This is a genomic window from Micromonospora sp. DT41 (assembly GCF_049841715.1).
GTDB classification, from domain to species: domain Bacteria; phylum Actinomycetota; class Actinomycetes; order Mycobacteriales; family Micromonosporaceae; genus Micromonospora; species Micromonospora profundi.
Genome location: NZ_JBNCKU010000012.1, coordinates 120,861 through 177,194 on the forward strand (window position 1 = coordinate 120,861; position 56,334 = coordinate 177,194).

The 56,334-nt window shown below is 70.8% G+C and carries 58 protein-coding genes (1 of these 58 cut by a window edge); 40 read left to right on the forward strand and 18 right to left on the reverse strand.

The features are described 5' to 3' along the window. Positions 1-72: 72 nt before the first annotated feature. Both ACLQ23_RS22770 and ACLQ23_RS22775 read left to right on the forward strand, forming a co-directional pair. Positions 73-1,137, forward strand: coding sequence for a FecCD family ABC transporter permease (locus ACLQ23_RS22770; RefSeq protein ID WP_425881054.1), 1,065 nt, complete (start codon positions 73-75; stop codon positions 1,135-1,137). Then, a complete protein-coding gene (locus ACLQ23_RS22775; RefSeq protein WP_355588001.1) occupies positions 1,134-1,949 on the forward strand; it encodes an ABC transporter ATP-binding protein in 816 nt (271 codons plus the stop codon). Before ACLQ23_RS22770 ends, ACLQ23_RS22775 begins: the two co-directional genes overlap by 4 nt. 28 nt (positions 1,950-1,977) lie before the next feature. Here the strand turns inward: ACLQ23_RS22775 and ACLQ23_RS22780 are convergent, their stop codons facing one another. The 5 genes from ACLQ23_RS22780 to ACLQ23_RS22800 all read right to left on the reverse strand — a co-directional run bounded on the left by ACLQ23_RS22780 (position 1,978) and on the right by ACLQ23_RS22800 (position 5,497). Continuing rightward, a complete protein-coding gene (locus ACLQ23_RS22780; protein ID WP_355627494.1) occupies positions 1,978-2,742 on the reverse strand; it encodes a VOC family protein in 765 nt (254 codons plus the stop codon). Between the two features lie 94 nt (positions 2,743-2,836). Further along, positions 2,837-3,574 (reverse strand): ABC transporter permease, encoded by a 738-nt coding sequence (locus tag ACLQ23_RS22785; RefSeq protein WP_355627496.1) that lies wholly within the window; start codon positions 3,572-3,574, stop codon positions 2,837-2,839. A gap of 11 nt (positions 3,575-3,585) precedes the next feature. Next, complete coding sequence (locus ACLQ23_RS22790; protein WP_355627499.1) at positions 3,586-4,539, reverse strand: ABC transporter ATP-binding protein; 954 nt, start codon at positions 4,537-4,539, stop codon at positions 3,586-3,588. Continuing rightward, on the reverse strand, positions 4,536-4,862 hold the full coding sequence (locus tag ACLQ23_RS22795; protein WP_355627502.1) for a transcriptional regulator: 327 nt from the start codon (positions 4,860-4,862) through the stop codon (positions 4,536-4,538). Before ACLQ23_RS22795 ends, ACLQ23_RS22790 begins: the two co-directional genes overlap by 4 nt. Beyond that, the gene (locus ACLQ23_RS22800) at positions 4,859-5,497 is read right to left on the reverse strand and encodes a transporter (protein WP_355627505.1); all 639 of its coding nucleotides are present in this window, start codon (positions 5,495-5,497) and stop codon (positions 4,859-4,861) included. Before ACLQ23_RS22800 ends, ACLQ23_RS22795 begins: the two co-directional genes overlap by 4 nt. Positions 5,498-5,667: 170 nt before the next feature. On the opposite strand from ACLQ23_RS22800, the gene ACLQ23_RS22805 reads away from it, so the two are divergent. From ACLQ23_RS22805 to ACLQ23_RS22820, 4 genes are read left to right on the forward strand one after another with little or no spacing between them, the layout of a single operon-like run. Next, positions 5,668-6,078 carry a WXG100 family type VII secretion target gene (locus ACLQ23_RS22805; RefSeq protein WP_355588007.1) on the forward strand — a complete coding sequence of 137 codons (411 nt, stop codon included), beginning with the start codon at positions 5,668-5,670 and terminating at the stop codon, positions 6,076-6,078. Next, positions 6,075-7,001, forward strand: a complete 927-nt coding sequence (locus tag ACLQ23_RS22810; protein WP_355588009.1) for a WXG100 family type VII secretion target — start codon at positions 6,075-6,077, stop codon at positions 6,999-7,001. The genes ACLQ23_RS22805 and ACLQ23_RS22810 overlap by 4 nt, the downstream gene beginning before the upstream one ends. An 11-nt stretch (positions 7,002-7,012) precedes the next feature. Further along, a complete protein-coding gene (locus tag ACLQ23_RS22815; RefSeq protein WP_355588011.1) occupies positions 7,013-7,360 on the forward strand; it encodes a YbaB/EbfC family nucleoid-associated protein in 348 nt (115 codons plus the stop codon). 4 nt (positions 7,361-7,364) lie between these two features. Then, complete coding sequence (locus tag ACLQ23_RS22820; protein WP_355588013.1) at positions 7,365-7,967, forward strand: hypothetical protein; 603 nt, start codon at positions 7,365-7,367, stop codon at positions 7,965-7,967. On the opposite strand, the gene ACLQ23_RS22825 is transcribed toward ACLQ23_RS22820, so the two are convergent. Together ACLQ23_RS22825 and ACLQ23_RS22830 are read right to left on the reverse strand one after the other, a co-directional pair. After that, positions 7,957-10,074, reverse strand: a complete 2,118-nt coding sequence (locus ACLQ23_RS22825) for a HelD family protein (RefSeq protein ID WP_355627508.1) — start codon at positions 10,072-10,074, stop codon at positions 7,957-7,959. The genes ACLQ23_RS22820 and ACLQ23_RS22825 overlap by 11 nt on opposite strands. Positions 10,075-10,453: 379 nt before the next feature. Then, positions 10,454-11,704 carry an HNH endonuclease signature motif containing protein gene (locus ACLQ23_RS22830; RefSeq protein ID WP_355627511.1) on the reverse strand — a complete coding sequence of 417 codons (1,251 nt, stop codon included), beginning with the start codon at positions 11,702-11,704 and terminating at the stop codon, positions 10,454-10,456. Between the two features lie 237 nt (positions 11,705-11,941). On the opposite strand from ACLQ23_RS22830, the gene ACLQ23_RS22835 reads away from it, so the two are divergent. Genes ACLQ23_RS22835 through ACLQ23_RS22845 form a run of 3 tightly spaced genes read left to right on the forward strand, consistent with a single transcriptional unit; the run spans position 11,942 to position 14,783 of the window. Continuing rightward, a complete protein-coding gene (locus tag ACLQ23_RS22835; RefSeq protein WP_355588018.1) occupies positions 11,942-12,520 on the forward strand; it encodes an ArsR/SmtB family transcription factor in 579 nt (192 codons plus the stop codon). 41 nt (positions 12,521-12,561) lie between these two features. Then, the gene (locus tag ACLQ23_RS22840) at positions 12,562-13,980 is read left to right on the forward strand and encodes an MFS transporter (protein WP_355627514.1); all 1,419 of its coding nucleotides are present in this window, start codon (positions 12,562-12,564) and stop codon (positions 13,978-13,980) included. Then, positions 13,932-14,783: a menaquinone biosynthetic enzyme MqnA/MqnD family protein gene (locus ACLQ23_RS22845; protein ID WP_355588022.1), complete on the forward strand. Its 852-nt coding sequence runs from the start codon at positions 13,932-13,934 to the stop codon at positions 14,781-14,783. Before ACLQ23_RS22840 ends, ACLQ23_RS22845 begins: the two co-directional genes overlap by 49 nt. A 63-nt stretch (positions 14,784-14,846) precedes the next feature. Here the strand turns inward: ACLQ23_RS22845 and ACLQ23_RS22850 are convergent, their stop codons facing one another. Continuing rightward, complete coding sequence (locus ACLQ23_RS22850; RefSeq protein WP_355588024.1) at positions 14,847-15,806, reverse strand: hypothetical protein; 960 nt, start codon at positions 15,804-15,806, stop codon at positions 14,847-14,849. Next, positions 15,806-16,789, reverse strand: a complete 984-nt coding sequence (locus ACLQ23_RS22855; protein ID WP_355588026.1) for a hypothetical protein — start codon at positions 16,787-16,789, stop codon at positions 15,806-15,808. The genes ACLQ23_RS22850 and ACLQ23_RS22855 overlap by 1 nt, the downstream gene beginning before the upstream one ends. Positions 16,790-17,161: 372 nt before the next feature. Here ACLQ23_RS22855 and paaA point away from each other — a divergent pair, with 372 nt between their 5' ends. From paaA to paaE, 5 genes are read left to right on the forward strand one after another with little or no spacing between them, the layout of a single operon-like run. Continuing rightward, complete coding sequence (gene paaA, locus ACLQ23_RS22860) at positions 17,162-18,229, forward strand: 1,2-phenylacetyl-CoA epoxidase subunit PaaA (RefSeq protein ID WP_355627519.1); 1,068 nt, start codon at positions 17,162-17,164, stop codon at positions 18,227-18,229. After that, positions 18,226-18,513 (forward strand): 1,2-phenylacetyl-CoA epoxidase subunit PaaB, encoded by a 288-nt coding sequence (gene paaB, locus ACLQ23_RS22865; protein WP_355588030.1) that lies wholly within the window; start codon positions 18,226-18,228, stop codon positions 18,511-18,513. Before paaA ends, paaB begins: the two co-directional genes overlap by 4 nt. After that, complete coding sequence (paaC, locus tag ACLQ23_RS22870) at positions 18,510-19,235, forward strand: 1,2-phenylacetyl-CoA epoxidase subunit PaaC (protein WP_355588032.1); 726 nt, start codon at positions 18,510-18,512, stop codon at positions 19,233-19,235. Before paaB ends, paaC begins: the two co-directional genes overlap by 4 nt. Positions 19,236-19,279: 44 nt before the next feature. Then, the gene (gene paaD / locus ACLQ23_RS22875; RefSeq protein WP_355588493.1) at positions 19,280-19,759 is read left to right on the forward strand and encodes a 1,2-phenylacetyl-CoA epoxidase subunit PaaD; all 480 of its coding nucleotides are present in this window, start codon (positions 19,280-19,282) and stop codon (positions 19,757-19,759) included. Then, positions 19,756-20,865, forward strand: a complete 1,110-nt coding sequence (gene paaE, locus ACLQ23_RS22880; RefSeq protein ID WP_355588034.1) for a 1,2-phenylacetyl-CoA epoxidase subunit PaaE — start codon at positions 19,756-19,758, stop codon at positions 20,863-20,865. Before paaD ends, paaE begins: the two co-directional genes overlap by 4 nt. 13 nt (positions 20,866-20,878) lie before the next feature. On the opposite strand, the gene ACLQ23_RS22885 is transcribed toward paaE, so the two are convergent. The 3 genes from ACLQ23_RS22885 to ACLQ23_RS22895 are packed head-to-tail and all read right to left on the reverse strand — an operon-like array spanning position 20,879 to position 22,502. After that, entirely contained in the window at positions 20,879-21,523 is a 645-nt protein-coding gene (locus ACLQ23_RS22885) for a hypothetical protein (protein WP_355627522.1), read from the reverse strand. Between the two features lie 50 nt (positions 21,524-21,573). Next, the gene (locus ACLQ23_RS22890) at positions 21,574-22,338 is read right to left on the reverse strand and encodes a peptidoglycan recognition protein family protein (RefSeq protein ID WP_355588038.1); all 765 of its coding nucleotides are present in this window, start codon (positions 22,336-22,338) and stop codon (positions 21,574-21,576) included. After that, positions 22,338-22,502, reverse strand: a complete 165-nt coding sequence (locus ACLQ23_RS22895; RefSeq protein WP_355588040.1) for a hypothetical protein — start codon at positions 22,500-22,502, stop codon at positions 22,338-22,340. The genes ACLQ23_RS22890 and ACLQ23_RS22895 overlap by 1 nt, the downstream gene beginning before the upstream one ends. Before the next feature lie 121 nt (positions 22,503-22,623). Between ACLQ23_RS22895 and mqnC the strand changes: the two genes are divergently transcribed. The 20 genes from mqnC to ACLQ23_RS22995 all read left to right on the forward strand — a co-directional run bounded on the left by mqnC (position 22,624) and on the right by ACLQ23_RS22995 (position 46,179). Next, a complete protein-coding gene (mqnC, locus tag ACLQ23_RS22900) occupies positions 22,624-23,814 on the forward strand; it encodes a cyclic dehypoxanthinyl futalosine synthase (RefSeq protein WP_355588042.1) in 1,191 nt (396 codons plus the stop codon). A 475-nt stretch (positions 23,815-24,289) separates the two neighbouring features. Further along, on the forward strand, positions 24,290-25,555 hold the full coding sequence (locus ACLQ23_RS22905) for an LPXTG cell wall anchor domain-containing protein (RefSeq protein WP_355588044.1): 1,266 nt from the start codon (positions 24,290-24,292) through the stop codon (positions 25,553-25,555). A gap of 168 nt (positions 25,556-25,723) precedes the next feature. Beyond that, entirely contained in the window at positions 25,724-26,434 is a 711-nt protein-coding gene (locus ACLQ23_RS22910) for a demethylmenaquinone methyltransferase (protein WP_355588046.1), read from the forward strand. A 79-nt stretch (positions 26,435-26,513) separates the two neighbouring features. After that, on the forward strand, positions 26,514-26,738 hold the full coding sequence (locus tag ACLQ23_RS22915; RefSeq protein ID WP_355588048.1) for a hypothetical protein: 225 nt from the start codon (positions 26,514-26,516) through the stop codon (positions 26,736-26,738). A gap of 139 nt (positions 26,739-26,877) precedes the next feature. Beyond that, entirely contained in the window at positions 26,878-28,155 is a 1,278-nt protein-coding gene (locus ACLQ23_RS22920) for a geranylgeranyl reductase family protein (RefSeq protein ID WP_355588050.1), read from the forward strand. 186 nt (positions 28,156-28,341) lie between these two features. Continuing rightward, the gene (locus ACLQ23_RS22925) at positions 28,342-28,707 is read left to right on the forward strand and encodes an NADH-quinone oxidoreductase subunit A (protein ID WP_053652225.1); all 366 of its coding nucleotides are present in this window, start codon (positions 28,342-28,344) and stop codon (positions 28,705-28,707) included. Between the two features lie 14 nt (positions 28,708-28,721). Next, a complete protein-coding gene (locus tag ACLQ23_RS22930; RefSeq protein ID WP_355588052.1) occupies positions 28,722-29,399 on the forward strand; it encodes a NuoB/complex I 20 kDa subunit family protein in 678 nt (225 codons plus the stop codon). Positions 29,400-29,454: 55 nt separating this feature from the next. Next, entirely contained in the window at positions 29,455-30,192 is a 738-nt protein-coding gene (locus ACLQ23_RS22935) for an NADH-quinone oxidoreductase subunit C (RefSeq protein WP_053652227.1), read from the forward strand. A 52-nt stretch (positions 30,193-30,244) separates the two neighbouring features. Next, positions 30,245-31,570 (forward strand): NADH-quinone oxidoreductase subunit D, encoded by a 1,326-nt coding sequence (locus ACLQ23_RS22940; protein WP_355588053.1) that lies wholly within the window; start codon positions 30,245-30,247, stop codon positions 31,568-31,570. Positions 31,571-31,622: 52 nt separating this feature from the next. Then, positions 31,623-32,753 carry an NADH-quinone oxidoreductase subunit NuoE gene (nuoE, locus tag ACLQ23_RS22945; protein WP_355588055.1) on the forward strand — a complete coding sequence of 377 codons (1,131 nt, stop codon included), beginning with the start codon at positions 31,623-31,625 and terminating at the stop codon, positions 32,751-32,753. Next, positions 32,750-34,066, forward strand: coding sequence for an NADH-quinone oxidoreductase subunit NuoF (gene nuoF, locus ACLQ23_RS22950; protein WP_355588057.1), 1,317 nt, complete (start codon positions 32,750-32,752; stop codon positions 34,064-34,066). Before nuoE ends, nuoF begins: the two co-directional genes overlap by 4 nt. Beyond that, entirely contained in the window at positions 34,066-36,576 is a 2,511-nt protein-coding gene (locus ACLQ23_RS22955) for an NADH-quinone oxidoreductase subunit G (protein WP_425881055.1), read from the forward strand. Before nuoF ends, ACLQ23_RS22955 begins: the two co-directional genes overlap by 1 nt. A gap of 61 nt (positions 36,577-36,637) precedes the next feature. Continuing rightward, positions 36,638-37,987: an NADH-quinone oxidoreductase subunit NuoH gene (nuoH, locus tag ACLQ23_RS22960; RefSeq protein WP_355588061.1), complete on the forward strand. Its 1,350-nt coding sequence runs from the start codon at positions 36,638-36,640 to the stop codon at positions 37,985-37,987. A gap of 1 nt (position 37,988) precedes the next feature. Next, the gene (nuoI, locus tag ACLQ23_RS22965; RefSeq protein WP_053652233.1) at positions 37,989-38,630 is read left to right on the forward strand and encodes an NADH-quinone oxidoreductase subunit NuoI; all 642 of its coding nucleotides are present in this window, start codon (positions 37,989-37,991) and stop codon (positions 38,628-38,630) included. Then, entirely contained in the window at positions 38,627-39,397 is a 771-nt protein-coding gene (locus tag ACLQ23_RS22970; protein WP_355588063.1) for an NADH-quinone oxidoreductase subunit J, read from the forward strand. Before nuoI ends, ACLQ23_RS22970 begins: the two co-directional genes overlap by 4 nt. A 58-nt stretch (positions 39,398-39,455) precedes the next feature. After that, complete coding sequence (gene nuoK / locus ACLQ23_RS22975; RefSeq protein ID WP_306272991.1) at positions 39,456-39,773, forward strand: NADH-quinone oxidoreductase subunit NuoK; 318 nt, start codon at positions 39,456-39,458, stop codon at positions 39,771-39,773. Between the two features lie 10 nt (positions 39,774-39,783). Continuing rightward, positions 39,784-41,742, forward strand: a complete 1,959-nt coding sequence (nuoL, locus tag ACLQ23_RS22980; protein WP_355588065.1) for an NADH-quinone oxidoreductase subunit L — start codon at positions 39,784-39,786, stop codon at positions 41,740-41,742. 64 nt (positions 41,743-41,806) lie between these two features. Then, complete coding sequence (locus ACLQ23_RS22985) at positions 41,807-43,339, forward strand: NADH-quinone oxidoreductase subunit M (RefSeq protein ID WP_355588067.1); 1,533 nt, start codon at positions 41,807-41,809, stop codon at positions 43,337-43,339. A 109-nt stretch (positions 43,340-43,448) separates the two neighbouring features. Continuing rightward, positions 43,449-45,002 carry an NADH-quinone oxidoreductase subunit NuoN gene (gene nuoN / locus ACLQ23_RS22990; protein ID WP_355588069.1) on the forward strand — a complete coding sequence of 518 codons (1,554 nt, stop codon included), beginning with the start codon at positions 43,449-43,451 and terminating at the stop codon, positions 45,000-45,002. Between the two features lie 91 nt (positions 45,003-45,093). After that, positions 45,094-46,179, forward strand: a complete 1,086-nt coding sequence (locus ACLQ23_RS22995; RefSeq protein WP_355588071.1) for a polyprenyl synthetase family protein — start codon at positions 45,094-45,096, stop codon at positions 46,177-46,179. A gap of 15 nt (positions 46,180-46,194) precedes the next feature. Here ACLQ23_RS22995 and ACLQ23_RS23000 read toward each other — a convergent pair whose 3' ends face one another. Then, the gene (locus ACLQ23_RS23000) at positions 46,195-47,388 is read right to left on the reverse strand and encodes an MFS transporter (protein WP_355588073.1); all 1,194 of its coding nucleotides are present in this window, start codon (positions 47,386-47,388) and stop codon (positions 46,195-46,197) included. 153 nt (positions 47,389-47,541) lie between these two features. Here ACLQ23_RS23000 and ACLQ23_RS23005 point away from each other — a divergent pair, with 153 nt between their 5' ends. The 3 genes from ACLQ23_RS23005 to ACLQ23_RS23015 all read left to right on the forward strand — a co-directional run bounded on the left by ACLQ23_RS23005 (position 47,542) and on the right by ACLQ23_RS23015 (position 49,821). After that, entirely contained in the window at positions 47,542-48,324 is a 783-nt protein-coding gene (locus tag ACLQ23_RS23005; protein ID WP_355627539.1) for an IclR family transcriptional regulator, read from the forward strand. 286 nt (positions 48,325-48,610) lie between these two features. Then, positions 48,611-49,105: a sigma-70 family RNA polymerase sigma factor gene (locus ACLQ23_RS23010; protein WP_053652241.1), complete on the forward strand. Its 495-nt coding sequence runs from the start codon at positions 48,611-48,613 to the stop codon at positions 49,103-49,105. Continuing rightward, positions 49,102-49,821 (forward strand): anti-sigma factor family protein, encoded by a 720-nt coding sequence (locus ACLQ23_RS23015; RefSeq protein ID WP_355627542.1) that lies wholly within the window; start codon positions 49,102-49,104, stop codon positions 49,819-49,821. Before ACLQ23_RS23010 ends, ACLQ23_RS23015 begins: the two co-directional genes overlap by 4 nt. Before the next feature lie 9 nt (positions 49,822-49,830). Here the strand turns inward: ACLQ23_RS23015 and rarD are convergent, their stop codons facing one another. From rarD to eccE, 4 genes are all read right to left on the reverse strand, one after another. After that, positions 49,831-50,757, reverse strand: a complete 927-nt coding sequence (rarD, locus tag ACLQ23_RS23020) for an EamA family transporter RarD (protein WP_355627545.1) — start codon at positions 50,755-50,757, stop codon at positions 49,831-49,833. Further along, entirely contained in the window at positions 50,754-51,251 is a 498-nt protein-coding gene (locus ACLQ23_RS23025) for a GNAT family N-acetyltransferase (protein ID WP_355588081.1), read from the reverse strand. Before ACLQ23_RS23025 ends, rarD begins: the two co-directional genes overlap by 4 nt. Positions 51,252-51,371: 120 nt before the next feature. Further along, positions 51,372-51,758 (reverse strand): phage holin family protein, encoded by a 387-nt coding sequence (locus tag ACLQ23_RS23030; RefSeq protein WP_355588083.1) that lies wholly within the window; start codon positions 51,756-51,758, stop codon positions 51,372-51,374. Between the two features lie 64 nt (positions 51,759-51,822). After that, a complete protein-coding gene (gene eccE, locus ACLQ23_RS23035) occupies positions 51,823-53,547 on the reverse strand; it encodes a type VII secretion protein EccE (RefSeq protein WP_425881065.1) in 1,725 nt (574 codons plus the stop codon). Between the two features lie 610 nt (positions 53,548-54,157). Between eccE and ACLQ23_RS23040 the strand changes: the two genes are divergently transcribed. Together ACLQ23_RS23040 and ACLQ23_RS23045 are read left to right on the forward strand one after the other, a co-directional pair. After that, positions 54,158-54,478 carry a WXG100 family type VII secretion target gene (locus tag ACLQ23_RS23040; protein ID WP_355588085.1) on the forward strand — a complete coding sequence of 107 codons (321 nt, stop codon included), beginning with the start codon at positions 54,158-54,160 and terminating at the stop codon, positions 54,476-54,478. A 21-nt stretch (positions 54,479-54,499) separates the two neighbouring features. Beyond that, positions 54,500-54,793: a WXG100 family type VII secretion target gene (locus ACLQ23_RS23045; RefSeq protein WP_355588087.1), complete on the forward strand. Its 294-nt coding sequence runs from the start codon at positions 54,500-54,502 to the stop codon at positions 54,791-54,793. 108 nt (positions 54,794-54,901) lie between these two features. On the opposite strand, the gene mycP is transcribed toward ACLQ23_RS23045, so the two are convergent. After that, positions 54,902-56,122: a type VII secretion-associated serine protease mycosin gene (mycP, locus tag ACLQ23_RS23050; RefSeq protein ID WP_355588089.1), complete on the reverse strand. Its 1,221-nt coding sequence runs from the start codon at positions 56,120-56,122 to the stop codon at positions 54,902-54,904. 152 nt (positions 56,123-56,274) lie between these two features. Between mycP and ACLQ23_RS23055 the strand changes: the two genes are divergently transcribed. Further along, positions 56,275-56,334: the 5' end (the start) of an SseB family protein gene (locus ACLQ23_RS23055; protein ID WP_355627550.1), read on the forward strand. It continues 2,961 nt past the right edge of the window; 60 of the gene's 3,021 nt are visible here — the first part of the coding sequence; the start codon lies at positions 56,275-56,277; the stop codon falls past the right edge of the window.

Consider the following 56,334-nt stretch of genomic DNA (forward strand, 5'->3'; position numbering starts at 1 on the left):
CCGGGGCCCGCGCGCCGTGGGCGCCCCGGCCCCCCCCGGGGGCCCCCCCGCGCACCCACCCGCGGGGGGGCGGTGCCCCCCGCCGCGGCCGGCCCCGCCGGCCTGCGCAAACGCTGGCTGGTCGCCGGGGTGTTCGCGGTGCTCGTCGCGCTCGTCGCCGGAGTGTCGCTCGGCCCGGTCAGCCTGCCGCCGGGCAGCGTCGCCGCCGAGCTGCTCAACCTGATCCCCGGGGTGCACCTGGAGAGCGGGTTGAGCGAGCGGGAAATCGCCATCGTCACCGAGCTACGGCTGCCCCGGGTCGTGCTGGGCCTGCTCGTCGGTGGCCTGCTCGCCCTCGCCGGCGGCTGCTACCAGGGCGTGTTCCGCAACCCGCTCGCCGACCCGTACCTGCTCGGGGTGGCCGCCGGCGCGGGCCTCGCGGTCACCGCGGTGATCGCCCTCGGCGGCGCCGGGCGGCAGGGCGCGATCTCCGGGCTGCCGCTGACCATCCCGCTTGCCGCGTTCGTCGGGTCGCTGCTCGCCGTGACGATGACCTACCTGCTGGGCGCGGCCGGTGGGCGGAGCCGGTCCCCGGCGATGCTGATCCTGGCCGGGGTGGCGGTCTCCGCGTTCCTCTCCGCCGGGCAGACGTACCTGCTGCAACGGCACGCCGACACCATCCAGTCGGTCTACTCCTGGCTGCTGGGCCGGCTGGCAACCGCCGGCTGGCACGACGTGCTGCTGGTGCTGCCGTACGCCGCCCTGACCATCGTGGTCGTGTTGCTGCACCGCCGCGAGCTGGACGTCCTCGCGGTCGGCGACGACGAGGCGCGCAGCCTCGGCCTGCACCCGCAGCGCTCCCGCTACCTGCTGATCGCCGCCGCGTCGCTCGGCACCGCCGCGGCGGTCTCCGCGACCGGCCTGATCGGCTTCGTCGGCATCATCGTTCCGCACACCGTTCGGCTGCTCTTCGGGTCGAGCTACCGGGTGATCCTGCCACTGTCGATGCTGTTCGGCGCAGCCTTCCTGGCCCTGACCGATGTGGTGGCCCGCACCGCCGCCGCGCCGGCCGAGGTGCCCATCGGGGTGGTCACCGCCCTGCTCGGCGGCCCGTTCTTCGTCCTCGTGCTGCGCACCGCCCGGCGGGTGCTCACATGAGCGCCGTGCCCGCTTCCCGGCAGTCCGGCGTGCCGGCCGTCGAGGTGCGGGAGCTGCACGTCAGCCTGGACGGCACCCCAATCCTCACCGGAGTCGACCTGACTGTCGCCGCAGGCGAGTGGGTCACCGTTATCGGCCCGAACGGCGCCGGCAAATCGACTCTGTTGCGCGCCGTCGGCGGCCTGCTGCCCGCGCCGGGCATGATCACCCTGTTCGGTACGCCAAGCGCCGCGCTGCGCCGCAGGGACCGCGCCCGGGTGGTGGCCACCGTGACGCAGTCCCCGGTGGTGCCACCCGGCATGCCGGTGCTGGACTACGTGCTGCTCGGCCGTACCCCGTACATCTCGCCGCTGGGTCGGGAGTCGGCCGCGGACGTGGAGGCCGCCCACGAGGTGCTGGACCGGCTGGACCTCGCCGGCTTCCACAACCGCGAGCTGGCGACCCTCTCCGGCGGCGAACGGCAGCGGGTCTTCCTCGCGCGGGCGCTCGCCCAGGGCGCGACCCTGCTGCTGCTCGACGAGCCGACGAGCGCGCTGGACATCGGCCACCAGCAGGAGGTGCTGGAACTCGTCGACCAACTCCGCCACGCGCACGGCCTGACAGTGCTGGCCACCATGCACGATCTCTCCCTGGCCGGCGAGTACGCCGACCGGATGGTGATGCTCGCCGACGGTCAGGTGGTGGCGACGGGCACACCTCGGGAGGTGCTTACCGAACACCTCCTCGCCACCCACTACCGGGCCAGCGTCCGCGTCGTCCCCGGCACCCACGGCCCCCTTGTGGTCCCCGTCCGCCCCCGTCCCACCCCCTGACCCTCCCGGGTGTCGAGCGCAGGGCTGGTCAGGGGCCGAGGTCGATGACGGAGAAGAGCGCGCCCTGGGGGTCGCGCAGGGAGGCGAACCGGCCGGTCGGGATGTCGCGCGGTGGGACGAGGATGGTCCCGCCCAGCTCGGCGGCGCGGGCCGCTGCGGCGTCCGCGTCGGCAACGGCGAAATACACGGTCCAGTACGCGGGCAGGTCGGCCGGGAAGTCGTCGGCGAACGGCGGCATCATCCCGGCGACGATCCGCGCGCCCAGCCGCCACCCGGTGTACGTCATGCCGCCGATCGGCTGCTCGTCCGGCTGCCAGCCGAACACCAGCTCGTAGAAGACCTTCGCACCCTCCGGGTCGGGGGTGACCAGCTCGTTCCAGCTCATCGCGCCGGGCACGTTGAACACCTCCGCGCCGGGCATCGCCAGTGGTTGCCAGACGCTGAACGTGGCGCCCGCCGGGTCGGCGAACACCGCCATCCGCCCACGGTCGAAGACCTCGAACGGCGGCACCACGACCTGCCCGCCGGCCCGCTCGACGCGGCCGGCGACGAGTTCCGCGTCGTCGGTGGCGAGGTACGTCGACCAGATCGGCACCTGGTCGGGGATCGCGGGAGGTCCCACTCCGGCGACCGGCTGCCCGTCGAGCAGGAAGACTGTGTAGCCACCAGCCTCGGGCTCGGGTGTCACCCGCCCGGTCCAGCCGAACAGCTCGGGGTAGAACCGCCGCGCGTCGGCCAGGTCCGGGGTGGCCAGGTCGGCCCAGCAGGGCGTACCCGGCGGGACGGTGCTCACGTCAAGACCCCTCTCAGCCGGGGTGACCACGACGGCCCCCTGCCGGAATCCTGGCACCGTCCCGCTGCGGCTCGGGGCGGAAACGGACGAATCGTCAGCTGAACCGGCGACCCTCGTCCCGCCGGTACGCCCAGCCGGCGAGCGCCGCGAGCAGCACCACCCAGACACCGAGCATGATCAGCGCCAGTGGCTGGACCGTGTAGTCGCCGACCGCCGACCACATCAGCTCGGCCGCTCCCCGGGTGGGCAGGAACGGCGCGACCGTCTCGATGAACCCGGGCGCGTCGCCCGGTGCGGACAGCAGCCCACCGCCGAACGCCAGCGGCAGGAAGACGACCTGCGCCACCACGATGGCTGCCTTGCTCGGCAGCGAGTAGCCGATGGCGAGCCCCATGAGGGTGAACGGCACCGAGATGAGGCCCACTGTGAGGGCGGCCAGCAGGAACGCCAACGGGGTGATCCGGGCCGCGGTAAGGGTCGCGCCGATCACCACGACCGGGATCAGCGACAGGTACGTCAGAGCCAGACCGGCCAGCACCCGACCGGCGAACCGGGGTGCCGACCCGGCGGGCAGGGTCCGGGTGTACGGATTCCACGGCTGGTCGCGGTCCTCGGCGACCCCGACGCCGTACTGGAAGATGTTGGCGCTCATCACCGAGAACGTCACCATCGACGCGGTGGCGAACGTGGCGCCGACCGGATCGTTCCCGGCGAACGGCACCACAAAGAAGATCATGGCGGCGGCCGGGAAGAAGGCGCTGCCGAAGACGGCCACCGGAATCCGGATGATCTCCAGAAGTTGGTAGCGGGCGTGGACCAGGGCGAGCTGCACGGTGCGCCTCCTCAAACGGCTGTGGGTCGGCCGCCGGCAGCGGCGGTGGTGGTCTGGCCGCCGGTGGCGGCATTGCTGGTCTGGCTTTCGGCGGCGCGCTGGTCGGTGCCGGTGATGGCGAGGAACGCCTCCTCCAGCGAGGTCGGCCGCACCTCAAGGTCGGTGAAGGCGGCACCGGAGGTGACAAGCGCCCGGACCAACTCGTCGGCGTCGGTGGTGAGCAGGTGCAGCCGGCTGTCGATCCGTTCGGTGCGGACCACACCGGGCAGCTCGGGCAGCGCATCGGCGACCAGGCTGACCCGGCGTACGCCGACGATGCCGCGTACGGCCTCCACCGTGTCGTCGGCGAGCACCCGGCCCTGCCCGATCACCACCACACGGCGAGCCAGCGCCTCCACCTCCTCCAGGTAATGGCTGCTCAACAGGACGGTCCCGCCGTCGTCGTGGAACGCCCGGATCGCGTCCCAGAGTGTGTGCCGGGCGGACACGTCCAGGCCGGTGGTCGGCTCGTCGAGCAGCACGAGCCGGGGCCGGCCCACGAACGCCAACGCCACCGCCAGCCGGCGTCGCTGCCCACCGGAGAGCCCACCGGTCTGCCGCCGGGTGAGGTCGCCCAGGCCGAAACGGTCGAGGAGTTCGCCCCGGGGCACGGGGTCCGGGTAGTGCGCGGAGACGAAGTCGACGACCTCGCCGACGCGCAGCGTGCCCGGTAGGCCGGTCTCCTGCGGGGTGACGCCGATCTGTCGACGGGAGGCAGGGTCGCGGGGGTCGCGGCCGAACAGCTCGACCCGGCCGGAGGTGGGGCGACGCAGGCCGACGAGCAGGTTCATGAGGGTGCTCTTGCCGGCGCCGTTGGGGCCGAGCAGACCGACGAGCTCACCTGCTCGGACCTCCAGGTCGACCCGGTCGAGAGCGAGGACGTCGCCGTACCGGCGGCTGGCCTGGTCGGCGCGTGCGAGTGTCATGGTTGCTCCTTCGACGGTGTCGGATCGAGCTGGGTGGGGTCGAGCAGGGTGCGGATGGCCTCCGTGTACTCCTCGAACGCCAGCCGGCCGCGTCTGCTGAGGCGGATCAGCGTGGTAGGGGTGCGTCCACGGTGGGTCTTTGTGACATCCACGTAGCCGGCGTCCTCCAACTTGCGCAGGTGTACGGAGAGGTTGCCGGCCGTCATGGCGAGCAGATCCTGCAAGCGGGGGAAGGCGATCCGGTCACCGTCGTTGAGCGTCGAGAGGGTGGCGACCACCCGCAGTCGCGCCTGCGCGTGGATGACCGGGTCGAGTTCGGTCACGACCGGTGTCGCTGTCGTCGTCGGGCGACCGCTCCGGCGGCCAGGATTCCGCCGCCGCCGGCCACCGCGATGACCAGCGCGTGCCAGCTCGGCCCGGCGATCGTGCCGACCACGTTGATCACGCTGATCCAGGCGCCCAGCCGGAACAGGTCCCGGTCCAGCCAGATGGCTCCGCCGGCCATGTGCAGGGCGCCGGTCAGGCCGACCGCGGTCGCCGACCAGAGCAGGCTGGCCTGGTCGGCTGGCAGGTGCTCGGAGATCCGGCCGACCGCCGCGTACACGCTCACCGACCCCAGGGCCCAGGCGATGCCGTACCAGCGCCCGCGCATCGCTGAGTCGCCACTGACCTGCCCGTACGCCCGCGCGCCAGCGACCGCCTGGACCGCTGCGGCAACCGCGAGCAGGACGAACAGGACGGTCAACGGAAGCCAGTCCGGTAGCCGGACCAGCACCCGACCATCGGGCGCGAAGCGCAGGAAGAACAGCCCGAAGCCGATCAGCCAGGCCACACCCCACGGCCAGTAGACCAGTCGGGCGTCCGGCTCCAGCCGACGTGCGGTGACCGCCTGCTGCTCGCGGATCAGCCGGAGTGCGGCTGCCGCGTCGGAGGGTGGCAGGTCATCGTTGGGTTCCACGCAAACTACTTTACGCCGCAAAGTCAAGGCCCGGTGTCCCGCAGGTGATGGCGTTTCTGGAGGTCTTGCCGGTGTTCTGAATCGATGCCGGGGCACCGGCAGCGGCGCGGGGTGCCTATGGTGGGATGCCGTGGCGACTGATTGGTCGCACAGGACACAGGGGAGGGTCCGTGTCGAGCCCGAGCAATGAGACGGAGGTCGATCCGGAAGCCCTGAAGGCGTTCGCGTCGGCTTCCACCGACCGGGCGGCCCGCTTCCGCGAGCTGCACCGCTCGTTCGGTGACGGACACGTGCCACGACACGCCTTCGGCGTGATGCCTGCGTCGTTCAGCCTCTCGGCGACGTACGCCGAGCAGTTTGAGGCGTGCCTGCAAGGGCTGGCCGACGGCGCCGACGTCATGGCGGACATCGCCGAAGGGCTTACCGATACCGCCGACGCCTACACCGGCTCCGATGTGGCAAACACCGACCTGTTCGTGCCGGGGCGTCCGGCCGCGCCCGATGTCCTGGCGCCCGGCCCCTGGTCGCCGGGCCCCTCCTCGCCCGGCGGCGCTGGCGCCAGTGGGCAGGTGCCGTTGTGAGCACCGAGGCGTTGCACCGCAACAAGACCTACTTCGAGCAGATCGTCTCCGGTACGCCCGACCCGTTCAAGCCGCTGTCGAACGCGGTGTTGTGGCCCTTCGAGCAGTTGCTCGAACTCGTCGCCGGCGAACCGGACGACCTGATGCGCGCTGCTGAGCGCTGCCTGACCGTCGGAGCTGCGGTCCGCGAGATCGCCGATGAGCAGGTGCAGCAGCGGGCTCGCCTGCGTGGTTCCTGGAAGGGCGACGCCGCCGAGAGCTTCAACGCCTCGATGGAGTCGGTGGAGGAGGCGATCGAGGACCTGGCCCGTGGGCTGGACGGCACCAAGGAGGTGCTCGTCGACGCGGCCAACGCGGCGGTCGACGCGTTCAACCTGCTTGTCGAGCTGATCCTCGAGTTCCTGCTCTGGTTCCTCACCGAAGTGATCATCGCGGCGGTGGCTGCGGCGCTCAGCGCGGGCATCTCGCTCGCGGCGACGGTCGTGCGGGTGCTGAGCAAGCTCGCCACCACCGTCGGCCGGATGGTCAAGATCGTCGCGCGGTTCGCCGAGATCCTGACGAAGCTCGCCGCCAAGATGCAGAAGGTCGCCGAGCTGCTGATGACGTACCGCGGAACGGTGCTGAAGGTCCGCGAGGCGAAGAAGGCGTACCGGGCGTGGAACAAGTCCGGCTGGACGGCCGAGGCACGGGCGTTCCAGATCGAGAAATTCAAGACGCTCTTTCCCGGTAAGTTCCTCGTCAACCAGGTGTCCCCTGTGAACATCCCCGGCATCGGCGGTGCCGTGTTGGACACCGGCGTCGGCCTGCACGACATCTCCGACGGCACCAAGGACCGCAACTACCTTGTGGACGGCACGTACAGAGATGATCTAGGCCCGTACGCCAAGGGTGTGCAGAATGTCTTCGACTCAATCCTGACCTGAGAGGCCCCGACATGACCTTTCCCGGTCTGGACCGCATCGAGGCGCTGGCCCGCAACCTGGACGGCTGGCAACGTGAGCTGGCCCGCAAGATGGCCGAGATCGAGCAGAGCAACGCCGAGGGGACGAGCGACTCCGGGTTGGTCCGCGTCACCGCCGCCGCAGACGGCACGATCATGTCGACCGAGATCGACGCGCGGGCCATGCGCCTCGACTCGTACACGCTGGCGGAGGAGTTCACCGCCGCCGCTGCCCGCGCGCAGGAGGCGGCCGCCGCCCGGGTGAGCGAGCTCGTGGGCGAGGTGATCGGCGACGCGCCCGGCGCCAGAAAAGCGGCCGAGGACCGCCCGGACACATACTGAGCTGATGGCCGACACCAGTTACCAGGAACGGCTGACCCAACTCGTCGAGCCGGACGAGCGGTTGCTCGCTGTCGCGAAGGCGCGTATCGCCCAGGGCGCACTGCCCCACGACCCGCCGGTCGAGGAGCATCAGGTCAGCTCCAGCGGTGGGGGTGGAGTCTCCGGGGCCCTGCTCAACCTGCTCTCGCCACTGCTCTCCTTTCCGGCGGGGGACCGGCTCGTCGACCGCGTCGCCTACGGGATCGCAGGCCGGGGCGCGCCCGGCTCGTCCGCCTCCACGCTGCAACACTCCCGGCGGCCGGTGCCCCCGGCGGTCACCGTCGAGGCCACCATCCTCGCCGTCACCGACCGGCGGCTGCTGGTGTGCGCGTCCGGGCCGCTGAAGCTCTGGTCGAGCAGCGCCGACGACGAACGGGCGGTGGCCGAAACCCGGATCGTGTGGTCGACGCCCCGGGCAGCGGTTGCCGGCGCGCGGGTCGGCTGGCACCGGCTCAACCCGAAGCGACTTCGGATCGATTTCGCCGACGGCTCGTGGCTGGCCTTCACCGTGCCCATCGCCGAGCCCGGCAAGCCCCTGCGCGAGATAGCCGCAGCGCTCACCCGCTGACCTGTGCCGCTTGCCGTGGTGCCGTCCGCAGCGGCGCTGGCAGTGGTTCGCTGTGCAGCACCGAGAGCCGGGACACCGCGCGGGTCAGCACCACGTACAACCGGTGCAGCCCGCGTGGCTCGGCTGCGACGATCGCGGCGGGCTCGACCACCACCACGTGGTCGTACTCCAGGCCTTTGACAAGCGTCGCGGGCACCACAGTGACCCGCTCCGCGGTCGTGACGTCGTCGGCGGTCGCGGTGGCGACGCCGTCGGCGGCAAGCGCCGCGCGCAGCGCGTCGACAGCATCGTCCGCGGCGATCACCCCGACCGAGCCGTCGTGCGCGAGCGCCGCCCGCACCTCGGCCACCGTCGCGGTGGTCAGATCGGCCACGGTACGCACATCCAGGCCGCCGTCGCGACGCAGTGACTCAGCCGCCGGTACGTTCACTGCCAGCGCCGGCAGCAGCAGGTTGGCGAACGCCACCACCGCGGCGGGCACCCGGAAACCGACAGTCAACGGGACCACTGCCGCGTCGGGTTTGCCCAGGTGGGCCAGGGACTCCCGCCAATCGGTGGCCGCCCACGGCGCGGTGCCCTGGGCCAGGTCGCCGAGGAGGGTGACCGAGCCGTGCTCGCTGCGCCGGGCGATGGCCCGACACTGCATCGGGGAGAGGTCCTGCGCCTCGTCAACCACCACGTGCCCGAACCCGGAGGCCCGCTCCAGCAACCCCGACGCCTCGTCGATCAGCACGGCGTCCGCGGCGGTCCAGCGGGTCGCCTTCGCGGTACGGGGCGGCTTCACCCAGGTCAGCAGCGCCTGCTCGGCGTCGGTGAGCAGGCCGTCCGCGGCGGCGGCGAGTCGAGCAGGATCGGAGAACAGGCTGTGCACAAGCCCTTCCGAGGTGAGCGCCGGCCAGACCGCGTCGAGGAAGTCGACAACCGGTCGGCAGCGGCTCATCCGGCGCAGCCACGCGTCGCTCGGCGACTCGGCCCGCCGCGCCTCGGCCTGCCGTTGCAGCAGACTCACCACCCGCGCCCGGACCCGCTCGCGGCCCGTGCCGTGCGGCAGCCCTTCCCGGCGGGTCTCCTCGACGATCCGGTGCAGCGGCTCCAGCCCGATCCGCCACCGGAACGAACCGTCGGACACCGTTATCGAGTCGATGGGCGTGCCGATGTGCGCCTGTACCGCGCGGCGCAGCACGTCGGCCATCCGCGCGTCGTGCTTGAGCGCGGCGACCGCAGGCGCCTCGACAGCCCGGACCTGCACCCGCGCGATCAATTCCTCGACGGTGGCCTGCTCGACCTCGACCTCGCCGAGCGCCGGCAGCACCGCCGCGATGTACGACAGGAACGCCCGGTTCGGCCCCACGATCAGCACGCCGGCCCGCCGCAGCCGATCGCGGTGCAGATAGAGCAGGTACGCGGCCCGGTGCAGGCCGACGGCCGTCTTGCCGGTGCCGGGAGCGCCCTGCACACAGATCGAGTCGGCCAGATCGGCGCGGACCAGTTCGTCCTGCTCGGGCTGGATGGTGGCGACGATGTCCCGCATCGGCCCGACGCGCGGCCGCTCGATCTCGGCGGTGAGGATCCGGCTTGTCGTACCCAACTCCTCGCCCCGGTCCAGCCGCTCGTCCTCGAAGCTGGTGAGCATCCCGTTGCTGAACCCGAACCGCCGCCGGACCGCCACCCCCTGCGGGTCGCGCGCACTGGCCCGGTAGAACGACCGGGAAACCGGTGCCCGCCAGTCCAGCACCAGCGGCTCGCCGCCCTCGTCGGTGACATGCCGCCGCCCGACGTGATACCGCCTGCCGCCATGATCGCCGCTGCTGGTGTCGTCGCTGTTCGTGGCTTCGTGGTCCGGAACGTCGGCGAAGTCGAGGCGGCCGAAGAAGAGTGGTGTGGTCGGATCGTCGGCCAGCTCGGCGACCCGGCGGGCCAGCGTACGACCGAGTGTCTCCGCCGCGTAGGCGTCGCCGGCCACCTGGTCACCCGTCGCGAAGAGGGATTCGGCGCGTTGCCGCATCCGTGCGAGTGCGGCCCGGGACGTGGCGAGGTGCGCGCGCTCGGCGGCCAGGTCCGTGTCGAGGCGGGTGTTTACGTCGGTGTCGAGGTCGGGTGCGGGCATGCTGACGTCCCATCGTTCACATCTGCTGCTCGCTCGCGTGTCCGGGGGCGGATGGCCGGCCGCCCGGCGCGGCGACGTCCGTTCCGGTGCAGCTCACCTCGGCCGTCAAGCGGGCTGCAACCCTACGCTCCCGAGCCACGCCCTTCCACCGAATTACCGATGCCACCACCCGGAAGAGGCGGCGTGGCGTGGCGAGGCGTGGCGAGGCGTCGCGAGGCGTGGAGAGGCGTGGAGAGGCGTGACGTGGCGAGGTGTCGCGTGGCATGGCGAGGCGAGGCGAGGCGTCGCGAGGCGAGGCGCCGCGGTGGCAGGGCGGCGAACGTCAGCTGTTGGGTCGTCCGCCCAGGTCGGGGTCTGGATATCCGGTTGCTCTCGGCTCTCAGCAGCGGCGGTGGTAGAGGTTTCGTCGTGGGACGCGGAGCGGATCGAGCCAGCGAGGTGGGAGGAATTCGGGCCTGCCGTCGGGTGCGATGCGGACCGCCCAGTCGCCATGATGGAGGAGCCGGTGGTGGTGGCCGCAGAGCAGAACCGCGTTACCCAACGCTGTCGTCCCACCGTCGGCCCAGTGGTGAACATGGTGGCCGTCGCACCATCGGGGCGGCCGGTCGCAGCCGGGAAACGCGCAGCCGCCGTCGCGCAGCACCAGCGCGCGACGCAGCGGCCCGGTGAAGAGGCGGCGCTGACGCCCGACGTCAAGGATCTGGCTGTCGCCGCCAAGCACGGCCGGCAGAACTGCGGCGTCGCAGGCGAGCCGGCGGATCGCGCCCGGGGTGAGGCGCGCGCCTGACTCCAGCGTGCCGGCGCGTACGCCGTTTACCAGCGCGTCCAGCGAAACGGTCACCACGAGTTGCGGTCGGTCGCCGCCGTTGTCGGGCAGGTTGCCGGTGCGCAGCGCCAGCCGACAGATCTCGCCGAGCGCGTCCGCCCGAAGCTCGCCGGGACTGCGGCCATCGTGTGCGCCTGCCGAGGCGCACAGCGGATCGATCGCCTCGCGCAGCAGGCTCGCTGTTTCGGTGTCGAGGCTGCCGCTGAGGCGTACCTGTCCGTCCTGTTGGTCGGAGAGGGTGACGTGTCGGCGGGTTTCGGCCCGCGCGGCTGCCCGGTCGAGGGCGGCCAGCTCAGCCTGGTCGGCCAGATCGGGCGCGACATGGGCGAGAACGCGCTCCCCGAGACGGCTCAGGGTGGCCGGATCGAACCTGTCGGCCCACGCGATCAGCAGATGGGTGGCCTTGTCGGTCACCTCCGGCCCTGCCTCGACGGGAAGGGCTGCGACGGTCTCCGCCACGACACGGCCCTGCTCGACCGTGATGGTGCCGTCGTGCAGGGCGTTGCGGACCGCTGTCGGCGCGGCGTCGAGAGTGGCGGCGAGCTGGACGAGCTGGCGGGCGGACCGACCGGAGAGCCGGAGTCGGTCCCGCACCCAGACCGCGGTGGACGTCGCGCCTTCGGTGAGGGCCAGGCCACGGGCGTCCAACTCGCGCACCAGACCCAGCACGACGGCTGCCAGCCGCTGCGACGCCGCGTGCGCCGCATCGAGCGACGCGAGCAACTCGGCGTCGGACAGCGCCCACAGGGAGGCCGACGCGCAGTCGTCGGCGGCACCGCTCGCCTGCGACAACGCCTCCAACATGAAGACAACATAGAACACATGTACGACAGTTTCGTGCCTCGTTCGGCCAGGTTGGGGTCCGCCTCGCCCGCCCGGAAATTGCCGGCGGGCCGACCGCGGCCAGGTCCTCCGGCTGCGCCGCTTTCGGCCGTCGCTGTCGCTGGCTGGCGCCATTCAGCGAAGGACTGTGGACGCCGGAGGTGCGGGCGGGGTGCGGGGGTGATGGCGGGTCGGGTGGTCGGACGGGATCATGGGCACATGACCGAGGCCCGTCCCGAACCGCGTCGAATGATCAGCGACCCGCAGGTGATGCGGGCGCTCGCCCACCCGGCCCGGATCGCGATCATGGAGTATCTGAGCAGCCGTGACGGTGGCGGAACCGCCACCGAGTGCGCGGAGATCGTCGGGCTGTCGCCGAGCGCGACCAGTTATCACCTGCGGGCGCTGGCAAAGTTCGGCCTTGTGGAGCAGGCGCCGAGCCGGGGGGATGCGCGCGAGCGGGTCTGGCGTTCGGTGAACGCCAGTGTGATGGTCGACGCGGGCCGCGAGGCCGGGCCCGAGGCGCGGGCTGCGGAGCAGGCGCTTGTGGAGGCGCACGCTGTGCGGGCCATGGAGCGGACCCGGGACTGGTTGCGGCGCGCCGGGGACGAGCCCGCCGAGTGGTACGACGTTGCGCTGTTCAACGACACGCTGCTCCTGATATCGGCGGACGAACTGGCGGAGTTGAACGAGGCCGTTCTGGCGCTGTTCAGGCCGTACCACCCGCGTCGGCGTGCCGATCCGCCGGAGGGTGCTCGTTCCGTGGCGGTGCAGTACCGGGTGGTGCCGCTGGCCTGAGGGGGTTGTGCCAACCAGTTGTGAAGGATTATTTTCGAAGTATGGCCTTCACAACTGGTGAGTCGCGCTGGGCAGACGTCTGGTTGGCGGCCACGGCTCGGGGCACCACGATCTGCGGCGACTTCCTCGCGGCCACCGCTCTCGCGCTGGCCCTGCAGAATGCCGGTGCCGGTGGGCTCGCCGTCTCGGGGCTGTTGCTCGCGGCCACCCTCCCGCTGGTGGTGCTGGCACCGCTCGCTGGTCGGCTCGCCGACCGGGTGGACAGCCGTACCCTGCTGGTGACCGTCGGGCTGGCCCAGGCCGCGATCTGCACGATGCTCGCCATCGCCACCCACCCGGTACTGGTCATCGGGCTGGTCGCGCTGCTCGCCTGTGGGCTCGCGGTGACTCAGCCCTGCCTGGCGGCGCTGCTCCCGGCCATGGTCCGCCCGGGTGACCTGCCCCGGGCGAGCGCCATCACGCAGACAGCCGTGTCCCTCGGCGCGCTCGGCGGTCCGGTGTTGGCCGGGCTGCTGGTGGGGCAGTTCGGCACCCGCGTACCGCTGCTTTTCGACGCCGCGACCTACCTGGCGCTTGTGGTCGCCGGCCTGCTGCTGCGGACCCGGCGGGGTGGTCGGCCAGCCACCGCCACCACGACCGAACTGCCAACCCCGCAGGTCCAAGCCGTGCCGCAGGCTGCCAAGACGACTACGGGTACGGCCGAGGGGTGGCGGTTCCGCCGGGACCCGCTGATGGTCGTCATGGTGGTGTGTATCGCCGTGGTGATCACGGCGATCGGCGGCATCAACGTGATCGAGGTCTTCTTCATCCGGGAGACGCTGAACGGCTCCGCCACGATGTACGGCCTGGTCGGGGCCGCCTGGATGGCCGGCCTGCTGCCCGGCGGCTGGTTCGCGGCCCGGCTCGTACGACGGCTCGACGACGACGACGGCTGGCTGGTACGTGGCGTGCTTGTCACGTTGGCCGGGTGCAGCCTCATGGTGCTGCTGGCGTCCACGGTGCCGACGGCGACCCTGCTGGTGCCGCTCTGGCTGGTGGCGGGCGCTGCGAACGGCGCCCAGAACGTGTTCGCCAACCTCCTCACCGCCCGCCGGGCGCCGGAGGCGATGCGCGCCCGTGCGTACGCCAGTTACGGCGCGGCGGTGCAGGGCGGCTCGATGATCGGCTACCTGCTCGGTGGCCTGCTGCTCACTGTCGTTTCGCCCCGGCCGTTGATCGCTGCGGCCGGTGCGGCCGGGCTCCTGGTGGCGCTGGCTTTCGTGCCGGTCGTCGCCCGGGCGGTACGCCGTCCGTCGATCGAGGGCCGGGAGAGTCAGACCGACCTGCCGTCGCAGTGCGCGGACGATGCGGGGTTGGCCACTCTGGGCCGGCCCGCCGAGCCGGAGCCGGGCGGCGGGGATACGGTCGGGTCATGGCTGAGCGCATCGCACGCCCGCGGGTCGGGCACATCCAGTTCCTGAACTGCCTGCCGATCTACTGGGGTCTGATGCGCTCCGGTGCCCTGCTCGACGTGGACCTGCACAAGGATTCGCCCGACCGGTTGAATGCCGCGCTTGTCGCCGGTGACCTGGACATCGGGCCGATCTCGCTGGTGGAGTACCTGCGGCACGCCGACGAGTTGCTGCTCCTGCCGGACCTGGCCGTGGGCAGTGACGGGCCGGTGCTCTCGGTGAACGTGGTCTCGACCCGACCTCTCGCCGAGCTGGACGGCGCGCGGGTGGCGCTCGGCTCGACCTCGCGGACCGGTGTGATGCTGGCACAGCTGCTGCTCGCCGAGCGCTACAACGTACGCCCCGACTACTTCCGCTGCCCGCCGGACCTGACCCAGATGCTGCTGGAGGCCGACGCAGGCGTGCTGATCGGCGACGTGGCGCTGCGGGCGCTCCACGAGGCGCCGCAGCGGGGCGTCACCGTCACCGACCTCGGGCAGGCGTGGCGGGAGTGGAGCGGGCTGCCGATGGTCTTCGCCGTCTGGGCGGTACGCCGGGACTTCGCCGCCGCGCACCCAGGCATGGTCAAGGAGGTGCACGAGGCGTTCCTACGGTCGCGTGACCTCTGCCTGGCCGAGTTGGACCAGGTCGCCGAGGCGGCGGCTCGGTGGGAGACGTTCGACGCCGCGACACTGGCGACGTACTTCCGGACCTTGGACTTCTCGCTCGGTGACCGGCAGGTCGCCGGGCTGCGGGAGTTCGCCAGGCGCGCCGCCGCGATCGGCGAGGTGCCGGCGCTGCCTGTCGACGGCCCGGAGTTCTTCGCCAGCTGAACCGCCGCGAAGCCCACCGCACCAAGCGACCAGGCCGGACAGCACAACCGACCCGCCGGCGGGTCAGGTGCCGGGGCTGAGCAGCGCCTCGGTGATCTTCTCGCAGTTCTTCATGCCGTAGTCGTAGCCCATGTCGATCGGGTACTTGACCATCACGCCCATCGTCCAGGTGTCGCCGATGGCCAGGCAGTTGATGTGCATCTGCTGCTCGCGGGTCCTGTCGATCCACCCGTTCTTGATGGCGATCTGCTTCTGCTTGGCCGCCGGGAACGCCTTGCGGATGCCGAAGTCACCGGCGCCGCGGACCAGCTTCATCTCGTTGAGCAGCCACTTGGTCCATTTGGGACCGGCGGCGGTGCCGGTGGCGATGCAGTTGCCCAGCCGGGCGGTGTCGCGGGGGGACAGAGCCGTGCGGCTCCAGCCCTTGTCGGGGGCGACGCTGCTGTCGGTGAGTTTGCACATGGAGATCAGCCGCTTGATCGAGGCGTCCCGGCCGACCGAGTTGTAGAACTGCTCGGCACGGGTGTTGTCGCTGTCCCGGATGATCCGCGTGGCGTCGTCGAGTTTCGCGTCGCTCGGCGTCTGGCCGGCGTCGGCGGCCCGGCGAAGGTAGTCGGCGACGATCCACGACTTGATCAACGAGGCGGTCGTACTCGTCTCGTCCATGTTCTTCGAACCGATGATCTTCCCGGTCCGGCGGTCGAGCACGCTCCAGCCGTACCAGCCCTCGATGTCCAGGTTGAGGTCCTTTGCCGCGAACGGCAGCGGCGACAGCGCCGGGCTGGGGCTCGTCGACGGCGAAGCGGGCTGGCGCGCACTGCGGTCGGTGGCTCCACTTGTGGACCGCCCACTGCCCGCGTCGGATTCACCCCACTTGGCGGCGGCGGACGACTCGAACGGTGACCCCGGCAGCAGCCGCAGCGACACCAGCACCAGCGCGACAAGGATGATCGCGACGGCGATCAGGCGTAACGGGGAGGTCTCACCTTCCGCCCCGCGGCCCGCCCGGCGGCTCCCGGCCATCAGAGGGCCTCGGCGGGCTGTGGCACCTTCAGCGCGGCGCCCGGCTGCGGGGTGACGAGTTGGGTGGCCACGCTGGCGCAGACCTGCGCGCCGTAGTCGAGGCTCGACCTGACCGGGTAGCGCAGCATCACCGCGAGGCTCCACTTGTCGGTGACAGCAAGGCAGTTGACGTGCCAGTTGTTGTCGTAGTACAGGCGGGTCCAACCGTTCTTCATACTGACCGGGCCCTGCGCGGTGATCGACTTTGGCAGGCCGTCGATGATCCCCCAACGTCCGCCACCGGAATCGGCCCGCTGGTCCTTGTCGGCGGTGGTGCCGCGAACCTTGCTCATCTCGTTGAGCACCCAGTCGGTCCACTTCGGGCCTGCGGCCTTACCGCTGGCGATGCAGTCGCCGAGCCGGGCGGCGTCCCGGGGGGACATCCGGGTGAAACTCCACCAGCCCTCGTACTTCGGCACATTGCCCCGCTTGGTGTCGGTCAGCCCGCAGATCTTGATCGCCCGCTGGATGACCGGGCCCGGCTGCCCGTTCGGCAGCGCCCGGTACGAGCCGCCGGCGGCGGCGTAGACCCTGTTGGCAGCTCCGTCGTTGCTGTCCCGGATGGCCATTACGGATGACTTCTTGAGAGCTTCGGTCGGCTCCTTGTCGCCGAGCTGCCGCAGGTAGTCAGCGACGATCCACGCCTTGATCATCGACTCGGTGGAGCTGGTCGCCGTCATGTTGGGCGATCCGGAGATCTTGCCCGTCTCCCGCTCCAGCAGGGCCCACGAGAAGAACTCGCCCTTGAAGCTCACCGACACCGGGCCAGCGGCCAGCGTGGGTGGCGGCGGCGGAGTGGGCGAGGGCGCGGCGACGGAGGCGGCACCACCGCCACCTCCGCTGCTGTCGCCGTTGGAGAGCCGGGCGTACGCGGTGGGGACCAGCAGGACGCCACCGAGAAGGACCGCTACGACGGCGAACACCATGGTCACGCGGGATCGCATGATTTGGGTGAGCTCCAGATGTCAGGGCCGGGGGGACCGGCTTGTTGTCCGGGCGATCGGTGCGTTCGCCGAGGCGCGGGGGACTGTGGCCTCTGTGGAGCCGGCGATTGGTGGCAGCCGATCGGTTGACCGGCAGAAGTCTACGTCCGGACCGGCCGAACGGCAGACTTCGACACCTGAGGACACGCCATTTCCGTGGGAAATCAGGCTTATATGTGTCTTGTGTGAGGATTCACGTTTCGGCAGTGACTCATGTCATAGGTGGGTCGTAGCGATGCGTGGTCAAAAAGTGCCCATCCGTGACGGTAGGTGACTCGGGTTTCCTGTTACACCCCCTAGTGCATGAGGGCGCAAGCTGTAACACTTGTCCTCATGTATGGCAACGACTTCTCCGTACCGGACGACGCACCCGGCGCTGGCCTGCTCGGTGAGGTCGAGGCGGCCGAGGCAGACCTGCGGGCGGCTGCCGCCCGTCAGCGCCGGGGCGGCCCGGCACCGGACGAGGACCTGGCGGCGTACTTCGCCGAGGTCGTCGACGCCGAGCAGAAGATCGAGCCGCGTGACTGGATGCCCGAGGCGTACCGCCGGACGCTGATCCGGCAGATCGCCCAGCACGCCCACTCCGAGATCATCGGCATGCAGCCGGAAGGCAACTGGATCAGCCGGGCGCCGTCGCTCAAGCGCAAGGCGATCCTGCTGGCAAAGGTGCAGGACGAGGCGGGCCACGGGCTCTACCTCTACGCCGCCGCGGAAACCCTCGGCATCAGCCGCGACGAGCTCGTGCAACTGCTGCTCGACGGAAAGCAGAAGTACAGCTCGATCTTCAACTACCCCACCCTGACGTGGGCCGACGTGGGCGTGATCGGCTGGCTGGTGGACGGCGCGGCGATCGTCAACCAGGTCCCGCTGTGCCGCTGCTCCTACGGCCCGTACGCGCGAGCGATGATCCGGGTCTGCAAGGAGGAGTCGTTCCACCAGCGTCAGGGCTACGAGATCCTGCACACCCTCGCGCACGGCACCCCCGCGCAGCAGGCGATGGCCCAGGACGCCGTGGACCGCTGGTGGTACCCGTCGCTTGCGATGTTCGGCCCGCCGGACGGCGACTCCACCCACTCCACCCAGTCGATGGCGTGGAAGATCAAGCGCTTCTCGAACGACGACCTGCGGCAGCGCTTCGTCGACATGTGCGTCCAGCAGGCCGAGGTCCTCAGGCTGCGCATCCCCGACGACGACCTGCGCTGGAACGAGCAACGGCAGGCGTACGACTACACCCAGCCGGACTACGACGAGCTGATGCGGGTGATCTCCGGCGACGGGCCGTGCAACCGGGAACGGATGGCGCACCGCCGAGCCGCACACGCCGACGGCGCATGGGTACGCGAGGCCGCCGCGGCGTACGCCGCCAAGCGGGCGGAGAAGAGGGAGAAGGTAGCCGCGTGAGCACCGAACACTCGCCGCTGTGGGAGGTCTTCGTACGGGCGCGGCGCGGGCTGTCGCACACCCACGTCGGCAGCCTGCACGCCCCCGATGCCGAGTTGGCCCTGCGCAACGCCCGGGACCTCTACACCCGCAGGCAGGAGGGGGTGTCGATCTGGGTGGTGCAGGCGAGCGCGATCACCGCGTCCAGCCCGGACGAGAAGGACGCCTTCTTCGACCCGGCGGCCGACAAGGTCTACCGCCATCCCACCTTCTACGAGGTGCCGGACGGGGTGGCCCACCTGTGAACGGGCCGTTCGACTTCACAGTCGCCCTCGGTGACGACGCGCTGATCGCGGCGCAGCGACTTGCCGAGTGGACCACCCGTGCACCGGAGATGGAAGAGGACATCGCGCTTGCGAACATCGCCCTCGACCAGCTCGGCGCGGCCCGCCTGCTGCTGTCGTACGCGGGTGAGCTGGAGGGCGCCGGCCGCGACGAGGACGCGCTTGCGTACCTGCGCGACGACCGCGAGTTCCGCAACGTGCTCCTGGTCGAGCTGCCAAACGGCGACTTCGCGGTGACCATGGCGAAGCTGTTCTTCCTGGCCGCGTACCAGGTGCCGCTCTACACGGCGCTTGCCGGATGCGCGGACGAGCGGCTGGCCGCGATCGGCGCGAAGGCCCGCAAGGAGTCGGCGTACCACCTGGACCACGGCGCCCTGTGGGTGAAGCGGCTCGGTGACGGCACCGAGGAGTCGCACCGCCGGATGCAGGCGGCCGTCGACCACGTCTGGCCGTACACCCACGAGTTGTTCGTCGCGGACCCGGCGGCGCCTGTCGACCCGGCCACGCTGCGGCCGGCGTTCGACGACACCGTCGGCCCGGTGCTGGCCGAGGCGACGCTCAGCAGGCCGGAGCGCGGTTGGGCGCCGGGCGGCGGGCGGGCAGGTGTGCACACCGAGCACCTGTCCTACCTGCTCGCCGAGATGCAGGTGCTGCACCGCGCTCACCCGGGGGCGGCCTGGTGAGCGCGCGGAGCGCGACGCGGCCCAGCCCTGCGGCCGGTGACCGCGTGCCTGTCGATCCGCGTACTGCAGTGGCGGCGGTGGTGGACCCGGAGATCCGGGTCATCACGATCGACGAACTGGGGATCCTGCGCGCGGTCGAGGAGGACCCCGCCACCGGGCGGGTCACCGTCACCATCACCCCGACCTACACCGGCTGCCCGGCCATGGACGTCATCCGGGCCGACATCAGGCGCGCGCTTGCCGCCGCCGGACACCCGGACGTCGAGGTCCGCACCGTTTTCAGCCCGGCCTGGAGCACCGACTGGATCTCCGACGATGGGCGGGCCAAGCTCGCCGCAGCGGGGATCGCCCCACCGTCGCCGGTCGCCGCGCCCGGCGTGGTGGCGCTGACCCTGGCGGTCCGCTGCCCGCGCTGCGGGTCGCCGGAGACCGAGCAGGTGAGCCGGTTCGGCTCGACCGCCTGCAAGGCGCTGTGGCGTTGCCGTTCGTGTTCCGAACCCTTCGACCACCTGAAGGCACTGTGACAGTCACCATCACCCGGCCGGTCCGCCGCCGGCCGGTCTTCCACCCGCTGCCGGTCTCCGCCGTCGACAGGCTCACCGACGACTCGGTGGCGGTCACGTTCGCCGTACCCGAGGAGTTGCGCGACACCTTCGCGTTCCGCGCGGGCCAGCACCTCACGGTGCGTCGGGTGACCGACGACGGCGAGGACGTGCGGCGGTCGTACTCGATCTGCTCCACCCCCGACGACCTGGCCCGGCACGGGCGGCTGCGGATCGGCGTGCGGGAGATCCCCGGCGGCGCGTTCTCGGCGTTCGCGTGCGGCGCGCTGCGTGGCGGCGACACGGTCGAGGTGCTGCCGCCGCTTGGCACGTTCACCACGGCGTTCGCGCCGGACCGGGTGCGGCACTACGGCGCGGTCGTCGCCGGTTCCGGCATCACGCCGGTGCTCGGGCTGGTCGCGACGGCTCTGGCCGTCGAGCCGGCCAGCACCTTCACACTGGTGTACGGCAACCGCACGGCGAACACAGTGATGTTCGCCGAGGAGTTGGCCGACCTGAAGGACCGCTACCCCACAAGGCTGCACCTCGTGCACGTGCTGTCCCGCGAGCAGGGCGAGTCGCCGCTGCTCTCCGGGCGGATCGACGCCGAGCGGCTGGGCCGTCTGCTGGACACCATCGTGCCGGGCGACGTCATCGAGGAGTGGTTCCTCTGCGGCCCGTACGCCATGGTGGTCGACGCCCGGGACGTGCTGACCGGGCGCGGGCTGCCCGAGTCGGCGGTACGCACCGAGTTGTTCCACGTCGACGCGCCGCCGGAGCCTGTGGTGCGCCCCGCCGACCAGCCGGGTGCCGGCGCGGAGGTCACGATCGTGCTTGACGGCCGGTCGTCGAACTTCACGATGGGCCGTGAGGAACGGGTGCTGGACGCCGCGCTGAAGGTGCGCGGCGAACTGCCGTACGCCTGCAAGGGTGGTGTCTGCTCGACCTGTAAGGCGAAGGTCGTCGACGGGGCGGTCACGATGGCCCGCAACTACGCCCTGGAGCCCGACGAGTTGGCCGCCGGTTACGTGCTGACCTGCCAGTCCAGCCCGACCACCGACAGGCTCACCGTCGACTACGACGCCTGACGCCCCGGTCCAATCACCAGGGCGGTTCCGAGGCGGCCCGGCCACGGGCGCGGCTCACGTGGCCGCGCCACCCGGCGAGGAGCGCGAGCAGGGCCCATCCCGCCGCGCCCATGACGAGCATGCGCTGCTTCCCGGCCGGGTCCACGTCCTGCGCGTCGGTCAGATCCACCTGACCCTGCGGGTCGACGAGCACTGTCAGGCGCTGACCGACGCGGTAGCCGGGGGAGCTGCCCCGGTAGACAAGCGGCTCGTCGAGCCGGCTGGTGGCGCCCTGGAGGCCGAACTCGTGCCGCTTGCCGGTGGTCTGCACGTCGGTGATGGTCACCTGCTGGGCGACGCCGCGCTGCTGGAGCACCGCTTCCGGGGCCAGCTGCACGGCGCCCACAAGCACGAACAGGGCCGGCATCACCGACAGCACGCTCAGCCACCAGCCCCGGTGCAGCAGGCGCAGGGCGACCGAGAAGGCCAGGCAGCCGACCAGGCCGACGCTGATCGGCACCGCGGTCGGCAGCCCCACGGCGAGGTAGCCGACCGCCGTGGCCACGACGATCACGGCCAGGCCGAAGCCGATCAACGCGGCCGTCATCGCGACGGACCACAGGGCGGAGCGGGCGCCGACCACGCGTACGGGGGTGGGCGGGTGCGATTGGACGGACACGCCGAGAGCGTAGGTGCCCGACGCGAGGCCGCCGGCGTGCCCGTCGCGGGTCAGCTCGGTGCCTTTACCTGACCGTCGAAGGCGATGCTGCGCCACAGGTCGAACTGTCGGTCGTTGCCGACGAGCGGGTTGCCGACGAGCGCGACGGCGGCGTGGACCTCTTCGTCGGTGCGGAGCAGCCGGAAGTAGCCGGGGCCGACCAGGGCGATGCCCCGGTTGGTGGACTGGATGAGTTTCATGTCGTCCTTCCAGAGGTCGAGGGGCGGGTTGCCGGTGAGCTGTCGGGCGACGTCGGCGCGCATCGTGTCGAGGTCGATGAAGGAGGGGTCGATCTTGCCGGTGGTGCTTGTCTCCCGGTGGCCACGTGCATGGCTGGCGTCGCGGCCCAGCCGGCGCAGTACTGCGGCGGTGGCGAGTACGGAGGCGGCGTACTGGGCGGGGGTCATCCGCTGGTCGACCCCGTTGTAGTCGATCTCCCAACCGACCAGGAGGGTGTTGCCGTCGCCGGCCGGGATGGGGCCGCTGCCACGGCTGGACCCGGCGTGGTTGGCCCGCCCGCCGGAGATGACGTGAAAGACGCCGTTGTAGTCGACGAGCGCGTGGCACAGCGGGCCGGGCAGGTCGGAGCGGCCGTTGATGCAGATGCCCAGGGCGGGATGCGGGTTGGCGGCGCTGGAGGTGGCGGCGGTGTGGTGCCAGAGCACGCCGATCGGGTTGAACGAGCTGCCGGCCACCCGGCCGAGCCAGTTGCCCTCCTCCACCACCGAGACACCGGCTGAGCGGAGTACGTCGGCCAGCCAACCGATGGTGGCCATCAGCGTTCCAGCAGGTCGGCGAGGCACTCCGGTGCGGGAGCGGTCGCTGCGGCCGGGTGGGGGGACGCGGTGAGCACCAGGCCGCCGGCCGCGAGAGGAGCCAGGGTCAGGAAGGCACGACGGCGTAGCGCGCGCCTCGTTGCGGGTGCGGGTTCGTCGGTCATCAACGAATCGTAGAATATCGATGGCTTGCCGTGTGGGCGTGGCGATCGTCACCGCGCTTTCCGTGCCGGAGCGCGAGGGTGGGCGACGTGGGGTCCGGTGCGGTCGGCGTACGCTCGGGGTGTGACGGCGAACCGCGAGATCGACGACATCCTGCAACGCGGCGCGGACGGCGGGCGGATCACGCCCGAGGAGGCGCTGCTGCTCTACACGGAGGCGCCCTTTCACGCGTTGGGCGAGGCGGCGGACGCGGTGCGCCGGCGGCGCTACCCGGACAACGTCGTCACCTACCTGATCGACCGCAACATCAACTACACGAACGTCTGCGTGACGGCGTGCAAGTTCTGCGCGTTCTACCGGGCACCCAAGCACTCCGAGGGATGGACCCACCCGACCGAGGAGATCCTGCGTCGCTGCGGCGAGGCGGTCGAGCTGGGCGCGACCCAGGTCATGCTCCAGGGCGGGCACCACCCGGACTACGGCGTCGAGTACTACGAGGAGCTGTTCTCCTCGGTCAAGCAGGCGTACCCCCAGCTCGCCATCCACTCGATCGGCCCGAGCGAGATCCTGCACATGGCCAAGGTGTCCGGCGTGAGCCTGGACGAGGCCATCGCCCGGATCAAGGCCGCCGGTCTGGACTCCATCGCCGGTGCCGGGGCGGAGATGCTGCCCGAGCGCCCGCGTAAGGCAATCGCGCCGCTCAAGGAGTCGGGTGAGCGCTGGCTGGAGGTCATGGAGCTGGCCCACCGGCAGGGCGTCGAGTCGACAGCCACCATGATGATGGGCACCGGCGAGACGCACGCCGAGCGGATCGAGCACCTCCGCATGATCCGCGACGTGCAGGACCGCACCCGTGGTTTCCGGTCGTTCATCCCGTGGACGTACCAGCCGGAGAACAACCACCTCAAGGGCCGCACCCAGGCGACCACGCTGGAGTACCTGCGCCTGGTCGCGGTGGCCCGGCTCTTCTTCGAGACGGTGCCGCACCTTCAGGCGTCCTGGCTGACCACCGGCAAGGACGTCGGGCAGCTCGCGCTGCACATGGGCGTGGACGACCTCGGCTCGATCATGCTGGAGGAGAACGTCATCTCCTCCGCCGGCGCTCGGCACCGCTCCAACCTGCACGAGCTGATCGGCATGATCCGCTCCGCCGACCGCATCCCGGCCCAGCGGGACACCCTCTACAACCGGTTGGCGGTGCACCACACCCCGGCCGACGACCCGACCGACGAGCGGGTGGTCTCGCACTTCTCGTCGATCGCGCTGCCTGGTGGCGGTGCCGGCCGGTCGCTCCCCCTGGTCGAGGTCAACTGAGGCGGGCCCGGCTCGACCGTTCGGTTGACCAGGGGGTAGTGCCCTCGCGCGGCCGTTCGGTTGATCAGGGGTCGTGCTCCCGCGCCGGTGCCTCGGCGGTACGGGTCGACAGTGCCGTCGCAGCGCCAGGCTGCCCGCTGCAGGGCTGGTGGAGATGATCGTGGGCGGCTACCGTCCCGGCCATACCCGTCCTCACCACCCGCCGCCCAGGTGCGCGGATCGGCGGATTCCGCACGCGGTGCTGGTGGAGGTGGTCGGACGGGTGCTGGACCGGGGTAGTCCTCCATCGACCCATGAGGGTCGTTCATATAACGCACGGCGGTACGGGCGGGATGGGTGACCATTCCGCCCGTACCGTCTGCCCGGTCCGGTAAAGACAGTGGAAATGCGGCTCCCACGCTGGCGCGGGAGATCGACCTTCGATAACGTCCGCTCGTTCCCACAACCATTGCCTTCCCTATCCCCCGGGGGACTGATGACACCGTTCCACCGCTCGACTCTGGCTCGCGCCGGCGTCGTGGCCCTGCTCGCGGCCGGTGGCCTGGCCACCGTCGCCGCCCCGGCGCAGGCCGCCGAAGGGGCCGACCTCGCGCTGCAGCCGTTGAGCTACCAGCTGGCCAAGGGCGTCAAGGAGGCCAAGGCCAAGCCGTTCAAGTTCCAGGTCGACAACACCCGGAGCACTGTCGACGCCAAGGACGTCCGGGTCACCGTGGAGACGAAGGGCCTCAAGAACCGCAAGGTGGGCTACCTCGTCCCGATCGGGTGCGACGTCACCGGCACGAAGTTCACCTGTCTGCTCGGCGATCTGGCCGCCGGCACCACCGAGGACTTCGGTATCCCGCTCTTCTCCACCGGTGGTCGCGGTAACGGCGGCACGCTCGTCGTCACGATCAGCTCGGCCACCACCGACCCCAACCTCGACGACAACACCGTCGAGCACGACATCACCGTCACCGAACCCGGCTACGACCTCACCGCCTGGGTGCAGGACGTCTACGCGAACGTGACTGTCGACGGCGACGAGGTCGGCGAGTCCGACCTCCGGGCTGTGAAGCGCGGCGAGACCGCGCCGCTGGACTGGGCGATCTACAACGACGGCAGCCGCAAGGCGACCGGCGTGGCGTACGGGATCACCCTGCCGGCCGGCGTCACCTTCGCCGAGCTGCCGGAGGGCTGCATCGAGCAGCCGCTGGGAGGCTTCGCGAACGCGTACTGCGAGGACACCGGTGTGGTGCTGAAGCCGGGGCAGTTCTACACCGCGGGCATCAAGGTGAAGGTCGGCTCGGACGTCACCGAGTCGGTGCTCCGGCCCGGCTTCCTGTGGGCAGCCGGTCTGGACGCGTCAGTGGGTAGCCCCGAGGAGCAGCCGAAGGTCGCCACCGGCGCGCAGCGCAAGGCGTTCACCGAGGTCGACGAGGTGGACAACAGCGCGCAGTTCGACGTCTTCGTCGACCTGACCGTGCAGCCCACCCCGACGCCGACGGCCACGCCCTCGCCGACGGCGACGCCGACCCCGGGTGGCACGACGTCACCGGGTACGACGACGTCTCCCGGCGTCACCACGTCGCCTGGTTCCGGTGGCGGTTCCGGTGGCGGCGGTCTCCCGGTGACCGGTGTGCAGGTCGGCCTGATCGGCGGCATCGGCGGCATGATCCTGCTCGTGGGTGGAGCGCTGCTTGTGCTCTCCCGCCGACGCAAGGTCGTCCTGGTCGCCCCGGGCGACGAGAAGTCGACCGACTGACCGAGGCATGACGTGAAGGGCGGGGTGGGCGACCACCCCGCCCTTTCGCGTGCCAGGGCCGCCGCCAGTGCCTGCTCCATCGCCGCAGGCAGCGCCGATGCTTCCGACCGGTCAGAGGTACGCAGACCCAGCGCTCGTCTGTTGGCGGGCGGCTGGCAGAGTGGAGGGGTGAGCCGTACCCCGCAGGGCCAGCGAGCCAGCCTGGACAAGCAGCCGCACGAGGTCGCCGCGATGTTCGACGATGTGGCGGAGCGTTACGACCTGACGAACACTGTGCTCTCCTTCGGCCAGGATCGCTCCTGGCGTCGGGCCACCCGGGCCGCGCTCGGCCTGCGGCCCGGCGAGCGGGTGCTGGACGTGGGAGCGGGCACCGGTGTCTCGACGCGTGAGCTCGCCCATTCCGGGGCGTACGCGGTCGGCGCGGATCTGTCGCTGGGCATGTTGTACGCGGGCAAGCGGGCGCGACCGGAGGTGCCGCTGCTGGCCGGGGACGCCCTGCGACTGCCGTTCGCCGACGCCAGCTTCGACGCGGTGACCATCTCGTTCGCGCTTCGCAACGTCAACGACACCGATGCGGCCCTGCGCGAGCTGGCCCGGGTCACCCGGCCCGGCGGGCGGCTCGTGGTGTGCGAGTTCAGCACGCCCGTCAATCCGGCCTTCCGGACGGTCTACCTGTCGTACCTCATGCGGTCGCTGCCGGCGGTGGCCCGTGCGGTGTCCAGCAACCCGGAGGCGTACGTCTACCTGGCCGAGTCGATCCGGGCATGGCCGGACCAGGCCGCGTTGGCCGGACGTATCGGTGCCGCCGGGTGGGGACGGGTGGCGTGGCGCAACCTGACCGGCGGCGTGGTCGCCCTGCACAGGGGGATCCGCGAGTAAGCGGCCCACTCCTACCCGAATCGGTTCACCTTTCGGCAATGTCGGAATTTTGTCTACTTTGCCCGGTACGCTTGCCGGCATGACCGGAGCAGACCCGGCGGGCCCGGTGACCGCCACCGACGACGACGCGGCCGAGCTCGTCGCGCAACTGCGCGCACTTGCCGGCGCCGACCCGGCGGAGGTGCGGCAGGTCGTCGCCGAGGTGCTCGCCGCCCTGGACCGGGCCGCCGGGGGTGCGTTACGTGAGCATTTGCCGGAAACCATCCGGGTTGACGCGGGCCTGGAAGCGCCCAGTCGGATCTGACACCTGACTACTGTGGACGGTCACCGGCTGTAACACCAGCGACTTAGGTACCCCTGACCCTGCGCTGGTATGACACCGGTCATACACTCGTCTCGTCTGGCTTGTGAAGCATTTCACGAGCGTGCGGGAGGAGGTGCGAATGACCGCGGTGGAACACGACGCCGACGTCATCGTCGTTGGCGCCGGCCCCGGTGGATCGGCGACTGCGTACCACCTGGCCCGGCACGGCGTACGCGTGCTGGTGCTGGAGAAGACCGAGTTCCCTCGGGAGAAGGTCTGCGGCGACGGGCTGACCCCGCGCGCGGTGCGGCAGCTCATCCGGATGGGCGTGGACACCTCGCCCGAGGGCGGCTGGCTGCACAACCGTGGCCTGCGGGTGATCGGCGGCGGCGTCCGCCTGGAGCTGGACTGGCCCGAGCTGGCGAGCTTCCCCAACTACGGCCTGGTGCGCACCCGGCTCGACTTCGACGACCTGCTCGCCCAGCGCGCGGTGGCCGCCGGCGCGAAACTCCGTACCAACGTCAACGTGCTCGGCCCGGTGCTCGACGGCGACGGCCGCGTGACAGGTGTCGAGGCCGAGGTGGGGCCCGGCAAGGAGCCCACCACCTTCCGCGCCCCGCTTGTCGTGGCCGCCGACGGCGTCTCGGGTCGGTTCCCGCTGGCGCTCGGGCTGGCCAAGCGGGAGGACCGGCCGATCGGCGTGGCCGTCCGCCGCTACTACCGGTCCCCGCTCAAGCACGACGACAACTACCTGGAGTCGTGGCTGGAGCTGCGCAGCAAGGACAGCGGCGACAACCTGCTGCCCGGCTACGGCTGGATCTTCGGCCTCGGCGACGGGCGGGTGAACGTCGGCCTCGGCGTGCTCAACTCGTCGTCCGCGTTCGGCAAGACCAACTACCGCCGGCTGCTCACCGACTGGCTCGCCAACACCCCCGCCGAGTGGGGCATGACCGACGAGACGAACGCCGACGGTCCCATCCTCGGCGCCGCGCTGCCGATGGGCTTCAACCGGGTGCCGCACTACACCCGGGGCGTGCTGCTCGTCGGTGACTCCGGCGGCATGGTCAACCCGTTCAACGGCGAGGGCATCGCGTACGCGATGGAGTCCGGCGAGTTGGCGGCCGAGGTCGTGGTGCAGGCGCTCGCCCGACCGGCCGGCCCGGAGCGGGAGCGGGCGCTGATGGCGTACCCGAACGAGCTGAAGGCCCGCCTCGGTGGCTACTACCGGCTGGGCGGCATCTTCGTGAAGCTGATCGGCCGTCCGGAGATCATGCGGATCGCCACCAAACACGGAATGCCGCATCCGACGCTGATGCGATTCGTGCTCAAACTGCTGGCCAACCTGACCGACCCCCGTGGTGGGGACGCGATGGACCGGGTCATCAACGCGATGACGAAGGCGGCTCCGGCCGTGTAAATGACGCCGATGACCTCACTTCCCGCCGCCACCGACGCCGGCGGGGAGCTGCTGAAAACCGTGTCGAGACTGGTCACAGTTCCGATCCGGACAGAGATCGACCCCCGCTGGCAACCACCGGCAGGGATGTGAATAGTGTGAATTTTGTCAAGCACCGAGGGCAGGGAAGGACGAGCAGGAGAAAAGATGTCGCTCTCGCCTTACGCACCGATCATCGGGCTCTTCGCCCTCGCCGCGGCGTTCGCGCTGTTCTCTGTCGGCGCTGCCCGGATAACTGGCCCCCGTCGATACAACAAGGCCAAGCTCGAAGCCTATGAATGTGGCATCGAGCCCAGTCCGCAGCCGGTTGGCGGCGGGCGATTCCCGATCAAGTTCTACCTGACGGCGATGCTCTTCATCGTCTTCGACATTGAGATCATCTTCCTCTACCCCTGGGCGGTCTCGTTCGACGCTCTGCCGATCTTCGGCTTCGTGGAGATGGTCCTGTTCATCGTCGCGGTCTTCGTCGCGTACGCCTATGTGTGGCGGCGCGGCGGCCTGGACTGGGACTGAGGAAGGAACGTCAGATGGGCATCGAGGAGAAGCTTCCCGCCGGCGTCCTGCTCACCTCGGTGGAGAAGCTGGTCAACTGGTCCCGGAAGTCGTCCGTGTGGGGCGCCACCTTCGGCCTGGCCTGCTGCGCCATCGAGATGATGGCCGCCGGTGGTCCGCACTACGACATGGGCCGCTGGGGCATGGAGGTCTTCCGGGCCTCGCCCCGGCAGGCCGACCTGATGATCGTGGCCGGGCGGGTGAGCCAGAAGATGGCACCCGTGCTGCGCCAGATCTACGACCAGATGGCCGAGCCCCGCTGGGTGCTCTCGATGGGCGTCTGTGCCAGCAGCGGCGGCATGTTCAACAACTACGCCATCGTGCAGGGCGTCGACCACGTCGTGCCTGTCGACATGTACCTGCCCGGCTGCCCGCCCCGGCCCGAGATGCTCATCGACGCGATCCTCAAGCTCCGCGAGAAGATCATGTACGAGCCGCTGGGTGCGAACGGCCGCAAGATGCTTGCGGCCCGCCAGGAGCGCGGTGACGTGCCGGTCGTGCCGTACGGCTCCATGCCGTCCTCGTACCGCAGCGACAAGGCTCGGCGTGCCGAGTGGACCCAGGCGGTCCGCGAGGGGCGCGAGGAGCAGCTGCGTATCGAGAACTGGATGAACGCCCAGAACCACCTCCACGCGCACAGGGGCCCCAAGTGAGCGCGAGGAGTGCAGCGAAGCGGAGCCCCGCAGTCGCGAACGGAGGGCAGGCGCAGTGACCGCACCGAACGACAGGACCAATGACGGGGGTGTGCCGGTTCCGGTCACCCCGGCCGGCGCCAGCGGCACCGCCCCGGCCGAGTACCCGCCGTCCAGCCCGGCCGGCCGCGGGATGTTCGGCAACCAGGGCACCGGCGACGTGTCCGGCTACGGCGGCCTGGTCCGCCAGCGCCAGCCCATCGAGGAGGCCGCCCGACCGTACGGCGGCTACTTCGACGAGGTCCGCGACGCGCTGGAGGAGGCGTACCCGGCCTTCGGGGACGCGATCGAGAAGGTCGTCGTCGACCGGGGCGAGTTGACCCTGCACGTCCGCCCGGAGCGGATCGCCGAGGTCTGCCAGGTGCTGCGGGACGACATGGCGCTGCGCTTCGAGCTGTGCTCCTCGGTGTCCGGTGTGGACTACCTCGGCGCCGACGAACGCCGGCTGCATGTGGTCTACCTGCTCACCTCGATGACGTACCGGCGTCGGGTCCGGCTGGAGGCCGCGGTCTCCGTCGAGCAGCCGCACCTGCCCAGCGTGACCGCCGTCTACCCGACTGCGGACTGGCAGGAGCGGGAGGCGTACGACATGTTCGGCATCGTCTTCGACGGCCATCCCGCCCTGACCCGGATCCTCATGCCGGACGACTGGGAGGGTCACCCGCAGCGTAAGGACTACCCGCTCGGTGGGGTGCCCGTCGAGTACAAGGGCGCCGAGATTCCGCCGCCGGACCGGAGGAGGTCCTACCAGTGAGCGCGAGGAGTGAGCTTGCGAGCCCCGCAGTCGTGAACGGAGGGCGGGCACTGTGACCACGCCGAACTACGCAACCGAGCGCGAGACCGCCGAGGGTCGGGTCTTCACCGTCACCGGTGGCGACTGGGACACGGTCGTCTCGGGCGCCGACCCGCTCAACGACGAGCGGATCGTGGTCAACATGGGTCCGCAGCACCCGTCCACGCACGGGGTGCTGCGCCTGATCCTGGAGCTTGAGGGCGAGACGGTCCGCGAGGCCCGCTCGGTCGTCGGCTACCTGCACACAGGTATCGAGAAGAACCTCGAATACCGCAACTGGGTGCAGGGCTCGACGTTCGTGACCCGGATGGACTACCTCGCCCCGATCTTCAACGAGACGGCGTACGCCCTCGCGGTCGAGAAGCTGCTCGGCGTCACCGACGACATCACCGAGCGCGCCACCACCATCCGCGTGCTGATGATGGAGCTCAACCGGATCTCGTCGCACCTGGTCTGGCTGGCCACCACCGGCATGGAGCTGGGCGCGATCTCGATCATGCTCTACGGCTTCCGCGAGCGGGAGTACATCCTGGACATCTTCGAGACCATCACCGGTCTGCGGATGAACCACGCGTACGTCCGGCCGGGCGGTGTGGCGCAGGACGTTCCGGACGAGGCCATCGCCAAGATCCGTGACTTCCTCAAGATGATGCCGAAGAAGCTCAAGGAGTACGAGGACCTGCTCTCCGGCCAGCCGATCTGGCTGGAGCGGACGAAGAACGTCGCGGTGCTCGACGTCACCGGCTGCGTGGCGCTCGGCGTCACCGGGCCGGTGCTGCGCTCCGCCGGGCTCGCCTGGGACCTGCGCAAGACAATGCCGTACTGCGGCTACGAGACGTACGAGTTCGACGTGCCGACCCACACCGACGGTGACGTGTGGGGCCGCTACCTGGTCCGGCTCGCCGAGATCCGGGAGTCCATGAAGCTCGTCGAGCAGGCGCTGGACCGGTTGAAGCCGGGTCCGGTGATGGTCGCCGATCGCAAGATCGCGTGGCCGGCCCAGCTCGCCATCGGTGTCGACGGCATGGGCAACTCGCTGGAGCACGTCGCGAAGATCATGGGTCAGTCGATGGAGTCGCTGATCCACCACTTCAAGCTGGTCACCGAGGGCTTCCGGGTCCCGCCCGGCCAGGTGTACGTCGGCATCGAGTCGCCCCGCGGCGAGTTGGGCGTGCACGCGGTCTCCGACGGTGGCACCCGGCCGTACCGGGTGCACTACCGGGAGCCGAGCTTCGTCAACCTCCAGGCCCTGCCGGCGATGGCCGAGGGCGGCCTGATCGCCGACGTGATCGCCGGCGGCGCCTCGCTGGATCCCGTGATGGGTGGGTGTGACAGGTGAGCGCGAGGAGTGAGCTTGCGAGCCCCGCAGTCGCGAACGGAAGGCGGCTCTGATGACGACGACGTTCACTGACGAGACCCGGGAGCGGGCGCGCGAGATCATCGCCCGCTACCCGGCGGACCGGTCCCGCTCGGCTCTGCTGCCGCTGCTGCACCTGGTCCAGTCCGAGGAGGGGTACGTCTCGCCGGCTGGTGTCACGTTCTGCGCCGAGGTGCTCGGCCTGAACAAGGCCCAGGTCGGCGCGGTGGCCACCTTCTACACCATGTACAAGCGCAAGCCGACCGGCGACTTCCTGGTCAGCGTCTGCACAAACACCATGTGCAACGTGCTGGGCGGTCAGGAGGTCTACGACACGCTCTCCGAGCACCTGGGTGTCGGGCACGACGAGACCACCGCCGACGGGACGATCACGCTGGAGCACGCCGAGTGCCTGGCGGCCTGCGACTACGGGCCGGTGATGACCGTCAACTACGACTTCTTCGACGGCGTCGACCCGTCCACAGCGGTCGGTGTGGTCGACGAGCTGCGTGCCGGTGGCCGGCCGATGCCGACCCGTGGCGCCCGGCTCTGCACGCTCAAGGAGATGGCGGTGCAGCTCGCAGGTTTCGCCGACGAGCGGGACGGCGCGGTCGCCGACGGCGGGCCGGGCGAGCCCACCCTGCGCGGGCTGCGGCTGGCGCAGGAGCACGGCGTCTCGGTGCCGGGCTTCGACCCGAACACGCCGATCCGCAGCAAGGCCGAGGCGGACAAGGAGGCGGCGAAGGCGAAGGCCGCCGCCGAGGCCGCGAAGCCGGCGACTCCCGTGCAGTCCGGGGACGCGAGCGGTAAGGCCGGCACGGGCGAGCGGACTCCCGCCGCCGCGGCGGCCGGCAGCACCGCCAGGGACGTGAAGGCACCGGACGCCAAGTCGCCGCAGGTGCGTACCGCCGAGACCCGGCAGCCCGACGCGGAGACCGCGGCGCCGGACGCACCCGGCACGAAGGTTCCGGCGGAGACCTCGCCGCCGGGCCCGCGCGAGGCGCGGGAGGCGGAGGCCGCCGGTGTGGCGGCCAACGAGCCGGCCGGCGACGGCAAGCCCGCCGGTGACTCCACCGACGCGCAGGAGCGCAACCTCACCGAAGCGTCGGCGAGCGCTGATGGCGCGAACTCCGCCGCCGCTACCGAAACGGGGGCACAGAAGTGACCACTCCCCGCCCGGAGACGCTGGCCAAGCTGACGCCGGTGCTGACCAAGCGCTGGCTGTCGCCGGACGCCTGGCGGATCGGCACCTACGAGCAGTTGGACGGCTACGCCGCGCTGCGCAAGGCCCTCAAGGCCCACCCGGACGACCTGATCCAACTGATCAAGGACTCCGGGCTGCGCGGCCGGGGTGGCGCGGGCTTCCCCACCGGTCTGAAGTGGGGCTTCATCCCGCAGGGCGACGGCAAGCCGCACTACCTGGTGGTCAACGCCGACGAGGGCGAGCCGGGGACCTGCAAGGACCTGCCGCTGATGACCCACGACCCGCACGCGCTGGTCGAGGGCGTGATCATCGCGTCGTACGCGATCCGGGCCAGCCGCGCCTACATCTACATCCGGGGCGAGGCGGTGCACGCCGCGCGCCGGCTGCGCAACGCCGTCCAGGAGGCGTACGACAAGGGCTACCTGGGCCGGAACATCCTGCGCAGCGGCTTCGACCTGGAGCTGGTGGTGCACTCCGGCGCCGGGGCGTACATCTGTGGCGAGGAGACGGCGCTGCTCGACTCGCTGGAGGGCTTCCGCGGCCAGCCCCGGCTGCGTCCGCCGTTCCCGGCCACCCACGGCCTGTACGCCAGCCCGACTGTGGTGAACAACGTCGGCACCATCGCCAGCGTGCCGCCGATCGTGCTCGGCGGGGCCGACTGGTGGAAGTCAATGGGCACGGAGAAGTCGTCCGGGCCGATGATCTACTCGCTCTCCGGCCGGATCGCCAACCCAGGCCAGTACGAGTGCTCGATGGGTGTGACGCTGCGCGAGCTGCTGGAGCTTGCCGGCGGGATGCAGCCCGGCCACAACCTGAGGTTCTGGACCCCGGGCGGCTCGTCCACCCCGCTGCTCGCCGCCGAGCACCTGGACGTCCCGCTGGACTTCGAGGGCGTGGCGGCGGCCGGCTCGATCCTCGGCACCACTGCCACGCAGATCTTCTCCGACCAGGACTGCCCGGTCTACGCGACCTACCGGTGGCTGGAGTTCTACCACCACGAGTCGTGCGGGAAGTGCACCCCGTGCCGCGAGGGCAACTACTGGATGGTCCGGGTCTACCGGCGGATCCTCTCCGGTCAGGGCACCCACGAGGACCTGGAAACCCTGCTGGACACCTGTGACAACATCCTGGGTCGTTCGTTCTGCGGCCTCGGTGACGGTGCGACCAGCTCGGTGACCTCGTCGCTGAAGTACTTCAAGCAGGACTACCTCGACTACATCGAGGGACGTACCGCGCCGAAGCTGTCGGACAAGCAGCTGGTGGGAGCCCACTAATGACCGACGTAGCCAAGCAGACCGAGACCGTCACCCTCACCATCGACGGCGTCGAGGTCACCGCCCCCAAGGGGGCGCTGCTGATCCGGGTCGCCGAGCAGATGGGCACCGAGATCCCCCGGTTCTGCGACCACCCGCTGCTGGCCCCGGCCGGCGCGTGCCGGCAGTGCCTGGTCGAGGTGGAGGGGCAGCGCAAGCCGGTTGCCTCCTGCACCCAGACCGTCGCCGACGGCATGGTGGTCCGCACCCAGCTCACCTCGCCCGTCGCCAAGAAGGCGCAGGAGGGGGTGATGGAGCTGCTGCTGCTCAATCACCCGCTGGACTGCCCGATGTGCGACAAGGGCGGCGAGTGCCCGCTGCAGAACCAGGCGATGTCCACCGGCCGCACCGACTCGCGCTTCCACGAGCACAAGCGGGAGTACGAGAAGCCGATGGCGATCAGCAGCCAGGTGCTGCTGGACCGCGAGCGTTGCGTGCTGTGCCAGCGCTGCACCCGGTTCTCCGAGGAGATCGCCGGCGACAAGTTCATCGACCTGATGGGCCGGTCGTCCGCCGAGGAGATCAACATCTACCGGGACGACGCGTACGGCGAGGAGGGCGACGCCGGGGACGTGCCGTTCAACTCCTACTTCTCCGGCAACACCGTGCAGATCTGCCCGGTGGGTGCGCTGACCGGCGCGCAGTACCGCTTCCGGGCCCGCCCGTTCGACCTGGTCTCCAGCCCGAGCGTCTGCGAGCACTGCTCGGCGGGCTGCGGGCAGCGCACCGACTGGCGGCGTGGCAAGGTGCTGCGCCGGCTGGCCGGCGACGAGCCGGCGGTGAACGAGGAGTGGAACTGCGACAAGGGCCGGTGGGGCTTCCAGTACACCCGCGCCACCGATCGGCTGACCACCCCGTTGGTCCGCGACGACAAGACCGGTGAGCTGCGCGAGGCGTCCTGGAGTGAGGCGCTCACCGTGGCCGCCGACGGGCTGCGCGCGGCCCGCGACGGCGGCCAGGGCACCGCGGTGCTCACCGGCGGTCGGCTGACAGTCGAGGACGCGTACGCGTACGCGAAGTTCGCACGGGTCGCGCTGAACACCAACGACATCGACTTCCGGGCACGGCCGGTCTCCCGCGAGGAGGCCGACTTCCTGGCCAGCTCGGTCGCCGGGGTCACCGACGTCACCTACACCGACGTGGAGAACGCGCCGGCTGTGGTGCTCGTCGGTCTGGAGCCGGAGGAGGAGTGCCCGATCCTCTTCCTGCGGCTGCGCAAGGCGTACCTGAAGAAGACCCTGACGGTGTACGCGCTGGCGCCGTTCGCAACCCGCGGCCTGGAGAAGCTCGGTGCCAAGCTGGCCCGGGTGGTGCCGGGCGAGGAGGCGAGCGTTCTCGCCGAGCACGCCACCGTCGCCGAGGCGCTGAGCGCGCCGGGCGCGATCCTTCTCGTCGGCGAGCGGCTGGCAAGTGTGCCGGGCGGGCTCTCCGCCGCGGCGGACGTGGCACGGCGTACCGGTGCGAAGCTGGCCTGGGTGCCGCGACGCGCGGGTGACCGCGGTGCTGTCGACGCGGGCTGCCTGCCCAACCTGCTCCCCGGTGGCCGGCTGGTCACCGAGCCGGCCGCGCGGGCCGAGCTGGGCGAGGCGTGGGACATCCCGGCCGGGGTGATCCCGAGCCAGGCCGGTCGGGACACCGACGGCATCTTGGCGGCGGCCGCCAACGGTCAGCTCGGCGCGCTTGTGGTCGGCGGGGTCGACCCGTCCGACCTGGCCGACCCGCGGCTGGCCGAGACCGCGCTGGACGCGGTGCCTTTCCTGGTCAGCCTGGAGCTGCGCGGCAGCGCTGTGACCCGGCGGGCGAACGTGGTCCTGCCTGTCGCGCCGGTGGTCGAGAAGTCCGGCAGTTTCCTGGACTGGGAGGGTCGGCTGCGTCCGTTCGAGGCGGTGCTGACGACCGCGGCGATGACCGACGGCCGGGTGCTCGACGCGCTGGCCGCTCTGCTGGACGTGCGACTGGGCACGGCCGACGTGCCGAGCGTGCGCCGTGAGCTGGGCTCGCTGCCGGCCACGCGCACCCAGCGACCGGCGCCGCCGTCGGTGTCGCCGGGCGCCGCGCCGCACCCGCGTTCCGGTGAGGCTGTGCTGTCCACCTGGCACCAGTTGGTCGACCTCGGCACTCTGACCGAGGGCGACGAGCACCTCGCCGGCACCGCCCGCCCTCCGGTCGTCCGGCTGGGCAAGGGCACCGCCGAGGCCCTCGGTGTCGCCGACGGCGACGCGGTGACCGTCGGCACCGACCGGGGGGCAGTGACCCTGCCGGCGGCTCTCACCGAGATGCCGGACGGCGTCGTCTGGGTGCCGACGAACTCGCCGGGCTCGACAGTGCGTCGCAGCCTCGGGGCGACGTCCGGCGCTGTCGTCCGGATCTCCGTTCCGGCAGCGAGCGCGGCCGTGCCGGCCGGGCGGGTGGCGGCCGACGAGGCCGGTCTCCCGGGTCCGCTCCTCAACAGCGCTGGGGGTAACCAGTGAGCGCGAGGAGTGAACGAGCGCAGCGAGTGAGCCCCGCAGTCGCGAACGAAAGGTGGGCACAGTGAGCGTCCTCCTAGCCCAGGATCCGACGCTGGCCGACTTCGGCCGGGATCCGTGGTGGCTGGTCCTCATCAAGATCCTCTTCGCGTTCGTCTTCGCCGTGCTGGCCACCCTGCTCGGTGTCTGGTTCGAGCGGCGCGTGGTGGGTTACATGCAGGTGCGGCCCGGCCCCAACCAGGTCGGTCCGTTCGGTCTGCTGCAAACCCTCGCCGACGGCCTGAAGCTGGCGTTCAAGGAAGACATCCTGCCGAAAGCGGCGGACAAGGTCGTCTACTTCTTCGCGCCGGTGATCTCGGTGGTCTGCGCGGTCACCGCGCTGTCGGTGATGCCGTTCGGCCCGATGGTCAGCATCTTCGGGCACCGGACGCCACTGCAGGTCACCGACGTGCCGGTGGCCGTCCTGCTGGTGCTGGCCCTGTCTTCGCTCGCGGTGTACGGCATCGTGCTCGGCGGCTGGGCGTCCGGTTCCACGTACCCGTTGCTCGGCGGCCTGCGCTCCGCCGCCCAACTGGTCTCCTACGAGGTCACGCTGGGCCTGAGCGTCGTCGCGGTGTTCATGACGGCGGGCACGATGTCCACAAGCGGCATCGTCGCCGCACAGGGCGACGCCACGCAGCTCAGCTTCGGCGACTTCACGGTCCCGGCCCCCGGCTGGTACGGGCTGCTGCTGCTGCCGAGCTTCATCATGTTCTTCATCGCCATCGTCGGTGAAACCAACCGGGCGCCGTTCGACCTGCCCGAGGCGGAGTCCGAGCTGGTGGCGGGTTTCCAGACCGAGTACAGCTCGCTGAAGTTCGCGCTGTTCATGCTCAGCGAGTACGTCGCGATGGTGACGATGTCGGCGTTCACCGTGACGCTCTTCCTCGGCGGCTGGCACGCGCCGTGGCCGCTCACGATCTGGGAGGGCGCCAACTCCGGTTGGTGGCCGATGCTCTGGTTCTTCGGCAAGGTCGTCGCGTTGGTCTTCGTCTTCGTCTGGCTGCGCGGCACGCTGCCCCGGCTCCGGTACGACCAGTTCATGCGGCTGGGCTGGCGGGTGCTGCTGCCGATCAACCTGGTCTGGATCCTGGTCCTGGCGGGCCTGCGCTCCATCGAGGACTGGGACTCGCAGGGCAAGCTCATCGCGGTCGGTATCCCGGCCGGCATCCTGCTGATCGCCACGCTGTTCTGGCCGAGCCGCAAGCCCAAGCCGACGCAGACGCCGCAGGAACAGGTGGACAGCCGGCCGTACGGGAGCTTCCCGCTGCCACCGATGGATCTACAGGTACCACCGAGCCCGCGTATCACGCGCGTGGTCGCCGAGCGGGAGCCGGCCAACATCGCCGCCGGCTCGGACTCCAGGGAGGTGTGACGTGGGCGCGATCACCGGAACGTTCAAGGGATTCGGGGTCACCTTCTCGCACATGTTCAGGAAGGTCGTCACCACCGACTATCCGTTCAAGCCGCCGGTTTCGGCGCCGCGCTACCACGGGCGGCACATCCTCAACCGGCACCCGGACGGCCTGGAGAAGTGCATCGGCTGTGAGCTGTGCGCCTGGGCCTGCCCGGCGGACGCGATCTACGTCGAGGGTGGCGACAACACCGACGAGCAGCGCTTCTCGCCGGGTGAGCGGTACGCCAGCATCTACCAGATCAACTACGCCCGGTGCATCTTCTGCGGACTGTGCATCGAGGCCTGCCCGACCCGTTCGCTCACGATGAGCAACGAGTACGAGCTGGCCCGGGACAACCGGCAGGATCTGATCTTCACGAAGGAGCAGTTGCTGGCACCGCTGCTCGAGGGCATGGAGCAACCGCCGCACCCGATGCGGTTGGGCGACAGCGAGAAGGACTACTACGTCGGCGCGCTCGACAACCCGGGCACCTCCGCCGGTGCCGAGACGTCCCCGATGGGCCCCGGCCGCTACAAGGTCGAGGAACACCCAGGCGTGACGTTCCCGGGTGCCGAGCAGGCCGCCCAGCGTGCGGCGGCCGGCAAGGGAGAGGGAGCATGACCACGTCTACGGTGCTGGCCGCGGCGGGCGGGGTGTCCGGCGGCGAGCAGGTCACCTTCTGGATCCTCGCGCCCCTCGCGCTGATCGGCGCGATCGGGATGGTGGCCGCCCGCAACGCCGTGCACTCGGCGCTGTGGCTGGTGCTCACCATGCTCTGCCTGGGCGTGTTCTACGTGCTCCAGGCCGGGCCGTTCATCGGCATGGTGCAGATAATCGTCTACACCGGCGCGATCATGATGCTGTTCCTGTTCGTGCTCATGCTTGTCGGTCGGGACGCCTCCGACTCGCTCATCGAGACGCTGCGCGGCCAGCGGGTCGCCGCCATCGTGTTGGGTCTGGGCTTCGCCGGCCTCATCGGCAGCGGCGTCTACCACGCGCTGGACGGCACCACCGCTGTCGGCCTGGAGCAGGCGAACGCGGAAGGCAACGTGCAGGGCATCGCCCGGCTGCTCTTCACCAAGTACGTCCTGGCGTTCGAGCTGACCTCGGCGCTGCTGATCACCGCGGCGGTCGGTGCCATGGTGCTCGCGCACATCGAGCGCCGTAAGCAGGACAAGGTCGACCAGCCGTCGACGATGCGGGCGCGCTTCGCGCCGGGCAACTACCCCGGCCCCAAGCCCGGCCCCGGCGTCTTCGCGACGTCCTCCTCGGTGGCCACCCCGGCCCGGCTGCCCGACGGCCGCCTGACCGACCACAGCACCCCGGCGATCCTTCCGCAGCGCGAGCTGACCGCCGAGGAGACCTCGCTGAAGGGGACGGACCGGTGAGCGCGAGGAGTGCAGCGAAGCGGAGCCCCGCAGCCGCGAACGGAAGGCGAGACAAGTAATGGAATCGTTCTTCTCGGTCGAGCCGAACTACTACCTGGTCCTCGCCGCGGTGCTGTTCACCATCGGCGCCGCAGGGGTGCTCGTCCGGCGCAACGCGATCGTGCTGTTCATGTGCGTGGAGCTGATGCTCAACGCGGCCAATCTGACGCTTGTCACCTTCAGCCGGATCAACGGTGACCTCAACGGCCAGATCATGGCGTTCTTCGTGATGGTGGTGGCCGCGGCCGAGGTCGTGGTCGGGCTCGCGATCATCATGTCGATCTTCCGGACTCGACGCTCCGCGAGCGTCGACGACGCCAACCTGCTCAAGTACTAAGGGGCAAGCAGTGGAAGAGAATCTGGCGCACGCCGCAGCGGCGCCGCTCGGCGACGTCGCTTACGCTTCGGCAGGCGGCTTGCTCGGCGGTGTCTGGCTGCTGGTGGCGATCCCGCTCGTCAGCGCTGCCGTCCTGCTGCTGCTCGGCAAGCGGGCCGACCGCTGGGGGCACTGGTTGGGCGTCGCCGCCATCGGCGCCGCGTTCGTGCTCGGCCTGACCTTCTTCTTCCAGCTGCGTGGCCTGGAGAACAAGTCGGTCGAGCTGAGCCTGTGGGACTTCATCGCGGTCGGTGACCTACGTGTCGACTTCGGCCTGCTGTTCGACCCCCTGGCCGCGGTCTTCGTTCTCCTGATCACCGGCGTGGGCTTCCTGATCCACCTGTACGCCGTCGAGTACATGGCGCACGACACGGGCCGCCGCCGGTTCTTCGCGTACTTCAACCTGTTCGTCGCGGCCATGCTGCTGCTGGTGCTCGGCAACAACTACGTGATGCTGTACTTCGGCTGGGAGGGCGTCGGTCTGGCGTCGTACCTGCTGATCTCCTTCTGGTACGGGCGGCCGAGCGCTGCCACCGCCGGCAAGAAGGCGTTCCTGATGAACCGGGTCGGCGACGCCGGCCTGGCCATCGGCATCTTCATCATGTTCGCCACGCTGGGCACCACCCAGTACGACGAGGTGTTCAACGGGGTCGGCTCACTGACCGCCACCACGGTGCTGGTGCTCGGCCTGCTGCTGCTGCTCGGCGCGGCCGGCAAGTCCGGCCAGTTCCCGCTCCAGGCGTGGCTGCCGGACGCGATGGAGGGCCCCACCCCGGTGTCGGCCCTCATCCACGCCGCGACGATGGTCACCGCGGGCGTCTACCTGATCGCCCGGTCCAACCCGATCTTCTCGGCCAACTCGACGCTCCAGCTCGTGGTGGTCAGCGTCGGCGCGCTCACGCTGCTGATGGGCTGCATCATCGGCGCGGCCAAGGACGACATCAAGCGGGTGCTCGCCTGGTCGACGGTGAGCCAGATCGGCTACATGTTCCTCGGCGTCGGCCTGGGCGGTGGCGCGTACGCACTTGCCATCGTGCACCTGCTGGCGCACGGCTTCTTCAAGGCCAACATGTTCCTGGGCGCAGGCTCGGTCATGCACGGCATGAAGGACCAGGTGGACATCCGCCGCTTCGGTGGGCTGTCGAAGTACATGAAGGTCACCTGGTTGACGTTCATGATGGGCTGGCTCGCGATCATCGGCATGTTCCCGTTCTCCGGCTTCTTCTCCAAGGAGCCGATCATCGTGGCCGCCTTCGAGCGCAGCGACTGGACGGCGTGGCTGTTCGGCGGTGCCGCACTGCTCGGCGCCGGGCTCACCGCCTTCTACATGACCCGGCTGTTCGTGCTCACCTTCCACGGACCGAAGCGGTGGACCGAGGACATCGAGCACCCGCACGAGTCGCCGAAGCTGATGACGATCCCGCTGATCCTGCTGGCGATCGGCTCGGTCGGCGCGGGCTTCCTGCTCGCCACGTCGGTGCCGGACTGGCTGACGGCGACGGCCGGGCTGGGCGGCGAGCACGGGGAGCACGAGGCGGTCCTCTCGCACACCGTGATCACCTTCCTGTCGCTGCTGATCACAGTGCTCGGCGCCGGGCTGGCCTGGTTCCTGTTCCGGGCCGGTACGGCCACCGAGCCGCAGCCGGCCGGGGTGCTTGTCACCGCCGCCCGGCGCAACCTCTACACCGACGCGGTGAACGAGGCGGTCTTCGAGAAGCCCGGTATCTTCCTCACCCGGGCGCTGGTCTTCCTCGACAACCGGGGCATCGACGGGCTGGTCAACGGGCTGGCTGCCGGTGTCGGCGGCGGGTCGGCTCGCCTCCGGCGGCTGCAGACCGGTTTCGTCCGCTCGTACGCCACCTCGATCCTGGCCGGTGCGCTGCTGGTGATGGCGGCGTTCCTGGCGGTGCAGGCGGGGTGGTTCGCGTGATCGACCTCTTTCCGGCCGCCCCCGCCGGCGGGCTACGCATCCACGACGGAGGTAAGGCCGCATAATGTCCAACTTCCCGTTCCTCTCGGTGCTCACCGTGGCGCCGCTGGTGGGCGCCCTGGTGGTGGCCTTCCTGCCGCGCCGCCGGCCGGAGCTGGCGAAACAGGTGGCGTTCGCCTGGTCGCTGCTGGTGCTTGTGCTCTCGGTGGTGATGTGGGTCAGCTTCAACGCCGGCGGTGACCGGTTCCAGTTCCGCGAGTCGTACAAGTGGATTCCGAACTGGGGTGTCAGCTTCACCTTCGCCGCGGACGGCATCGCGCTTGTGATGCTGATGCTCATCGCGGTGCTGGTGCCGCTGGTGATCCTGGCTTCCTGGCACGACGCGGAGTCCTCGAAGCGATCCGTGCCTGTCTACTTCGCGCTGCTGCTGATCCTCGAAAGCACGATGATCGGCGTCTTCGCCGCCGCCGACGTCTTCCTGTTCTACGTGTTCTTCGAGGTCATGCTTGTGCCGATGTACTTCCTGATCGGCAGCTACGGCGGCCATCAGCGGCAGTACGCGGCGGTGAAGTTCTTCCTCTACTCGCTCGTCGGCGGTCTGTTCATGCTGGCCGCGGTCATCGGGCTCTGGGTGGTCGGCGGAAAGACCTTCGACTGGCAGGCGCTGTCGCAGGTCGACATCAGCACCGGCACCGAGCGGTGGCTGTTCCTCGGGTTCTTCATCGCGTTCGCCATCAAGGCGCCGTTCTTCCCGTTCCACACCTGGCTGCCGGACGCCGGTGGTGCGGCCCCGGCGGGCGCCGCGGCGCTGCTTGTCGGCGTCCTGGACAAGGTGGGTACGTTCGGCATCCTGCGGTACTGCCTGCCGCTGTTCCCCGAGGCGTCGAAGTGGTTCGCGCCGTGGGCGCTGGCGCTCGGTGTGATCGGCATCGTCTACGCCGCGCTGCTGGCGGTCGGTCAGAACGACCTCAAGCGGCTGGTGTCGTACACCTCGATCGCGCACTTCGGCTTCATCGGGGTCGGCATCTTCGCCTTCACCACCCAGGCCGGCACCGGCGCGGTGCTCTACATGCTCAACCACGGGCTGGCCACCGGTCTGCTCTTCCTGGTGGTGGGCATGTTGATCAGCCGGCGTGGCTCGTCGCTGATCAGCGACTTCGGTGGCGCCGGCAAGCTGGTTCCGGTGCTCGCGGGTGTGCTGTTCTTCGCCGGTCTCGCCTCGCTCGCGCTGCCCGGCACGGCGCCGTTCGTCTCCGAGTTCCTGGTGCTGATCGGCACGTTCACCGTGAACAAGCCGGTGGCGGTCATCGCCACTGTCGGCATCATCCTTGCCGCCGCGTACGTGTTGTGGATGGTCCAGCGCACCACGCAGGGCACGCTCAACCCGGCTCTCACCCAGATCGACGGGATGCGCCGTGACCTCAACCTGCGTGAGAAGGCGGTGGTCGCCCCGCTGATCGCGCTGATCATCGTGCTCGGCTTCTATCCCAAGCCGGTCACCGACGTGATCAACCCCGCCGTCCAGGCGACAATGGACGACATCGGCAGGACAGACCCCGCCCCGTCGGTGGGCACCGTCCAGGAGGCGCGCCGGTGAACGCGAGGAGCGAGCTTGCGAGCCCCGCAGTCGTGAACGAAAGGTCGGCATCGGTGAACGCGAGGAGCGAGCTTGCGAGCCCCGCAGTCGTGAACGAAAGGTCGGCCCAGTGACCGAATTGAAACTGCCGTCGCTCGACTATGCGGCGCTCGCCCCGATTCTGATCATGCTGGGCACCGCGTTGCTCGGTGTGCTGGTGGAGGCGTTCGTGCCCCGGCGTCGGCGGCACATCGTGCAGTTGACCCTGGCGCTGCTGGCCATCCTCGCCGCGCTGACAATGGTTGTGCTCAACGCTGACGACCGGCTCATCACTGCCGGTCAGGCCATCGCTGTGGACGGGCCGACGCTCTTCCTCCAGGGCGCGATCCTGGTGCTCGCCGCGATGGCGCTGCTGCTGATCGGTGACCGTTCGGTGGAGCGGGGCAGCGCATTCGTGGCGCAGGCCGCGGTGACCGCCGAGTCGGCCGACGACCGGCGGCAGGCCGAGGGCAGCAACGGGCTCACCGAGGTGTATCCGCTCGTCTCCTTCGCGATCGGCGGCATGCTGATCTTCGTGGCGGCGAACGACCTGCTGACCATGTTCATCGCGCTCGAGGTCTTCTCGCTGCCGCTGTACCTGCTCTGCGCGCTGGCCCGTCGCCGGCGTCTGCTGAGCCAGGAGGCGGCGATGAAGTACTTCCTGCTCGGCGCGTACGCCTCGGCGTTCTTCCTGTTCGGTGTGGCGCTGATCTACGGCTTCACCTCCGGCATTCCCGGCCGGGAGGCGGGGGTCGACTTCGCCACAATCAACGCGGCGGTGACCGAGTCGCCGGCCAGCCCGGTCCTGCTCTTCGCCGGTATGGCGCTGCTGTCCATCGGCCTGCTCTTCAAGGCCGCCGCTGCCCCGTTCCACGTGTGGACGCCGGACGTCTACCAGGGCGCTCCGACGCCTGTCACCGGCTTCATGGCGGCCTGCACCAAGGTCGCCGCGTTCGGCGCGCTGCTGCGGGTCTTCCACGTGGCGTTCGCCGGTGCCGGCTGGGACTTCACCCCGGTGCTCGGCGCGGTGGCGGTGCTGACGATGCTCGTCGGCGCGGTGCTCGCGGTCACGCAGACCGACATCAAGCGGCTGCTCGCGTACTCGTCGATCGCCAACGCCGGTTACCTGCTGGTCGGCGTGCTAGCGCCGAGCCGCGACGGGCTCTCCGGCACGATGTTCTACCTGGTGGCGTACGGCTTCTCGGTGCTCGCCGCGTTCGCGGTGGTGACACTCGTCCGCGACGCCGACGGGGAGGCGACCCACCTGTCCCGCTGGGCAGGGCTGGGTCGGCGTTCCCCGTTCTACGCCGGGCTGTTCACGTTCATCCTGCTGGCCTTCGCCGGTATCCCGCTGACCAGCGGCTTCACAAGCAAGTTCGCGGTCTTCGGGCCGGCGCTGGACAGCGGGCACGGCTGGCTGGTGATCGCGGGTGTGCTGACCAGCATGGTGTTGGCGTTCCCGTACCTGCGGGTCGTGGTGATGATGTGGCTGTCCGAGCCGGGCGAGTCCACCCCGACGGTCACTGTGCCCGGCGGGCTCACCTCCGCCGCGCTGATGATCGGCGTGCTGGCCACCTTGGCGCTGGGCATCGCCCCGGCGCCGCTGCTGGATCTCGCCAACGGAGCCGCCGAATTCGTTCGCTGAGGCCGACCTCGGTCACCGGGGGCCGACACGCTCGAGGGCGTGTCGGCCCCCGGTCGTATCCCCGACCCGGAGCAGGTCGAACGCATGTGGCATGGTTGATAGCGTGGTGAATCCGGCTGGCGAGCGTTCAGGTGCCACCGGCTCCGGCGGTCGCCGGGGTCGGGCGAGCACGAGTCAGTTCGGCGCGCTCGGCCTCCATCTCGCCGATTCCCGCGTCGAGGCGTCCGTGCTGGGCCTGCTGGACCAGGTCGAGGTCGAGTTGCGGGCCAGTGTGGCAAGCGCCGACCCGTTCGTGACCGAGGCCGCCCGGCATCTCGTCGAGGCCGGAGGGAAGCGCTTCCGGCCGCTGCTGGTGGCGCTGGGCGCCCAGTTCGGCGATCCCAACGCCGCACAGGTCGTTCCGGCGGCAGTGGTGATGGAGCTCACCCACCTGGCCACGCTCTACCACGACGACGTGATGGACGAGGCGGCCGTGCGCCGGGGTGCGCCGAGCGCGAACTCCCGCTGGACCAACTCGGTCGCCATCCTGGTCGGCGACTACCTCTTCGCCCGTGCCGCGGACATCGCGGCCGACCTGGGCCCCGAGGCCGTCCGGTTGCAGGCGCGTACGTTCGCCCGCCTGGTGCACGGCCAGATCGCGGAGACGGTGGGCCCGCGTCCCGGTGACGATCCCGTGGCGCACTACCTGAGTGTGATCGCCGAGAAGACCGGCTCCCTGATCGCCACGTCGGCCCGCTTCGGCGGCATGTTCGGTGGCGCCCCCAGCGAGCACGTCGAGGCCCTGGCCGGGTACGGCGAGACGATCGGCGTCGCCTTCCAGCTCTCCGACGATCTGCTGGACATCGCCTCCGAGTCGGTGCAGTCGGGCAAGACGCCCGGCACTGACCTGCGCGAGGGCGTTCCGACGCTGCCGGTGCTCTACGCCTGCGCGGCGGACGACTCCGACGCGTCCTCGGTGCGGCTGCGGGAGATCCTGGCGACCGGCCCGCTCGTCGACGACGCGTTGCACGCCGAGGCCCTGGGGCTGCTGCGGGAGAGCCCGGCGCTGAAGCGGGCGCGCGAGACCGTGCGGAGCTACGCCGAGGACGCCCGCGCCCAACTGGCGCCGCTTCCCGAGACCCCGTCGCGTCGGGCGCTGGAGTCGCTCTGCGACTACATCGCCGACCGCACCAGCTGACCTCGTACGCCGGCCCTACGTGGGCTGACCTGGACGGAGCAGCAGGCGGCTGCCGGTGAGCATGAGGGCGGCGGCGAGCAGCATTGACACCGCCGCTGTAGCCCACATCGTCGGGTAGCCGAGGTGCGCGGCCAACGGACCGAGGGTCAGTGGGCCGAGACAGCCGCCCGCGTACACCCCGGTCTGGGTGATCGACGTGGCGGCGGCCGGTGCCTGCGGGTGCAGCTGGACCACCGCGAAGTTCATCAGGCCGGGCCAGGCCCACCCCAGGCCGAAGCCGAGCACCACGCCCACGACGAGCGGCACCGTGCCGGCCAGCGCGAGCAGCCCGATTCCGCATGCCCCGACCACGAGCATCCCGGCGATGACAGCGATGTGACCGCTGGCACGTCGGTCGGCCAGCCAGCCGGCACCCACCCGGGCCGCCACGCATACCGCGCTGCCCAGGGTGAGGGTGAGGCCGGCGAGACCCGGTGAGAGGCCCCGGGCGGCGGCGGAGTCCACCAGGAACGTGCCGAGCCCGTTGGCGGCCGCCGCCGCCAACGTCGCCGCCGCGCCGATCACCACGAGCGCCGCCGTGGCGCCGCCGGCCCGGGCGGCGGCGGCCCGCCGAGCCCGACCCGACACCTGCCGGGGTACGGCGGGCAGCGTCGTCAGAGCCGCGACGGCGGCGGCCACGAACGCCCAGCGCCAGCCGGCGGTGAGCGCGATGGTTGGCACCGCCGCCCCCGCAAGCAGGGTGGAGACCGGAATGGCCGCCTGCTTGACACCGAACGACAACCCCTGCCGGCCCGGTGGCACGTGCTCGGCCAGCGCGGCGTTGCTCGCCAGTTGGCCGAGGGCGTTCGCGGCGGCGCTGAGCGCCAACAGCCCGAGCAGCACCGGGTACGACCTGGCGAGCGCCGCGATGGCCAGCATCGACGCCGCGGCCAGCACGATGCCGCAGCGGGCCACCACTGCCGGACCGTGCCGCTCGACGAGGCGGCCGGAGGGGACCGAGGCCAGCGCGCTGACACCGAAGTAGACGGCCACCGCCAGGCCCAGGCCGGCCGGGGAGAAGTCGAGGTCGGCGGCCATCTGCACGGCCAGGCCGCCGAGCAGGAAGACAGGCAGTACGCAGGCCACGGTGGTGGCGACGGCACCGGCGCTGGCCCGGATCGGGCGGGTCCGGGAGGCGTCCGGAGCAGAGGTGAGAGGCGTGTTGGTCATCGTCCGGCTAACCTACGCGAGTCATGTCAGGCGACTCTCGGTGACCGTTGACGCACGAACAGTGGATGGTGATCTGGCATCCTCGACCCGAACAGGCATTTCGCACCCGCTCTGTTTTTCATATGGTGTAAGTCCCCGGCGGCGGAGGTGGTTGTGCGCGACCCCTTGGCGGAACCTTCGGACCTGATCCGCAGTGTGTCTCGCGCACTGCGGGTTCTGGAGTCGGTCGGTCGCGCCCCGAAGGGCCTGACTGTCAAGCAGATCGCCCGACGGTGCGAGCTGACAGTGGCCACGACCTACCACCTGGTCCGCACCCTTGCCTACGAGGGCTACGTGATCCGTCGGGAGGACGGAACGTACATCGTGGGGCTTGAGGTCGCCGACCGTTACCGGGAGCTGGTGACCGCGTTCCGGGGCCCGCCCGCCGTGGGTGAGACGTTGCGGAGGGCTGCCGTGGAAACCGGCTACAGCCACTACCTGGGCCGGTTCGTGGGCGGCCAGGTCGCCCTCACGGCCATGGCCGAGGGTCACCGCTCGCCCTACCTGGAGGATCTGGTTCCCGGGTTCGACGAAGGGGCGCACGCGACAGCGCTCGGCAAGTGCCTGCTCGCCACACTGACCGCCGAGCAGCGGTTCCGCTACCTGCGTGAGTACGGCATGCGCCCGTTCACAAACGCCACGCTCACCACCACCGAGACGTTCGAGGCCGACCTGGCAGCCGGTGACCGGCGCGGCATGCAGCTGGAGCTGGGGCAGTTCCGTCAGGGTGTGGCCTGCGCGGCGGTGCTTGTCGCGCCGGACAAGGACATGGAACGCCGCGTCGTGCTCGCCTGCGCCCTCCCGGCGAGCGAGATGATGACCTCCGCGCGGGTCGTACGCGCCAAGCTGCTCACTGTGGCCCGCGCGGTCGCCGACGGCATCGCCGCCGACCACTGACCCGACCGACGGCCGAAGGGCCCCCTGCCAGGCTGGCAGAGGGCCCTTCGGGGGGCAATGCGCGGGTTGGCCTCGTCCGCCCTCGGGTTGCTGCCCACGCCACGGTTGGCGTTGTTGGTCAGCGGTCGCCGGCCCACGCATGAACCGGACATGAACACCTCTCCGGCACGGGCCGTCTGACCTCGGGCTGAACCGATCGGCGTGACGGCACGTATACCCGAGCGGACGCACCGCCGGACCCCGCGCCGGAAGTGAGGAGACCGCCATCAGCGACCACGACGCCCAACTGCTCCGGGCGCTGCACGACGAGCACGCGGAAGCGCTGTACGCGCACGCCCTGCGGCTCGTCAACGGCGACCGGCAGCGGGCCGAGGACCTGGTGCAGGAGACGCTGCTGCGAGCCTGGCGGCATCCCGAGTCCCTCGATCCGCGACGCGGCTCCGTACGCGCCTGGCTGTTCACTACCGCCCGCAACCTGGCCATCGACGCCTGGCGGCGACGGTCCACACGGGTCGGTGAGGTGTTCACCGACGAGCTGCCCGAGCCGCCGGACGCCGTCGACGAGGCCGAGCGCGCGGTGGAGGCGTGGACGGTCGCCGAGGCGTTGAACCGGCTCACACCGACCCACCGTGAGGTGCTCGTCGAGTGCTTCTACCAGGGGCGGTCGGTGGCCGAGGCGGCGTCCCGCTTGGGGGTGCCGCCGGGCACCGTGAAATCGCGCACCCACTACGCGCTGCGCTCACTACGGTTGGTCCTGGCCGAGATGGGGGTGACGGGATGACACGGTGCGAGTTCGCGCACGACGACGGCGCGTACGTGCTGGGCGCCCTGGCTCCCGCCGAGCGGGCGGCGTACGAGCGGCACCTCGGAGGGTGCGCCTCCTGCCGGGACGCTGTCGCCGAGATCGCTGTGTTGCCCGGGCTGCTCGGCCGGCTCGACCCGGCGGGCCTGGAGCAGTTCCTGCCGCCGCCGGCACCGCCCCGGGTGCCCACGTTGCTGGAGGAGGCACGGAACCGTCGACGCCGCGAGCGGTCCGCGACGCGCCGCCGGTACGCGCTGACCGGGCTGGCCGCCGCCGCGCTGGCGGTCGTGGTCGGTGCCGGCACGGCAGCCGTGCTGCCCCGCCAGACCGCCCCGCCCCGCACCCCCGACGCGCAGGCCACCCGCCCCGGCCCGCAGGCGTCGATGGTCGCCATGCGGCCTGTGGCGTCCACCGGGCCGGTGCACGCCGAGATCGGGCTCAGCGGCACCAAGTGGGGAACCGTCGTGACAATGCACTGCGGCTACGACGCGCGGACCAGTTACGGCAAGGCGTACCCGTTCCGGTTGGTGGCGCGCGGCCCGAACGGCGCCAGCGAGCAGATCGGCTCGTGGCTCGCCGCTCCGGGCGACGACCTGCGGTTCACCGGCATGACCCGGTTCACCGACGCCGAGCTGGTGAGCGTCGAGCTACAGCGGGCCGACGGGACACCTCTGCTTACCTACCTGGTCCCCTGAGCAGGTAGGTCAGGCGGCGACGACGGGCACCTCGGCAGCGGCGGCACGCGTGCGTGCCCGATTATGGCGGGCGTGCCGGACGGCGTCGGCGGTGAAGACGACGAGGGCGACCCAGACCAGCGCGAACCCGGCGAGGCGGGCCGGTGGCATCGGTTCGTTGAAGATCAGCACGCCGCAGACGAGCTGGAGGATCGGCGCCACGTACTGGATCATGCCGAGGCCGGTCAGCGGCAGCCGGTTGGCGGCGCCAGCGAAGAGCAGCAGCGGGATCGCTGTGGCCGCGCCCGCCAGCACCAGCAGGGCGGTGTGCCCGGCCGACACGTGCCCGAAGGTCAGCTCTGCGTTGCGGGTCAGCCAGGCCAGGTAGCCCAGCGCGGGCAGCGCCAGCACCGCCGACTCGACGAAGAGCCCTTCGGCAGCCGGCAGCCCGAGCCGCTTCTTGACCAGGCCGTAGCCGGCGAAGCTGAAGGCCAGCGTCAGGGACAGCCAGGGCAGGTGGCCGTAGTCCACTGTGAGCACGGCGACCGCCGACCCACTGATGCCCAACGCCACCCACTGCATCGGGCGCAGCCGCTCCCGCAGCACAGTGACCCCGAGCAGCACCACCACGAGCGGGTTGATGAAGTAGCCGAGCGCGGTCTCCACCACCCGACCGGAATCGACCCCGTAGATGTAGGTGCCCCAGTTGACAGCGATCAACGCGGCAGCGGCCACGATCCCGGCCATCGCCCGCGGCCGGCCCAGCAGCGCCCGCAGGAAGCCGACGTTGCGCAGCGCACCCAGCAGCAGGGCCACGAAGACCACCGACCAGACGATCCGGTGGGCGAGGATCTCCATCGGGCCGGCGGGTTGCAGCAGCTTGAGGTAGAGCGGAAAGAACCCCCACATCAGGTACGCGCCGAAGCCGTAGAGGTATCCCAGGCGGAGAGGCGTCACGTCTCCACCGTAAGGGGTGAGCTGCTGCTTTGTTCCTTTCCGGTGAGCGGGGTCACGGGTGGCCTCCGGTCGAGGTTCATCCACCGCTCCGGGGCGTCCAGCGGCGTGAAGCCCACCCGCGCGTACACCTCGTGCGCGTCGTTGGTGCATAACAGGATCCGGCGTACGCCCAGGTCGGCCAGGTGGTCGCGGACCGTTTCGGCCAGCCAACCGCCGAGCCCGAGACCCCGGGCGGCGCGGTCGACGTACACGTCGCAGAGCCAGGCGAAGGTGGCGCCGTCGGTCACCACCCTGGCCACAGCTACCTGACGGCCGTCCCCGGGCCGGTAGACACCGAACGGCAACGACCCCGCGAACGCCCGGCCGACAGTCTCCCGATCCCGCCCCAGCGCCCAGTACGCGTCGGTGGACAGCCAGTGATGGACCAGATCCAGGTCGAGCCGGGCGGGATCGGCGCTGATCAGGTGGCCGTCGCTGCGGGTCGAAGAGAACACGTCGGCGACGCTAACCGACCCGGCCGGCCTGCGCGCCGACCAATTCCCGGAGTCTGGTCAGCAAACCGCCCGGCTCCGTCGGAGCCGGGCGGCGCAGGTCGGGTGATGGTCGGTCGTCGGTCAGTCCCGGTCGAGGACGGCGCCCAGGATCCAGGTCACGATGCTCACGAACAGGGCACCGAGCACGGCGGCTGGCCAGAAGCCGTCCACCGAGAACGGCAGCCCGGCCTGGTCGGCGATCCAGCTGGTGAGCAGGAACAGCAACCCGTTCACCACAAGCGCGATGAGGCCAAGGGTGAGCAGGTAGAAGCCGCAGCCGACGGTCTTGATGATCGGTTGGAGCACCGCGTTGACCACACCGAAGATCGCCGCCACCAGAAGCAGCGTGGTGACCGTCTCGACAGTGGAACTCGATTCCAGGTCGATGCCCGGAATGACGAGTGTGGCCAACCAGAAGGCCAGCGCCGTCGTGGCCAGCCGAATCAACAACCCCTTCAGAAAACCCATGGCCGGGATCGTGCCACGGACCAGCCAGCGACGTAACCGGCCGGTTGACCATGCGAGGCCGGGCTCACCTCCGCGCCGGCCGCCCGATCAGCTGGGCTTCGATAGGGGTGGGGGAGAGCAGCGCCCAGCGCAGGGCACGGCGGTTCACCACCGCCACCATGTCGTCCCGGATCCGGGTGAGCCAGTCAGCCGAGCCGCCCAGCCCCAACGCCGCACCGGCAAGCGCGGCCTCCGCCGCGTGCAGCGGCTGAAGCACCGCCAGGTCGACGCGGCTCAGCGCGTCCACATCCGCCGGGGTCAGCTCGTCGCGCACCACGAGGGTGGCCCGCCACCGAGGGCCCGGCTCGCTCTCGACGGCCACCGGCCCGGCGTCGACAACAAGCAGCAACGGCCGCAGCGCCGTGCCCACCCCGTCGGCGACCGGCCGACCCGGCGGGATCAGCGGGATCGTCCCGCCCGGTGCACCCACCCCCCGGACGAACGGCTCCCAGGCGCGCGGTCGCGCCGTCTGCACCACTACCAGCGCGCCAAGAGCCATCGCCCGCAGCGCCACCAACTGGGCGGCCCGCACCCCACCCACCAACAGCACCCGTGTGCTCTCCGGGCGGAACAGCCGCACGGTGACCGCGCCGCCGTGCCGGTTCGTGCCGACCATCATTCCGGCCCCGCCCAGGGTCAGCTCCCAGTCGTCGAGCGCGGGCCCCGGCTGCACGCCGGGGGCGGCCAGCGCCAACGGCAGCGTGCCGGCCAGTCCGGCCAGGTGCGCGCCGTCGAGCCGCCGCAGCCCACCACCGAGGCCGGTCACCAGGCGCTCCAGCGCCTCGACGGCCACCGTCAGCTCGGCAGGGGTTCCGGCCGCGAGGCGTACCGTCAGCTCGGTCGGCGTTTCGCCCGTGCCGCCGGCCGGCGGCGGGCCGGCGCACAGTGACACAGTGGTCGCGGTCGCCGGCAACGCGAGGAGCCGGGGCACCAGCGGCCGCGCGGCGGCGCCGCCGGCCTCCGGCCAACGGACCAGCCGGAACGTGGCCTGGACCAGGGTGCCGCACCGCAGCACCGGCCAGGACTCCCGCACCGGGCCGCCGTCGAGATGGGCCAACTCGCTGAGAACGCGAAGCGCAGCGGGTACGCCGAGCGGCCGGGCGTTCAGCGGCCCGAGTCGACGGACGATCCGGCGCGCCGTGCCGGTGAGCACCCGGCGCAGATCCTCCTCCGACCAGCCGTCCACCCGCAGCACACGGACCGCCAGCACCGCCCGCTCCCGCCCGGCGAGCCGACCGTCGGTGAGCTGCCGGTACGACGTGCCGACCGTTCCGCCCGCCGCCGGCACGGGTGCCGGTGTGCCGGAGAGCAGCAGCTGGATCCGCAGTGGCGGGACGTCCGGCCCCGGCGTGGGCAGCAGCGCGGCCGGTGCGGGGATCGCCCGGGACGCGTCCCCCAGCAGATCCCCCGGGTCGCCGAGCTCCAGCAGCACCACCAGGCCGCCGGTGTCCTCCAGAACCGCCGCCGGCCCACCGGACAGCTCCGTCGAGCGGATCACCGCACCCGGCGCCACCAGGTCGAGTAGCTCGGTGGGGCCGGCCTGCCCGGCCAGCGCCCGGCGACGGGTCAGGTGCCCACAGGCTGTGCCCAGCCACTCGAAGAGCCACCGACCCCGGACCCTGACCGCGGCGACTGCCACGAGCAGCACCGCCGCCAGCAGGGCCGCGACCGTGAGCGGCGTCCCCCGGTCCAGGGCGGCCACGACGAGTGCGACGGCGACCTGCCCGGTGACCAGTTGGCCGGCGCGCAACCCGCTGCCCGGTCGCCCTCCGACCGGAGCCCTTCGGGCGACAGACCGCCTGCGTAGTGCGTCGCGCTCGTCGGCGCCGCCAGACGTGCCCGGCCCGGTGCCGACGCGTGTGCCGTGCCCGGTGGGCGCGGGCCTGCCGGTGCCCGTGCCTGTTTCCGGGGCGCTGGACGGGTCGCTCCAGGGGGGTGCGGTCGGCCGGCCAGCGGGCCAGGTGCCGGCCGCGCCCGGGTCGGAGCCGACCGGGACCGCTGGCTGCTGCCCTCCGGTGGTGATCGCCGGCACGGCACCTCCTCGACCAGTGTGGACCGTGTCGAGGCGGCAGGCCCCGGCCGGCCGAGTGGGCCCGCCGGTCCGCTGCGGGACCGCTCCGGCGGCCCGTCACACGCCGCGACATGGCTGCTGCACATCGTAAGTGACCGATGGCCTTCGTAGTTGTCCACAGGGGAGTGGAGCGGGGTAGCAGAACCGCTACCGTGCCGCTACCGTCAGCCACGAAGTTCATCGCTGACCCGCGTCCACCGTGCTCATCGACCGGGCCACGCGAGCGATGCGCCCCCACGGCGAGCGCGTCGACGGCCAGACACGACCGAGGAGACGAGGTGACGTCCGGGTGTCCCAAACCCAGGCAGAAGCGGCGGTGATGCAGCAGACCGCTGCGAAGTTCGAGCAGGTGGACCAGTCGTTGCAGTCCATGCTTACCGGCCTGCTGGCCGAGCTGGAGGTGTTGCAACAGGCATGGCGTGGCGCCGGAGGGCGCTCGTTCGAGCAGGTCAAGCAGCAGTGGTCGCAGGACCAGGCGGCGCTGCACCGGGCGCTGCGGGAAACCGCCGGTGCCATCCGCACCGCCGGCCGGCAGTACGACGTCTCGGACGACGAGGCGGCCAGCCGGGTGTCCGGCACCAACCGTGGCGGCATCCAGCTGCCGCTCTGACCCGCTGGAAAGGGAGCTTCGATGGACAACGGTGTGCTGGTCGTCAACTTCGCCGCGCTGCAACAGGCCGGCGCTGACATCCAAAAGGCGCTGAACACGCTCGACTCGCAGCTCGGCCAACTCGAACGCGACGCCGCCCCTCTGGTGGCCGGCTGGGCGGGCGAGGCACGACAGGCGTACGAGCAACGCCAGAAGCGGTGGCAGTCCGCCTCGCAGGACCTCCAGGCGATGCTGCGCGCCATCAAGTTGGCGGTGGACGACTCCGCCGCCGACTATCTGGACACCGAGAAGAAGAACACCGGGCTGTTCCAGTGAAACCGGCGGGCCGGGAGCGCTGACCGACGTCGCGTCGGCGCTCCCGGCCGCCTTCCCTGATGATGAGCCGCCCGGGTTGCGGCACGCCGGCTGCGCGCGGTGCCGGGGTCAGGTCGGCTCGGCCGGACGCCAGCGTCGACGTGCCCCTCGGGGCAGCACCAGGGCGAGCAGCACCACGGCGACCGCCACAGTGCCGATCACCGCGCCGACCGCCAGAGCCCGGTCCCGTGCCGTGGCACGGCGTTCCTGGCGGGCGAGCAGCACCGGGTCGGCCCGGTCGTCGGCAAGCGCGGCAACCGGCCGAGGGGCCGTGGCGCCGCCGCCGGTCTCGGTGACCGCTCGATAGGGGTTCAGCACACCGGCGCCGTACCCGCCGCCGTGGCCCGCGCCGGGCGCCGGGTCGGCCGTCGCGACGATCCGCTGCGCCACCTGAGCGGCGGTCAACTCGGGCCGGTACGACCGCAGCAGCGCAGCGGTGGCGGCCACGAACGGCACCGCGTAACTGGTGCCCTCGACCCGCTGGTGACCCTGACCGGGTGCGGCCACAAGCACGTCGCTGCCCGGTGCCACCAGGTCGACGTACGCGCCGATCTGGGAGAAGGCCGCCCGTGCGCCGTCCACGGCGATCGCACCCACCCCGAGCACACCGTCGTACGCGGCGGGGAACGGGCGAGGGTTCCCGCTGTCGTGCAGGTTGCCGGCGGCGGCCACAAGCACCACGTCCCGGTCAAGGGCGTACTGCACCGCGGCGCGGACCTGCGGGTCGTCGGTGTACAGCACGACGGAGAGGTTCACCACGTCGGCGTCGTGGTCGACGGCCCAGCGGATCGCTCGGGCGAACTCGTCGGCGCTTACCGTACGTCCCGATTCCCGCCCCTGCACCACCTGCTGCTCACTCACCCGTACCGGCAGGATCCGGGCACCCGGGGCGAGGCCGTGGAAGGCGATGCCGGATCGGGGGGTCGCCGCGATGATGCTCGCGACGCCGGTGCCGTGGCCGGCGCAGTCCCGCCCGCCGTCCCCGCCCGGGTCGAGCAGGTCGGTGCCCGCCCGCACCCGCCCGGCCAGTTGAGGATGCACCCGGTCGACCCCGGAGTCGACGACCGCGACGGTCACTCCGGCTCCGGTCGTCAGCGGGGTGAGCCGTGCGGGGTCGTACCGTTGCTGTGGCCAGGGTGTGGCATCCACCGGCCGGACGGGCGCGAATGGGGTCGCGCAGGCCGGTGCCTCCCGGAGTGCGGCGTGAGCGGCCGCGGGCGGAAGGACCGCGCCGGTCAGCAGGGCTGCCGACAGACCGGCCAGGACCGGGCGCGCGATCGACAGCGACATCGACGGCCTCCGTATCGTGTCGGCTCCGGAACGGGATGTTATCGCCTCGCCGACACCTCGGCGGGCCGCCGCCGGCCAGCCATTGTGATCTTGATACCACCTTGTAGGTTGTACGCGATACCTGTGGCCTGTTCTCGGAAGGGGAGGTGGCCGTGACCGAATGGGAGCCGGCCACGGAGGCCGAGGTGGCGATGCGGGAAGCCCTGCGCGCC

Bases quoted from the DNA above. Each gene is read 5' to 3' on its own strand.
- ACLQ23_RS22955 (WP_425881055.1), top strand. From the start codon at position 34,066: ATGACCGACGTAGCCAAGCAGACCGAGACCGTCACCCTCACCATCGAC.
- ACLQ23_RS22925 (WP_053652225.1), top strand. From the start codon at position 28,342: ATGTCGCTCTCGCCTTACGCACCGATCATCGGGCTCTTCGCCCTCGCC.
- paaA (WP_355627519.1), top strand. From the start codon at position 17,162: ATGTATGGCAACGACTTCTCCGTACCGGACGACGCACCCGGCGCTGGC.
- ACLQ23_RS22825 (WP_355627508.1), bottom strand. From the start codon at position 10,074: ATGCCCGCACCCGACCTCGACACCGACGTAAACACCCGCCTCGACACG.
- ACLQ23_RS22920 (WP_355588050.1), top strand. From the start codon at position 26,878: ATGACCGCGGTGGAACACGACGCCGACGTCATCGTCGTTGGCGCCGGC.
- ACLQ23_RS23015 (WP_355627542.1), top strand. From the start codon at position 49,102: ATGACACGGTGCGAGTTCGCGCACGACGACGGCGCGTACGTGCTGGGC.
- ACLQ23_RS22830 (WP_355627511.1), bottom strand. From the start codon at position 11,704: ATGTTGGAGGCGTTGTCGCAGGCGAGCGGTGCCGCCGACGACTGCGCG.
- ACLQ23_RS22915 (WP_355588048.1), top strand. From the start codon at position 26,514: ATGACCGGAGCAGACCCGGCGGGCCCGGTGACCGCCACCGACGACGAC.
- ACLQ23_RS22970 (WP_355588063.1), top strand. From the start codon at position 38,627: ATGACCACGTCTACGGTGCTGGCCGCGGCGGGCGGGGTGTCCGGCGGC.
- ACLQ23_RS23030 (WP_355588083.1), bottom strand. From the start codon at position 51,758: ATGGGTTTTCTGAAGGGGTTGTTGATTCGGCTGGCCACGACGGCGCTG.
- ACLQ23_RS22790 (WP_355627499.1), bottom strand. From the start codon at position 4,539: ATGACACTCGCACGCGCCGACCAGGCCAGCCGCCGGTACGGCGACGTC.
- ACLQ23_RS22820 (WP_355588013.1), top strand. From the start codon at position 7,365: ATGGCCGACACCAGTTACCAGGAACGGCTGACCCAACTCGTCGAGCCG.
- ACLQ23_RS22815 (WP_355588011.1), top strand. From the start codon at position 7,013: ATGACCTTTCCCGGTCTGGACCGCATCGAGGCGCTGGCCCGCAACCTG.
- ACLQ23_RS22890 (WP_355588038.1), bottom strand. From the start codon at position 22,338: ATGGCCACCATCGGTTGGCTGGCCGACGTACTCCGCTCAGCCGGTGTC.
- ACLQ23_RS22850 (WP_355588024.1), bottom strand. From the start codon at position 15,806: ATGGCCGGGAGCCGCCGGGCGGGCCGCGGGGCGGAAGGTGAGACCTCC.
- ACLQ23_RS23000 (WP_355588073.1), bottom strand. From the start codon at position 47,388: ATGACCAACACGCCTCTCACCTCTGCTCCGGACGCCTCCCGGACCCGC.
- ACLQ23_RS22840 (WP_355627514.1), top strand. From the start codon at position 12,562: ATGGCCTTCACAACTGGTGAGTCGCGCTGGGCAGACGTCTGGTTGGCG.
- ACLQ23_RS22855 (WP_355588026.1), bottom strand. From the start codon at position 16,789: ATGCGATCCCGCGTGACCATGGTGTTCGCCGTCGTAGCGGTCCTTCTC.
- ACLQ23_RS23045 (WP_355588087.1), top strand. From the start codon at position 54,500: ATGGACAACGGTGTGCTGGTCGTCAACTTCGCCGCGCTGCAACAGGCC.
- ACLQ23_RS22895 (WP_355588040.1), bottom strand. From the start codon at position 22,502: ATGACCGACGAACCCGCACCCGCAACGAGGCGCGCGCTACGCCGTCGT.
- ACLQ23_RS22845 (WP_355588022.1), top strand. From the start codon at position 13,932: ATGGCTGAGCGCATCGCACGCCCGCGGGTCGGGCACATCCAGTTCCTG.
- nuoK (WP_306272991.1), top strand. From the start codon at position 39,456: ATGGAATCGTTCTTCTCGGTCGAGCCGAACTACTACCTGGTCCTCGCC.
- ACLQ23_RS22835 (WP_355588018.1), top strand. From the start codon at position 11,942: ATGACCGAGGCCCGTCCCGAACCGCGTCGAATGATCAGCGACCCGCAG.
- ACLQ23_RS22905 (WP_355588044.1), top strand. From the start codon at position 24,290: ATGACACCGTTCCACCGCTCGACTCTGGCTCGCGCCGGCGTCGTGGCC.
- nuoE (WP_355588055.1), top strand. From the start codon at position 31,623: ATGACGACGACGTTCACTGACGAGACCCGGGAGCGGGCGCGCGAGATC.
- mycP (WP_355588089.1), bottom strand. From the start codon at position 56,122: ATGTCGCTGTCGATCGCGCGCCCGGTCCTGGCCGGTCTGTCGGCAGCC.
- ACLQ23_RS22995 (WP_355588071.1), top strand. From the start codon at position 45,094: ATGGTTGATAGCGTGGTGAATCCGGCTGGCGAGCGTTCAGGTGCCACC.
- ACLQ23_RS22775 (WP_355588001.1), top strand. From the start codon at position 1,134: ATGAGCGCCGTGCCCGCTTCCCGGCAGTCCGGCGTGCCGGCCGTCGAG.
- ACLQ23_RS22985 (WP_355588067.1), top strand. From the start codon at position 41,807: ATGTCCAACTTCCCGTTCCTCTCGGTGCTCACCGTGGCGCCGCTGGTG.
- ACLQ23_RS22930 (WP_355588052.1), top strand. From the start codon at position 28,722: ATGGGCATCGAGGAGAAGCTTCCCGCCGGCGTCCTGCTCACCTCGGTG.